General features: G+C 67.7%; 52 protein-coding genes (2 of these 52 only partly in view). 13 read left to right on the top strand and 39 right to left on the bottom strand.

Annotation, left to right across the window (positions count from 1 at the left end; translation table 11 throughout):
- The 3 genes from ORK51_RS08880 to ORK51_RS08870 form a co-directional block, all read right to left on the bottom strand.
- Positions 1 to 12 carry the 5' portion of a TonB-dependent copper receptor gene (locus ORK51_RS08880; RefSeq protein ID WP_266084749.1) on the bottom strand. Its footprint begins 2,046 nt before the window's first position, so only the first 12 of its 2,058 coding nucleotides appear in the window; it begins with the start codon at positions 10 to 12; its stop codon lies off the left edge, out of view.
- Between the two features lie 70 nt (positions 13 to 82).
- Positions 83 to 607 (bottom strand): hypothetical protein, encoded by a 525-nt coding sequence (locus ORK51_RS08875; RefSeq protein ID WP_266084748.1) that lies wholly within the window; start codon positions 605 to 607, stop codon positions 83 to 85.
- Between the two features lie 185 nt (positions 608 to 792).
- Complete coding sequence (locus ORK51_RS08870; RefSeq protein ID WP_019183912.1) at positions 793 to 1,776, bottom strand: LysR family transcriptional regulator; 984 nt, start codon at positions 1,774 to 1,776, stop codon at positions 793 to 795.
- A 237-nt stretch (positions 1,777 to 2,013) separates the two neighbouring features.
- On the opposite strand from ORK51_RS08870, the gene cysK reads away from it, so the two are divergent.
- The gene (cysK, locus tag ORK51_RS08865; protein WP_019183911.1) at positions 2,014 to 2,973 is read left to right on the top strand and encodes a cysteine synthase A; all 960 of its coding nucleotides are present in this window, start codon (positions 2,014 to 2,016) and stop codon (positions 2,971 to 2,973) included.
- Between the two features lie 238 nt (positions 2,974 to 3,211).
- Positions 3,212 to 3,811, top strand: a complete 600-nt coding sequence (locus ORK51_RS08860) for an O-acetyl-ADP-ribose deacetylase (RefSeq protein ID WP_019183910.1) — start codon at positions 3,212 to 3,214, stop codon at positions 3,809 to 3,811.
- Here ORK51_RS08860 and ORK51_RS08855 read toward each other — a convergent pair.
- The 8 genes from ORK51_RS08855 to gap all read right to left on the bottom strand — a co-directional run bounded on the left by ORK51_RS08855 (position 3,702) and on the right by gap (position 15,273).
- Complete coding sequence (locus ORK51_RS08855) at positions 3,702 to 5,132, bottom strand: M1 family metallopeptidase (protein WP_266084747.1); 1,431 nt, start codon at positions 5,130 to 5,132, stop codon at positions 3,702 to 3,704. The two genes, ORK51_RS08860 and ORK51_RS08855, sit on opposite strands and share 110 nt — an antisense overlap.
- A 127-nt stretch (positions 5,133 to 5,259) precedes the next feature.
- The gene (locus tag ORK51_RS08850; protein ID WP_019183908.1) at positions 5,260 to 6,264 is read right to left on the bottom strand and encodes a class I fructose-bisphosphate aldolase; all 1,005 of its coding nucleotides are present in this window, start codon (positions 6,262 to 6,264) and stop codon (positions 5,260 to 5,262) included.
- Positions 6,265 to 6,415: 151 nt separating this feature from the next.
- Positions 6,416 to 7,882 (bottom strand): pyruvate kinase, encoded by a 1,467-nt coding sequence (gene pyk / locus ORK51_RS08845; RefSeq protein WP_019183907.1) that lies wholly within the window; start codon positions 7,880 to 7,882, stop codon positions 6,416 to 6,418.
- A gap of 213 nt (positions 7,883 to 8,095) precedes the next feature.
- On the bottom strand, positions 8,096 to 8,737 hold the full coding sequence (locus ORK51_RS08840) for an HAD hydrolase-like protein (protein WP_070425806.1): 642 nt from the start codon (positions 8,735 to 8,737) through the stop codon (positions 8,096 to 8,098).
- On the bottom strand, positions 8,734 to 9,909 hold the full coding sequence (locus ORK51_RS08835; protein WP_019183905.1) for a phosphoglycerate kinase: 1,176 nt from the start codon (positions 9,907 to 9,909) through the stop codon (positions 8,734 to 8,736). The genes ORK51_RS08840 and ORK51_RS08835 overlap by 4 nt, the downstream gene beginning before the upstream one ends.
- Before the next feature lie 155 nt (positions 9,910 to 10,064).
- Positions 10,065 to 11,420 carry a DUF3999 domain-containing protein gene (locus ORK51_RS08830; protein ID WP_266084746.1) on the bottom strand — a complete coding sequence of 452 codons (1,356 nt, stop codon included), beginning with the start codon at positions 11,418 to 11,420 and terminating at the stop codon, positions 10,065 to 10,067.
- A complete protein-coding gene (locus ORK51_RS08825; protein WP_266084745.1) occupies positions 11,417 to 14,092 on the bottom strand; it encodes a DUF2339 domain-containing protein in 2,676 nt (891 codons plus the stop codon). Before ORK51_RS08825 ends, ORK51_RS08830 begins: the two co-directional genes overlap by 4 nt.
- Before the next feature lie 179 nt (positions 14,093 to 14,271).
- On the bottom strand, positions 14,272 to 15,273 hold the full coding sequence (gene gap, locus ORK51_RS08820; protein WP_046273181.1) for a type I glyceraldehyde-3-phosphate dehydrogenase: 1,002 nt from the start codon (positions 15,271 to 15,273) through the stop codon (positions 14,272 to 14,274).
- 200 nt (positions 15,274 to 15,473) lie between these two features.
- On the opposite strand from gap, the gene ORK51_RS08815 reads away from it, so the two are divergent.
- A complete protein-coding gene (locus tag ORK51_RS08815) occupies positions 15,474 to 16,103 on the top strand; it encodes an OmpW/AlkL family protein (protein WP_070471189.1) in 630 nt (209 codons plus the stop codon).
- 125 nt (positions 16,104 to 16,228) lie between these two features.
- Here the strand turns inward: ORK51_RS08815 and ORK51_RS08810 are convergent, their stop codons facing one another.
- Complete coding sequence (locus tag ORK51_RS08810) at positions 16,229 to 16,930, bottom strand: aspartate/glutamate racemase family protein (protein WP_261997220.1); 702 nt, start codon at positions 16,928 to 16,930, stop codon at positions 16,229 to 16,231.
- Between the two features lie 121 nt (positions 16,931 to 17,051).
- On the opposite strand from ORK51_RS08810, the gene ORK51_RS08805 reads away from it, so the two are divergent.
- Together ORK51_RS08805 and ORK51_RS08800 are read left to right on the top strand one after the other, a co-directional pair.
- Entirely contained in the window at positions 17,052 to 17,867 is an 816-nt protein-coding gene (locus tag ORK51_RS08805; RefSeq protein WP_266084744.1) for a S1/P1 nuclease, read from the top strand.
- 10 nt (positions 17,868 to 17,877) lie between these two features.
- A complete protein-coding gene (locus tag ORK51_RS08800; RefSeq protein ID WP_266084743.1) occupies positions 17,878 to 18,690 on the top strand; it encodes an MBL fold metallo-hydrolase in 813 nt (270 codons plus the stop codon).
- 32 nt (positions 18,691 to 18,722) lie between these two features.
- Here the strand turns inward: ORK51_RS08800 and ORK51_RS08795 are convergent, their stop codons facing one another.
- The 3 genes from ORK51_RS08795 to ORK51_RS08785 are packed head-to-tail and all read right to left on the bottom strand — an operon-like array spanning position 18,723 to position 20,828.
- Entirely contained in the window at positions 18,723 to 19,295 is a 573-nt protein-coding gene (locus ORK51_RS08795) for a hypothetical protein (protein WP_266084742.1), read from the bottom strand.
- Positions 19,292 to 20,470 (bottom strand): TonB family protein, encoded by a 1,179-nt coding sequence (locus tag ORK51_RS08790; protein WP_266084741.1) that lies wholly within the window; start codon positions 20,468 to 20,470, stop codon positions 19,292 to 19,294. Before ORK51_RS08790 ends, ORK51_RS08795 begins: the two co-directional genes overlap by 4 nt.
- A complete protein-coding gene (locus ORK51_RS08785) occupies positions 20,463 to 20,828 on the bottom strand; it encodes a BlaI/MecI/CopY family transcriptional regulator (RefSeq protein ID WP_026069888.1) in 366 nt (121 codons plus the stop codon). The genes ORK51_RS08790 and ORK51_RS08785 overlap by 8 nt, the downstream gene beginning before the upstream one ends.
- 117 nt (positions 20,829 to 20,945) lie before the next feature.
- Here ORK51_RS08785 and ORK51_RS08780 point away from each other — a divergent pair, with 117 nt between their 5' ends.
- Complete coding sequence (locus ORK51_RS08780; RefSeq protein ID WP_266084740.1) at positions 20,946 to 21,503, top strand: flavin reductase family protein; 558 nt, start codon at positions 20,946 to 20,948, stop codon at positions 21,501 to 21,503.
- A gap of 31 nt (positions 21,504 to 21,534) precedes the next feature.
- Positions 21,535 to 23,487 carry an acetyl-CoA hydrolase/transferase C-terminal domain-containing protein gene (locus ORK51_RS08775; RefSeq protein WP_266084739.1) on the top strand — a complete coding sequence of 651 codons (1,953 nt, stop codon included), beginning with the start codon at positions 21,535 to 21,537 and terminating at the stop codon, positions 23,485 to 23,487.
- 198 nt (positions 23,488 to 23,685) lie between these two features.
- Here the strand turns inward: ORK51_RS08775 and tkt are convergent, their stop codons facing one another.
- The 13 genes from tkt to ORK51_RS08710 form a co-directional block, all read right to left on the bottom strand.
- On the bottom strand, positions 23,686 to 25,695 hold the full coding sequence (gene tkt / locus ORK51_RS08770; protein WP_261997226.1) for a transketolase: 2,010 nt from the start codon (positions 25,693 to 25,695) through the stop codon (positions 23,686 to 23,688).
- 151 nt (positions 25,696 to 25,846) lie between these two features.
- Entirely contained in the window at positions 25,847 to 27,190 is a 1,344-nt protein-coding gene (locus ORK51_RS08765) for a dicarboxylate/amino acid:cation symporter (RefSeq protein WP_070425818.1), read from the bottom strand.
- A 67-nt stretch (positions 27,191 to 27,257) separates the two neighbouring features.
- Entirely contained in the window at positions 27,258 to 28,961 is a 1,704-nt protein-coding gene (locus ORK51_RS08760; protein ID WP_266084738.1) for a BatD family protein, read from the bottom strand.
- Positions 28,958 to 30,712 (bottom strand): VWA domain-containing protein, encoded by a 1,755-nt coding sequence (locus ORK51_RS08755; RefSeq protein WP_266084737.1) that lies wholly within the window; start codon positions 30,710 to 30,712, stop codon positions 28,958 to 28,960. The genes ORK51_RS08760 and ORK51_RS08755 overlap by 4 nt, the downstream gene beginning before the upstream one ends.
- Positions 30,709 to 31,716 (bottom strand): vWA domain-containing protein, encoded by a 1,008-nt coding sequence (locus tag ORK51_RS08750; RefSeq protein WP_070425821.1) that lies wholly within the window; start codon positions 31,714 to 31,716, stop codon positions 30,709 to 30,711. The genes ORK51_RS08755 and ORK51_RS08750 overlap by 4 nt, the downstream gene beginning before the upstream one ends.
- Complete coding sequence (locus ORK51_RS08745) at positions 31,713 to 32,174, bottom strand: DUF4381 domain-containing protein (protein ID WP_019183887.1); 462 nt, start codon at positions 32,172 to 32,174, stop codon at positions 31,713 to 31,715. The genes ORK51_RS08750 and ORK51_RS08745 overlap by 4 nt, the downstream gene beginning before the upstream one ends.
- Entirely contained in the window at positions 32,171 to 33,094 is a 924-nt protein-coding gene (locus ORK51_RS08740) for a DUF58 domain-containing protein (RefSeq protein WP_070471163.1), read from the bottom strand. The genes ORK51_RS08745 and ORK51_RS08740 overlap by 4 nt, the downstream gene beginning before the upstream one ends.
- A gap of 5 nt (positions 33,095 to 33,099) precedes the next feature.
- Entirely contained in the window at positions 33,100 to 34,122 is a 1,023-nt protein-coding gene (locus tag ORK51_RS08735) for an AAA family ATPase (RefSeq protein ID WP_026069886.1), read from the bottom strand.
- 138 nt (positions 34,123 to 34,260) lie between these two features.
- On the bottom strand, positions 34,261 to 36,249 hold the full coding sequence (locus tag ORK51_RS08730; protein ID WP_070425824.1) for a type IV pilus secretin PilQ: 1,989 nt from the start codon (positions 36,247 to 36,249) through the stop codon (positions 34,261 to 34,263).
- 20 nt (positions 36,250 to 36,269) lie between these two features.
- Positions 36,270 to 36,806: a pilus assembly protein PilP gene (locus ORK51_RS08725; RefSeq protein WP_019183883.1), complete on the bottom strand. Its 537-nt coding sequence runs from the start codon at positions 36,804 to 36,806 to the stop codon at positions 36,270 to 36,272.
- Positions 36,803 to 37,477 carry a type IV pilus inner membrane component PilO gene (locus ORK51_RS08720; protein WP_019183882.1) on the bottom strand — a complete coding sequence of 225 codons (675 nt, stop codon included), beginning with the start codon at positions 37,475 to 37,477 and terminating at the stop codon, positions 36,803 to 36,805. Before ORK51_RS08720 ends, ORK51_RS08725 begins: the two co-directional genes overlap by 4 nt.
- Positions 37,474 to 38,304 (bottom strand): PilN domain-containing protein, encoded by an 831-nt coding sequence (locus ORK51_RS08715; protein WP_266084736.1) that lies wholly within the window; start codon positions 38,302 to 38,304, stop codon positions 37,474 to 37,476. Before ORK51_RS08715 ends, ORK51_RS08720 begins: the two co-directional genes overlap by 4 nt.
- Positions 38,304 to 39,362 (bottom strand): pilus assembly protein PilM, encoded by a 1,059-nt coding sequence (locus ORK51_RS08710; protein WP_019183880.1) that lies wholly within the window; start codon positions 39,360 to 39,362, stop codon positions 38,304 to 38,306. The genes ORK51_RS08715 and ORK51_RS08710 overlap by 1 nt, the downstream gene beginning before the upstream one ends.
- A 223-nt stretch (positions 39,363 to 39,585) precedes the next feature.
- On the opposite strand from ORK51_RS08710, the gene ORK51_RS08705 reads away from it, so the two are divergent.
- A complete protein-coding gene (locus ORK51_RS08705) occupies positions 39,586 to 42,015 on the top strand; it encodes a penicillin-binding protein 1A (RefSeq protein WP_261997234.1) in 2,430 nt (809 codons plus the stop codon).
- Between the two features lie 185 nt (positions 42,016 to 42,200).
- Complete coding sequence (locus ORK51_RS08700; RefSeq protein ID WP_266084735.1) at positions 42,201 to 42,848, top strand: hypothetical protein; 648 nt, start codon at positions 42,201 to 42,203, stop codon at positions 42,846 to 42,848.
- A gap of 23 nt (positions 42,849 to 42,871) precedes the next feature.
- Here the strand turns inward: ORK51_RS08700 and ORK51_RS08695 are convergent, their stop codons facing one another.
- On the bottom strand, positions 42,872 to 43,636 hold the full coding sequence (locus ORK51_RS08695; RefSeq protein WP_266084734.1) for an alpha/beta fold hydrolase: 765 nt from the start codon (positions 43,634 to 43,636) through the stop codon (positions 42,872 to 42,874).
- Between the two features lie 94 nt (positions 43,637 to 43,730).
- Here ORK51_RS08695 and ORK51_RS08690 point away from each other — a divergent pair, with 94 nt between their 5' ends.
- On the top strand, positions 43,731 to 44,507 hold the full coding sequence (locus tag ORK51_RS08690; RefSeq protein ID WP_266084733.1) for an AraC family transcriptional regulator: 777 nt from the start codon (positions 43,731 to 43,733) through the stop codon (positions 44,505 to 44,507).
- Positions 44,508 to 44,572: 65 nt separating this feature from the next.
- On the opposite strand, the gene ORK51_RS08685 is transcribed toward ORK51_RS08690, so the two are convergent.
- The 10 genes from ORK51_RS08685 to ORK51_RS08640 all read right to left on the bottom strand — a co-directional run bounded on the left by ORK51_RS08685 (position 44,573) and on the right by ORK51_RS08640 (position 55,197).
- Positions 44,573 to 44,938 carry a NirD/YgiW/YdeI family stress tolerance protein gene (locus tag ORK51_RS08685; RefSeq protein ID WP_261997236.1) on the bottom strand — a complete coding sequence of 122 codons (366 nt, stop codon included), beginning with the start codon at positions 44,936 to 44,938 and terminating at the stop codon, positions 44,573 to 44,575.
- 202 nt (positions 44,939 to 45,140) lie between these two features.
- Complete coding sequence (locus ORK51_RS08680; protein ID WP_399617150.1) at positions 45,141 to 46,508, bottom strand: citrate synthase; 1,368 nt, start codon at positions 46,506 to 46,508, stop codon at positions 45,141 to 45,143.
- 226 nt (positions 46,509 to 46,734) lie between these two features.
- Complete coding sequence (locus tag ORK51_RS08675) at positions 46,735 to 46,995, bottom strand: type B 50S ribosomal protein L31 (protein ID WP_019183873.1); 261 nt, start codon at positions 46,993 to 46,995, stop codon at positions 46,735 to 46,737.
- 112 nt (positions 46,996 to 47,107) lie between these two features.
- Entirely contained in the window at positions 47,108 to 48,043 is a 936-nt protein-coding gene (locus ORK51_RS08670) for a nucleoside hydrolase (RefSeq protein WP_019183872.1), read from the bottom strand.
- Positions 48,044 to 48,210: 167 nt separating this feature from the next.
- A complete protein-coding gene (gene recG, locus ORK51_RS08665) occupies positions 48,211 to 50,322 on the bottom strand; it encodes an ATP-dependent DNA helicase RecG (RefSeq protein ID WP_019183871.1) in 2,112 nt (703 codons plus the stop codon).
- Position 50,323: 1 nt separating this feature from the next.
- Positions 50,324 to 50,716 (bottom strand): RidA family protein, encoded by a 393-nt coding sequence (locus tag ORK51_RS08660; protein WP_019183870.1) that lies wholly within the window; start codon positions 50,714 to 50,716, stop codon positions 50,324 to 50,326.
- 229 nt (positions 50,717 to 50,945) lie between these two features.
- A complete protein-coding gene (locus ORK51_RS08655) occupies positions 50,946 to 53,105 on the bottom strand; it encodes a RelA/SpoT family protein (RefSeq protein WP_070425831.1) in 2,160 nt (719 codons plus the stop codon).
- Between the two features lie 157 nt (positions 53,106 to 53,262).
- Entirely contained in the window at positions 53,263 to 53,562 is a 300-nt protein-coding gene (gene rpoZ / locus ORK51_RS08650) for a DNA-directed RNA polymerase subunit omega (RefSeq protein ID WP_005410877.1), read from the bottom strand.
- 112 nt (positions 53,563 to 53,674) lie between these two features.
- Complete coding sequence (gene gmk / locus ORK51_RS08645; RefSeq protein ID WP_046274013.1) at positions 53,675 to 54,340, bottom strand: guanylate kinase; 666 nt, start codon at positions 54,338 to 54,340, stop codon at positions 53,675 to 53,677.
- Complete coding sequence (locus tag ORK51_RS08640; RefSeq protein ID WP_019183867.1) at positions 54,337 to 55,197, bottom strand: YicC/YloC family endoribonuclease; 861 nt, start codon at positions 55,195 to 55,197, stop codon at positions 54,337 to 54,339. The genes gmk and ORK51_RS08640 overlap by 4 nt, the downstream gene beginning before the upstream one ends.
- 120 nt (positions 55,198 to 55,317) lie before the next feature.
- Between ORK51_RS08640 and rph the strand changes: the two genes are divergently transcribed.
- The 3 genes in view from rph to rdgB are tightly spaced (each overlapping or abutting the next) and all read left to right on the top strand, a layout consistent with a single transcriptional unit that may run on beyond the window.
- The gene (rph, locus tag ORK51_RS08635) at positions 55,318 to 56,046 is read left to right on the top strand and encodes a ribonuclease PH (protein ID WP_261997238.1); all 729 of its coding nucleotides are present in this window, start codon (positions 55,318 to 55,320) and stop codon (positions 56,044 to 56,046) included.
- The gene (locus ORK51_RS08630; protein ID WP_019183865.1) at positions 56,043 to 56,432 is read left to right on the top strand and encodes a VOC family protein; all 390 of its coding nucleotides are present in this window, start codon (positions 56,043 to 56,045) and stop codon (positions 56,430 to 56,432) included. The genes rph and ORK51_RS08630 overlap by 4 nt, the downstream gene beginning before the upstream one ends.
- A protein-coding gene (gene rdgB / locus ORK51_RS08625; RefSeq protein ID WP_019183864.1) for an RdgB/HAM1 family non-canonical purine NTP pyrophosphatase crosses the window boundary here: on the top strand, positions 56,429 to 56,592 show its 5' end (the start). Its footprint extends 430 nt past the window's final position; 164 of the gene's 594 nt are visible here — the first part of the coding sequence; its start codon is at positions 56,429 to 56,431; its stop codon lies off the right edge, out of view. Before ORK51_RS08630 ends, rdgB begins: the two co-directional genes overlap by 4 nt.

The raw sequence follows: 56,592 nt of genomic DNA, 5'->3' as shown, positions 1-56,592 counted from the left end.
AGAAACCGTCATGGTGGAACTCCAGAAAAACACGCAGGCACGCGCCGCCATCACGGCGACACGGGCAGGAAGGGCGGTGGTTTCAGGAGAGTGCGGGCGGGCCGCGCGCGGCGTGGGCCGGCCAGCGCAGGCTGCGAGGCGTGGGGACTGCGCGCAGCACGCGCGGTGCGATCACCGGCATCGCCGGCAACAGCAGGATCAGCACCGCCAGCCACGGCATCAGCCGCGAGGCCATCATGCAGTACTCGCAGGCGTCGCCATGCCCGGCATGCTCGCTCATCGGTGGCGACGATGCGGGGGTGTCGTGGGCGCTTGGCAGGGCGTGCGTCGGCATGGGCTGCATCGCCATGTCATGGCGCGCCATGTCGTGCTGCTGCATGTCGTGGTGGTGCACGTCGCGCTGCGCGATGTCGTGCTGCATGCGGTGCCCCGCGTGCGCATCCGGCGGCGCAGGCAGCGCGTGGGTCATGCCGGTCGGCATCAGCATCACCGGCGCCCCGGCATGCGCCTGCTGCCAGCGGCTGAGCAGCGGCGCCAGCGCCATCAGCAGCGTCGCCACGAAGGCAAGCTGCAGAAAGACGGCATACGGGCGGCGGCGGACGTTCACCCCGTCATGGTAGCGCCCGACCATGGGCCGGGCAGCCCGAAACCCTGCGACCAACCGTCGCAGTGGCCTTTTCGAAGCACCCCACCGACCCCCTCAACCCTCTGGAGAAAAGCCCCCTTCTGTTGAAGGGGGCGCGCCAACGGCGCGGGGTAGAGGGGGAGTGCGCGGGCAGACCATCACCGTCGTCAGACGGTGATGGTCTGCGTCAGCGATTCCCAGGTGGGCGGCAGCGGCCAGTTGGCCTCCTGGTTGCCGTCGATCACCCGGCGCAGGTCGCGGGTGTCGATCTGCGGGGCCAGCACGTGCACCAGTTCCAGCGCGTAGTCGCGCAGTACGCGGTCGCGCGGCAGCACCGCCCAGGCGATGCACTCGTCGATCGGGGCCGGGGCCGGCCAGGCGCGCAGGTCTTCATCGCTGGCGTTGACGGCCATTTCCGCGAGCAGGCCCACGCCCAGCCCGGTACGCACATAGGTCTTGATCAGGTCCGCATCGAGCGCGGTCAGCGCGATATCCGGGGTCAGCCCGGCGCTGGCGAAGGCGCGCTGCAGCGAGGAGCTCCCGCGGGTGGAGGATTCGTAGCTGATCAGCGGATGGCTGGCGAGCGCCTGCAGATCCGGCGCGGCACCTGGGCGGTCCAGCGCGTGCCCACGTGGCACCAGCACCAGCCGGCGCCAGCGGTACAGCGGAATGGCCAGGCCGGCAGTGGGCTCACCACCGGCGGTGCTGATGATGGCGATGTCCGCATCGCCCTGGCTGAGCAGGTCCAGCGCATCGCTTTCGGCGGCCTGCTGCAGGTGCACGCTGACCTGCGGGTAGGCCTGCTTGATCCGCGCCACCGCCGGCGGCAGCACGAAGCGCGCCTGGGTATGGGTGGTGGTGAGCACCAGCTGGCCCTGGCTCTCGCGGCGCTGGTTGGCCGCATAGGTCCGGATATTGTTCGCTTCGCCGAGGACGGCGCGGGCGCGGCCGATCACTTCCACCCCGGCCGGGGTCACCGCTTCCAGGCTGCGGCCCTTGCGTACGAACAGCAGAAAGCCCAGTTCATCCTCCAGTTGCTTGAGCTGCTTGGACAGGCCGGGCTGGGTGGCGTGCACACGGGACGCCGCCAGCGTGATGTTCAGCTCGGCGTCGGCGATGGCGACCAGATAGCGAAGTTGGGTCAGCGTCATGGGCGGGCGATACGGCGCATGGAGAGGGGGCCATCCGACTGTAGGGCAAATGCCGTCACCAGCTTATAACCAAACGTTGTTTAAGAAGGTAATCAGGTCATTTCGCGCGGTCATATGCCGGCGGTACGGTCTGACCGACCCCGGCCCGGCCGCGAGCGGGCGCCCTGCGCCACCACCGGCCCGAGCCTCCCCTGCCGCTCGGCCTCCCGGCGGCAACGACTTTTCCGGAGCATCCCCATGGCCCTGTACGACTCCATCCTGGACACCATCGGCAACACCCCGGTGGTGCGCCTGCACCGTCTCGCCCCCGAGCACGTCACCCTGTATGCCAAGGTCGAGTCGTTCAACCCCGGCGGCTCGGTCAAGGACCGGCTGGCGCTGGCGATCATTCTCGACGCCGAGGCCAAGGGCCTGCTCAAGCCGGGCGACACCATCGTGGAGGCGACCTCGGGCAACACCGGCGTGGCCCTGGCCATGGTGGCCGCCGCGCGCGGCTACAAGTTCGTGGCCACCATGGTGGAGACCTTCTCCATCGAGCGCCGCAAGCTGATGCGCGCCTATGGCGCCAAGGTGATCCTGACCCCGGCCGCCGAGCGCGGCTCGGGCATGGTGCGCCGGGCGAAGGAACTGGCCGAGGAACATGGCTGGTTCCTGGCCAGCCAGTTCGCCAACCCGGCCAACCCGGCCTATCACCGCAACACGACCGCCCCGGAAATCCTGCGCGATTTCGCCGGCAAGCGGCTGGATTACTTCGTGACCGGCTGGGGCACCGGTGGCACCCTGACCGGGGTCGGCGAGGTGCTCAAGGTCGCCCGCCCGGAAACCCGCATCGTCGCCACCGAGCCCGAAGGCGCCGCCCTGCTCAAGGGCGATGAGTGGAAGCCGCACAAGATCCAGGGCTGGACCCCGGACTTCGTGCCGGAGGTGCTCAACCGCGGCGTCTACGACGAACTGCTGACCATCGACGATGCACGGGCGATCGAGACCTCGCGCCGGTTGGCGGCCGAGGAAGGCATTTTCGTGGGCATCTCGGCCGGCGCCACCGTTGCCAGCGCGCTGGATATCGCGGCCAAGGCCGCGCCGGGGTCGGTGATCCTGGCGATGCTGCCCGACACCGGCGAGCGCTACTTCTCCACCCCGCTGTTTGCCGATATCAATGAAGGCTCCGACGACGACTGGCTGGCCGGTCTGCCCTGATCCCGCCGTTTGTCCGGAAGAACGCAACGCCCGCCCTGACCGGCGGGCGTTTTGCATGCGGCGCTTCATCTGCGGTGAAGCGATCCGGCGGCATCGTGTGAAGGTCAGCCAGCGCTCGGGCGGGTCGCACTGCCTGAGACGATGATGACGCAGCCTAGATGTCCTGCCCGGTACCGTGCAGGTCAGGCACGTCATTCCGTTGTATGGACCCGGTAACAGTGAGTAAGGAGCGGTACGCATGAAGATCGAAGTGTGGCAGGGCGACATCACGACCCTGGCGGTGGATGCGATCGTCAATGCGGCCAACGAATCCCTGCTGGGCGGCGGCGGCGTGGACGGCGCGATCCATCGCGCGGCTGGCCCGCAGCTGCTCGACGCCTGCCGTGCCCTGCCGGAGATCCGCCCGGGCATGCGCTGCCCGACCGGCGAGGTCCGCCAGACACCCGCCTTCAACCTGCCGGCAAAGCATGTGTTCCACACCGTCGGCCCGGTCTGGCAGGACGGCCTGCGCGATGAGCCGGCACTGCTGGCCAACTGTTATTGGAAGTCGCTGCAGCTGGCCGAGAAGCTGGACGTGGAATCGATCGCGTTCCCGGCCATCAGCTGCGGGGTGTTCGGCTATCCGCTGCACCAGGCTGCGCACATCGCCGCCACCGAGACCCTGACCTGGCAGCGCTCGCACCGCCAGCCGCGCCGGATCATCCTGGTGGCCTACAACGCGGCGACGTTCAAGGCGTACCAGTCGGCGCTGGCCGCACTGGGGCAGCCGGTGGAACCCTCGACCTCGGCGATCTTCGCGCCGCTGGCGTTGGGGCTGCCGCCGGCGGCGGCGCACTGACGCCTTCGCCCACGCCATAGACCCACTGGGCGAAGAACGGCTGCAATGAGCGGCCGGCCGCTGCTTCCATCGCCCGCTGGAAATCGACGGTCACCACCGAGCGTCCATCGTTGGCCTGCGTGTAGTCACGGATGCCGCGCCAGAACGCGGCCTCGCCCATTTCCACGCGCAGCAGGTGCAGGACGTAGGCGCCCTTCTGGTACACGACCGCGCGGTCATCACCGCTCGGCGCGCTCCAGTCGGCATACACCAGCGCGTGATCGGCCCCCTTGGTACGCAGCGCCTCCAGCCGCGTGCGCCAGATCGTCACCTGCGCCTGGTAGGCCGCCTCTCCCTGCGCGTGCTGGAGGTAGGCGGCGGTCATGAAGTTGGCCATGCCCTCGTTGAGCCAGAAATGCTCCCAGCCGGCGCAGGTCACCCGGTTGCCCCACCACTGATGCGCGGCTTCGTGCGCCATCAAGGCGGTCTGGGTGGGATCCTCCAGCAGTTGCTCGCCATAGCGCTCGGACATCAGCGACAACCCGGCCATCTCCTGTCCGATCGTGCGGGCCACCAGCGCCTGCTGGTAGTCGCCGCGATACGGCAGGCCGGCGCGGTCGGCGAAGAAGTCGAGCATCTCGCCCGTAGCGGTGAACACGCGCTGCAGCTGCTCGGGCGACCGCTGCATGGACAGGAACCGCAAGTCGGTCGCGCCGTGGCGCTGCGTCGCTTCCTGATAGCGGCCGGCCGTGAAGCCATAGACATACCCCGGCATCGGCGTCTTGAGCTGCCAGCGATGTTCGATGCGCCCATCGGGAAGGGAGCGCAGCGGCAGCGTGCGGCCGGTGCCGGCAGCCAGCAGGCCCGCCGGCAGGGTCACGGAAAGGTCCAGCGTGGCGCGCTCGTCGGGGGCATCCACCGAGGGCATCCACTGGCTGGTCGAGAAAATCGTGTAGACCTCATCGCGCTCGGGCGCGAATTCCAGGCCATACGGCGGTTCGCCGTGATAGCGGATCGTCACGCTGGCGGTGGCTCCCCGCGCGAGCGGTTCGGCCAGCGTGATCTGCACCTTCGCCGCGTGCTGCTCGAAGGCCAGCGCGCGATCCCCCTGCATCACGGCCGTCACCGTGAGCGAACCGCTGTCCAGGGTCACTGCGCGCAGTTCCTGCTCGGCTCTGAACCGCAGCGTCTGCTGCCCGGTGACGCGCTTGTTGGCGATGTCGGGCACCAGCGCGACGTCGTAATGCAGTACATCAAAGCCGCGCGGCGCCACTGCGTACGCTGGTGCGCTCCCCAGCAGCCATGGCACTACGCACAGCGAGACACAGAGACGTACGACCATGGGATCCATCCACGCGAAGATGGATCGCATCGTGCCAGAGCACGCGTGCATGTGCGCACCACTGCCCCGCCCAAACAAAAACGCCGGCACAAGGCCGGCGTTTTCGTTGACGGTGGTCAGGCGTGAATCAGCCGTTCCACTTGCCCAGGGCGGCCTGGCCGTTTTCCTTGGCGCGATCGTAGATCGTCTGCTGCGCCTTGGCGACGTTGGCCTTGGTGTCCTTGGCCCACAGCTTCAGCGCGGCCTGCTGCATGGCGCGGCCGTAGGAGAAGCTCAGCGGCCACGGCAGGTTGCCCATCTGGTTCATGGCGTTCAGATGCGCGGTGGACTGCTCATCGCTCTGGCCACCCGACAGGAACACCACGCCCGGCAGGATCGCCGGCACGGTGCTCTTGAGGCACATCACGGTCGACTCGGCCACTTCCTCGACGTCGGCCTGCTCTTCGCAGCCCTTGCCGGAGATGACCATCGAGGCCTTCAGGATGGTGCCTTCCAGCAGCACGTTCTGCTGGTACAGCGCGTCGAACAGCGAACGCAGGGTGGCTTCGGTGACTTCGTAGCAGGTCTCGATGTCGTGGTCGCCGTCCATGATCACTTCCGGCTCGACCATCGGCACCAGGCCACATTCCTGGCACAGCGCGGCGTAACGGGCCAGCGCGTGGGCGTTGGACTCGATGCAGGTGCCCGAGGGGATGCTTTCACCGATGTTGATGACCGCACGCCACTTGGCGAAGCGCGCACCCAGCTTGTAGTACTCCTGCAGGCGCTCGCGCAGGCCGTCCAGGCCTTCGGTGACCAGCTCGCCCGGGCAGCCGGCCAGGGCATGGGCGCCCTTGTCGACCTTGATGCCCGGAATGATGCCCTGGGCGGCCATGTACTTGGCGAACGGGACGCCGTCCTTGGTGGACTGACGGATGGTCTCGTCGTACAGGATCGCGCCGGAGATGTGCTCGTTCAGCTTGGGCGTGGTGAGCAGCAGTTCGCGGTAGGCGCGACGGTTCTCCTCGGTGTTCTCCAGGCCGACGCTGGCGAAGCGCTTGCCGATGGTGCCGGTGGATTCGTCGATCGCGATGATGCCCTTGCCCGGGGCGACCATGGCCTGTGCGGTTTCAGCCAGCTGTTCGATGCTCATGTACTTCCTGTGGCGGGTGCGGGAAAACGCCAATTATAGACCCCGCCTCCCGTGAACTGACCGTCCACGGAATCTGGAAACGATTCCATCTGAAACGACGAACCCGCGCGGCCGTAAAGCCACGCGGGTCCGGGTGTTGCGCGGGGGGCGGTTAGAGCTCGCCCAGGCCGCTGGCACGGCCGTCTTCGCCCACTTCCAGCAGGCGCAGCGTGTTGGTGGCGCCATGGGTTTCCATGTGCTCGCCACTGGTGAAGACCACGCGGTCGCCGCCCTGCAGCTGGTTCGCTTCGAACAGCAGGCGGATGCTGCCGCGTGCGGCTTCGCGCGGGGTCAGGCCGCGGCTGTCGAAGTTGATCGGGAACACATCGCGCATCAGCGCCATCTGGCGGCGCGCGCCGTCATGGCGGGTCACCGCGAACACCGGGGCCGAGGCACGGAAGCGCGACAGGTAACGCGCGGTGCCACCGGATTCGGTCATCGCCACGATCGCGCGCACGCCCACGTGCTGGGACAGGAACATGGTGGCCATGGCGATTGCCTGGTCGGCACGTTCCAGGTTGCGCGGCGAGGCGCCGAAGTCCGTCTCGGTCTGGAACTGGCGTTCGGCACCCAGGCAGATGCGGGCCATCGCTTCGACCGCCTTGACCGGGTACATGCCGGCGGCGGTTTCGGCCGACAGCATCACCGCATCGGTACCGTCGATGACCGAGTTGGCCACGTCCAGCACTTCGGCGCGGGTCGGGATCGGGCTTTCCACCATCGACTGCAGCATCTGGGTGGCGGTGATCACCACCTTGTTCTGCGCCAGCGAGGCCTTGATGATCTTCTTCTGCAGGCCCGGGAGTTCGGCATCGCCGATTTCCACGCCCAGATCACCACGCGCCACCATCACCACGTCACTGGCGTCGACGATCTCTTCCAGGTTGTCGATCGCTTCGGTGCGCTCGATCTTGGAGACCAGCGCGGCGTAGCAGCCGTGCGACTCGGCGATCTCGCGCGCATCGTTCATGTCCTGCGCGTTGCGGCAGAACGAGACGGCGATGAAGTCCACGCCGATCTTGGCCACGATGCCGATCAGTTCCTTGTCACGCTCGGTCAGCGCGCCCAGCGACAGGCCACCGCCCTGCTTGTTCAGGCCCTTGCGGTCGGACAGCACGCCATCGTTGAGCACGGTGTTGATGATGCGCTCGCCCTGCACTTCGGTGACCTGCAGCTGCATCAGGCCATCGTCGAGCAGCAGGATGTCACCGGCGGTCACGTCCTGCGGCAGGCCCAGGTAGCTCACGCCGACCTGGGTGGTGTCGCCGGCCGGCGCATTCGGCGAGGCGACCAGGTCGAAGCGGTCACCGGCCTTGAGCTTGATCTTGCCTTCGGCGAAACGCTCGATGCGGATCTTCGGGCCCGGCAGGTCGGCCAGGATGCCCACTTCCACGCCCACGCGGGCGGCCGCGGCACGCACATCGGCGGCGCGCTTGGCCTGGCCGGACGGGTCACCGTGGCTGAAGTTGAGGCGAACCACGTTCACGCCGGCGCGGAAGAGATCCTCCAGCACGCCCGGCGGGTCGGTGGCCGGTCCGAGGGTGGCGAGGATCTTGGTGCGACGCTGACGCTCAATCATGGTTAATGGGCTCCCGTTAAAGGAGCGAAATTAGCACACCCTTCATGTCCCATGAATACGTTTACAGCATTGGCGCAGTTGGGTTTCGCTGTTGTCCTGCAGACAGCGCGAGACGACCGGGCGGACAGCGCATTGGCTGCCCGCCGGCCAGCGCCAGCCCCGGCGGGGCTTTGCGCAGGACATGCGGCGGCGTACGGGACGCCGCCGGATGCTTCAATCGATCAGCGTGAGCAGCTCATCGGGGGCCTGCACCAGGTGCGCCGCACCGGCCGCCGTGAGTTCTTCGGCACCGCCAAAGCCCCACAACACGCCGATATTGCGCAGCCCGTGATGACGCGCGCCTTCGATATCCATGCGCCGGTCGCCGATCATCCAGCACTGGGCCGGGGTCAACGACAGCCGGTGCAGGGCCTCGGCGACCAGCTGCGGCTTCTCGCTGCGGCTGCCGTCCGGGGTGGCCCCGATCACGTCCTCGAAGCAGTCGCCGAACGGCAGGTGCTCGATGATGCGCCGCGCGTGCGGCTCGTTCTTGGCGGTGACGATCGCCAGCCGGTGGCCGCGATCCTTCAACGCCTGCACGACCTGGCCGATCCGCGGGTAGACCTCATGCTCGCGCCAGCCGACCACGTCGAAGCGCTCGCGGTAGTACGTCACCGCCTGCTCGACCTGGGCCGGGTCAGTGAACAACGGCGCGAAGCTGGTCCGCAGCGACGGCCCGATCCAGCGCCGCAGCTCGGCCTGCGGCGGAACCGGCTGGCCCATCTGCGTGAGCGCATGCGCCACGCACTGGGTGATCCCGACGGCCGAATCGATCAGCGTGCCGTCGAGGTCGAAGAACAGCACATCGCGGCTCACGAGCCGCGGGCCTCCAGCGCGGCGACGGCCGGCAGGGTCTTGCCTTCCAGGAACTCCAGGAAGGCGCCGCCGCCGGTGGAGATGTAGCTCACCTCGCCCGCGATGTCGTACTTGTCCACTGCGGCCAGGGTGTCGCCACCGCCCGCGATCGAGAACGCCGGCGAGGCGGCGATGGCACGGGCCAGCGCTTCGGTGCCATGGCTGAAGGCCTCGAACTCGAACACGCCGACCGGGCCGTTCCAGACCACGGTGCCGGCCTTGGCGATCAGGCCCGCATAGTGCTGGGCGGTATCCGGGCCGATATCCAGGATGAGGTCATCCTCGGCCACGTCGGCGACGGCCTTCACCGTGGCTTCGGCGTCGGGCAGGAACTGCTTGGCCACGACCACGTCGGTCGGCAGCGGGATGTCGGCGCCACGCGCCTTGGCATCGGCCACGATCTTCTTCGCGGTGTCCAGCAGGTCCGGCTCATACAGCGATTTGCCGACCGAATGACCGGCGGCTGCGATGAAGGTGTTGGCGATGCCGCCGCCGACGATCAGCTGGTCGACCTTGCCGACCAGGCTGGAGAGCAGCTCCAGCTTGGTGCTGACCTTGCTGCCGGCCACGATCGCCAGCAGCGGCTGGGCCGGGGCAAGCAGCGCCTTGGCCAGCGCGTCCAGTTCGGCCATCAGCAGCGGGCCGCCGGCAGCGACCGGAGCGAAGCGGATCACGCCATGGGTGGAGGCCTGTGCACGGTGCGCGGTGCCGAAGGCATCCATCACGAACACATCGCAGAGCGCGGCGTACTTCTTCGCCAGCGCTTCATCGTCCTTGCCCTCGCCCACGTTCATGCGGCAGTTTTCCAGCAGCACGATCGAGCCCGGCGCGACCTGCACGCCGTCCACCCAATCGCGCACCAGCGGTACCTCGACACCCAGCAGCTGCGACAGGCGCAGCGCCACCGGCGCCAGGGATTCGGCCTCGCTCCACACGCCTTCCTTGGGACGCCCCAGGTGCGAGGTCACCATCACGGCAGCGCCCTTCTCCAGGGCCAGCTTCAGCGTCGGCAGCGAGGCAGTGATGCGCTGCTCGGAGGTGATCTGGCCGTTGTCGATCGGCACGTTCAGATCCTGGCGGATCAGCACGCGCTTGCCGGAGAGATCGAGGTCGGTCATGCGAACAATGGACATAAGCAACTCTTTGGCTCTGAAGAAGGAAAGGCGCCGCGCGGCGCAGACCGTCATTGTCCCGGCTGGCGCGGTGCATCGCAAATCCAGTGAGAAAGGCGCAGTAGCGAGTGTTGGTCGTCGCGCGCGGGCAGGCCGTACCGACCAATGATCGGTCCCTACCCGTTCCGGTGTGGCTGGCGCAGCAGGCTGAGCGCGAACCCGCCGACGATCAGCACGCCGATCACCAGCAGGGCCCACAGCAGCCACTGCTTCCAGTCGCGCTGCGGTGCCAGCGCAGCATCGCCGGCGAGCACTTCCGGTGCGCCGTGCACGGTGGCCTGTGCCGGCTGCCACTGCGCGCCATGCTGTTGGCGCAGTTGGGCGATCACGGTGGCGACCGGCGCATCCTGGCGCTCGGCGCGCACGCTGCCGGCGGCCACCGCATACGGTGGCTCGCCCTGGCTGAGGAACACCAGCGTTTCGGGCTGGTAACCGAGCTTGAGCGTTGGCGCCGGCATCGACTGCGGCTGGCCCGCGATCAGTTTCCAGTAACGATCGCGCGTGCTGCGCGTCAGCGGCTGGGTCTGGGATTGGCGGCGGTCGGCGGCGTCCTGCAGCTGATAGGCCACCCACGGGCCTGCGCGCACCTGCCATGGCTGGTCGGCGTCATCGCGGCTCAACAGCGTCCACTGCACCACGCTGTTGTCGGCGGTGGCGATGTCGGCCTGCGCGATCGGGAAGCGCCCATCGAGTTGATATTCAAACTCGCCCGGCTTGCCGGCGGTACCGCTCAACGATTGCCAGCGCCAGGCGATCGCCTGCGCGGTCGGCACCAGCTCGGCCTGCACGGTGGACAGCGCCGGCAACGCATCCGCGCCGATCGGCAGGATCCGGAAATACTTGGCCTGGCGCGCGATCTCGATGCGGCGCTGCTGCAGGCGGCGGCCTTCGTGCTGCAGGTCGACCAGCGGCACATCGTCGGCGATGCGCAGCCAGTCGCGCAGGTCGTTGCTCATTTCCACCCGCACGCGCGCCTGCAGGGGCGCCTGGGCCTGCCAATCCAGGCGCAGTGCCTGCACCCCGGTCTTGAGCGCACTGGCATCGATCAGCCAGCCCGCCGGTTGCCCGGCCGCCCCACCCCGCCCCAGGCGCGCTTCCACCCGGCGCACGCTGCCATCGGTGTTGCGCTCGGTGAGCAACTGCAGGTCATCGCCGGAGGTGCCCGCCATGGGGGGCAACGGGAACCAGGACAGCGTCTGCCATTGCGGTGCCTGGGCCAGCGGCTGGTCGGCCGCGAGCAACGCCGAGGGCAGGGCCTGACCTTGTGCATTGAACACCTGCACATCGGCCAGGCGTGGCGACACCGCGGTGCGGTACACCCCGTCATCCAGGGTCAACCGATATGCACCAGCCTGGGGTTGCGCGAGCTGCAGCGGCCATTGCTGGCGGTACGCCTGGCGGTCATCGGCCGTCTGCGCCAGCGCCGGCAGTGCGAATACGGCAAGGAGGATCAGCGGGCGGAAGGTCTTCAAGGGTGCGGCTCCACGGCAGGGTCCGGCGCGCGGGGCGGCGCCGGTGCCAGATAGCCCACGACCGTGCATAGCAGGCCGTAGGCGATGAAGGAAGAAATGCCGAGCAGGTTGCCCAGATGCTGCCGGTCGATCAGCACCAGCTTGGCCAGCACCACGCCCATCAGCACCGCACCGACCAGCCACAGCGCGCGCTGCCCGCGGCGCGAGCCCCATACCCAGCTGATCACGCCGAGCACGCTCCACACCACGGTCAGGCTGGTCTGGGCCAGGGTGGAGGACCACAGGCGTTCGTTCCACGGCACCCCGCCCCAGTGATGCACGGCGTGCAGGGTGATGCTGGTCAGCGCGACGAAGCCGGCAATGGCCAGCAGCGGAATGCGGAGGGCGCGCAGGCTATCGGGCGCGTGCGCGGACCACAGCCAGCGCGCGGCCAGCACCAGCACCGCCAGCTGCGCCAGCTCCACCGGGTTGAGCAGCGGCAGCCACGGCAACGGCGCGGCGCTGGCCGGAACCAGCAACAGTCCGGCCCAGCTCACGCCCAGCACGGCGAACAAGGTGATCTGCAGCGGCGTACGCATCGGGTCGAAGCGCTCGCCCAGCGGCACCGTCAGCCAGCGCCAGCGCAACAACGCGACCGCCGTGACCAGCAGCCATGGCAGCAGCATCAGGGCCAGGCCCCAGCCCTGCGCCAGCGCGAAGCGATCGGCCAGCCACAGGCTGGCCAGCGACACCACCGACGGCCACAGCAGCCACCACAGCAACTGCGCCGCCAGCGAGGTGCGGTCGTCGCCCCCGCGCAGGCACCACAGGCTGCGCACGCCCAGCAGCGCGAACACCGCCCAGGCCAGCGCGCCATAGCCGGCGAACGGTTGGTCATGTACATCGGCCTGCCACAGCGCCAACGGGAAGGCGGCCAGCACCATCGCCAGCGTGGTCAGCACCAGCGCACGCGCCGGCCAGCGGCGATGCATCTCGGCGGCCAGCCAACCGGTCACGGCTGCGGCGATCAGCAGCGCATCGGGCTCGGTGCGGTGGGTGACGAAGCGCAGGATCTCGTGACTGAGGCTGCCCAGCCACCACAGCAGACCCCACAGGTAGTACACGATGGCCGGCGCATCGCGCTGCGCGCGGCGGTAACTGAAGGCAGCGGCAAAACCGGCCAGCGCCAGCAGCAAGCCACTCATGAAGGTCGGGTTGGCGACGGCGGTGGCATCCAGGTGCCAGTAGTCCGCGCCCACGACGAAGCCGAACGCGGCCCCCAGGGTCAGCACTGCCCCGGTGACCTGCGGCAGCCAGCGTTGCTGGCGCAGGCCCAGCCAGGCCAGCGCGGCACCTTCCAGTGCGAACACACTGGCAGTGGCCCGTGCAGACAGCGCCAGCGGCACCGCCAACGTGGCGAAGCCGACCGCGAGTACCGCGTGCGACTGGCCAAGCGCAGCGTAGCGCTCACGCTTGATCAACGCCCACGCCAGGCCTGCATACAACGCAGCCAGTGCCAGCGAACACAACGCCAGCAGCAGGCGGTCGTCATGCAGCAGGCCGGCCTGCAGCGAGAAGGCGATCAGCGGCGTGCCGAACACCAGGCTGCCATCGATCAGGTCGCGCTTTTCCGCACTCTGCCGGCGCGCATAGAGGATCGGAATCAGCAGATAGAAGGCGAAGAACAGCAGCAGGAACGGCTCGGTGCTGGCGAACTTGTCGGCGCTGTACTGGAGCACGCCCCAAGCCGTCCCGATGCCGAAGGTGAAGGCGAAACCGAGCAGGTTCAGGGCGCGCCACGGGCGCCACCAGGCAATCGCCAGGATCGCTGCATTGAGCACGGCGTAATACGAGAACAGCGCGACATGGTTGCCGCTGCCGGTGGACAGCCAGATCGGCGCCATGAAGCCGGCCAGGATGCCGAGCACGGCCAGCGTGCGCGAGTTCTGCACCACCGCCAGCACGCCCATGCCGGCGATCAGCAGCACGCTGAGCACGAAAGCGGGCGCGGCAGGCATCAGGTCATAGCGTTTGAACGCGGCGAAAATGGTCAGCAACAGGATGCCGATCGCCCCGCCCTGCAATGCCAGCGCGAACATGCGCCGGGTATCGCGCTGCACCCAGCCGAACACCAGCCCGGCCAGCGCCGCCACGGCGATGGCGGCCAGGCGCAGCTCGATCGGTGCATTCAACCAGCCCTGGTCGCTGGCGTACTTGAGCAGTGCGGCCACGCCGGCCAGCAGCACCAGCATGCCGATCTTGACCGGCACATTGCCTTCGGTGAACCACTGTTTGAGGGTGCCGACGAGCCGCTCGCCGATGCCGGGGCCTTGCGGTTCGGGCGGGGCGACCGGCTGCGCGGGCGGGGGCGGCAATGGCGGCGGTTGCGCCACGTCGATCACCGGTTCGCTCCTCGGCTCCAGCGCCTCGGCGGCCGTCGTGGAGACAGGCGCAGAGGTGGCCCTCGCGGCGCCGACGGTGTCGACCGATGCCAGGTCGGTCCAGTGCAGCGACGTTTCCCGCTCCGCCGGCGCCGGCGCCGGCGCCGGTGAAGCCTCCCAGGCGGACCCGGCGGCGCGCTGCTCCAGCGCGGCGACGCGTCGGCGCAGCCCGGCGATCATCACCAGCGCCACGATCAGCAGCAGCGGGATCGCCAGCAGTACCAGCACCAGCAGGACAATCAGAGCTTCCATTCCAGGCCATCCTCAAGAGGTCGCCACGGCTGTACCCGGTAGGCACAGTGCCGGCGGCACGCGGGCCATGCTAATGGATCGGCGGCAGGCGCGGGATCAACGCCCCGCAGCGCCTGCCTGAAACGACAGACCCCGGCACGGGGCCGGGGTCTGTGGAATGACGCATGGGACGCGCGGGGTTACGCCGCGACGACCTTGACCATTTCCAGGCACTTGTTGGAGTAGCCCCACTCGTTGTCGTACCAGGACACCAGCTTGACGAAGGTGCCGTCCAGCGCGATGCCGGCATCGGCATCGAACACCGAGGTGTGGGTCTCACCGCGGAAGTCGGTCGCCACGACCTTGTCTTCGGTGTAGCCCAGGATGCCCTTCAGCGCGCCTTCGCTCTGTGCCTTCACTTCAGCGCAGATCTCGGCGTAGGTGGCTTCCTTCTCCAGCTCGACGGTCAGATCGACCACCGACACGTCCGAGGTCGGCACGCGGAAGCTCATGCCGGTCAGCTTCTTGTTCAATTCCGGGATCACCACGCCGACGGCCTTGGCCGCACCGGTGGAGGACGGAATGATGTTTTCCAGGATGCCACGGCCACCGCGCCAGTCCTTGTTGGACGGGCCATCGACGGTCTTCTGGGTGGCGGTCGCGGCGTGCACGGTGGTCATCAGGCCACGCTTGATGCCCCACTTGTCGTTGATGACCTTGGCCAGCGGAGCCAGGCAGTTGGTGGTGCACGAGGCGTTGGAGACGATCGCCTGGCCGGCGTAGGTCTTGTCGTTCACGCCGAACACGAACATCGGGGTGTCGTCCTTCGACGGTGCCGACAGGATGACCTTCTTTGCGCCCGCGTCGATGTGCTTCTGCGCGGTTTCCTTGGTCAGGAACAGGCCGGTGGATTCGATGACGACGTCCACGCCGACCTCGTCCCACTTCAGGTTGGCCGGATCGCGCTCCTGGGTCAGGCGGATCTTCTTGCCGTTGACCAGCAGGTCGTTGCCGGAGACTGCCACGTCAGCCTTGAAGCGGCCATGCACGGAGTCGTACTTCAGCATGTACGCCAGGTAATCCGGCTCCAGCAGATCGTTGATGGCGACGATTTCGATGTCATTGCCGAAGTTCAGCACGGCCGAACGCAGCACGTTGCGCCCGATGCGACCGAAACCGTTGATGCCAACCTTGATTGCCATGTTCACAAGCTCCTGCAGCCGCGACGGTGCGGCGCCGATGGAAAGGGGTGTTCATTCTAGCAGGGCCGGACCCGGGCAGGCCCGCGCAAGCCGAATGGGAACCGGTTACAACGGCAAATACCCGGATTGATCCGGATCAAGGCGCGCAACCGCGCGGGCGGCAAAACTGGCCCCATTCCAACCCGCCACGAGACCGTCTCATGCGCAAGACCTCCCCCCTCCTGCTCACCAGCCTGGCCGCCGCCCTGGCGCTGGCCGCCGCCCCGGCCATGGCCCAGTCCAAGGGCGACTGGACGATCGGTGCCGGCGTGCACCAGGTCGCCCCGAAGTCCAACAACGGTTCGCTGGCCGGCGGCACCCTGAAGGTCGATGTCGACAACGACATCAAGCCGACCATCACCGGTGAGTACTTCATCGCCGACAACCTCGGCATCGAGATCCTGGCCGCGCTGCCGTTCAAGCACGACATCAACATCGCCGGCCTGGGCAACGTGGGCAGCACCAAGCACCTGCCGCCGGTGGTGTCGCTGCAGTATCACTTCAACAGCGCGGGCAAGGTCTCCCCGTTCCTGGGTGCCGGCATCAACTACACCACGTTCTTCAGCGAGAAGACCGGCGGCGCGCTGGCCGGCAGCAAGCTGAAGATGGAGGATTCCTGGGGCCTGGCCGCCCATGCCGGCCTGGACTTCGCGATCAATGACAAGGGCTCGCTGCGCGTCGATGTGCGCTGGATGGACATCGACAGCAAGGTCAAGCTCGATGGCGAAAAGATCGGCACCGTGAACATCGACCCGCTCGCCTACGGCGTGTCGTACGTGTTCAAGTTCTGATCGGCGGATCAGAACCCAACCAGGCAACACCCTCGCAGCAAGACAGTTTCCCCGGCTTCGGCCGGGGTTTTTTTTTGGACAGGCGCGGCGGTCAGGGGGGTCACTGCGGGGCGTGACCCTCGCGGTTACGCTGCGGAAAGCAGATGCCGGGCCGCGGCCTGCGCATGCAGCGTGGTCGTATCGAACACCGGCACGGTTGCATCCTGCGCGCCGACCAGCAGCATGATCTCCGTGCAGCCCAGGATGATGCCCTGCGCGCCGCGATCCACCAGCCGCTGCATGACCGCGCGATACCTCTGGCGCGATGCCGGCAGCACCTGCCCCTGCACCAGCTCCTCATAGATGATCCGGTGCACCGCCGCGCGGTCGTCGGGCTCCGGGACCAGTACCTCCAGGCCATGCGCGTGCGTGAGCCGACCCTTGTAGAAATCGTGTTCCATCGTGAACGCGGTGCCGAGCAGGCCAATACGCCGCAACCCGGCGCCCTTGATCGCTTCGGCCGTCGGGTCGGCGATGTGCAGCAGCGGAATCGCGATCGCCGCCTGCACCGCATCCGCCATGCGGTGCATGGTGTTGGTGCAGATCACGATGGCGGTGGCTCCGGCGCCCTGCAGGCGTTGGGCCGCATCGATCATCCGCTGCGTGGCACTGTCCCAGTCGCCGGCATGCTGCAGCGCCTCGATCTCGGCGAAATCGAACGACCACAGCAGGATCCGCCCGGAATGCAGCCCGCCCAGCGTGTCGCGCACCTGCTCGTTGATCAGGCGGTAATAGTGGGCCGAGCTTTCCCAGCTCATGCCGCCGATCAGGCCAACGATGTGGGCCATGGGGTCGCTCCTGCGTCCGCCCGATGCCGGGCACCCGCCGAGCCTAGCCGAACCCGAGCGGCACTGCAGCCGGCCAGATCGCGGCAAGCCCGCGCGTGGCCAGCCCGCTAGAATGCCGCGGATGAAAATGCATTCCCTGCTCCCGGCCACCGCGCTCGCGCTGGCCCTCACCCTTGTTTCCACCGATGCCCTGGCCTGGGGCGCGCAAGGCCACCGCCTGGTGGCGCGGATCGCCGAGACCCGGCTGACCCCGCAGGCCCAGGCCGAGGTGGACCGTCTGCTCGCCGCCGAGCCGGATCCGACACTGCATGGCATCGCCCCGTGGGCCGATCAGCTGCGCGCCAAGGACCCCGGCCTGGGCAAGCGCTCGGCCGGCTGGCACTACGTCAACATCGGCGAAGACGATTGCCACTACGAAGTGCAGAAGCACTGCAGGAACGGCAACTGTGTGGTCGAGGCGCTGAAAGCACAGACCGCGATCCTCGTCGACCGCAGCAGGTCCGATGCCGAACGCGCGCAGGCACTGAAGTTCGTGGTGCACTTCGCCGGTGACATCCACCAGCCGATGCATGCCGGCTACGGCCATGACAAGGGCGGCAACGATTTCCAGGTGCAGTTCAACAACCGCGGTACCAACCTGCATTCACTGTGGGACAGCGGCATGCTGAATGAGCAGACGCTGGACGACGACCAGTACCTCAAGCGCCTGCTGGCCCTGCCCAAGCCGGTGTTCGCAACGCGCTCCAACATCGATGCCGATGCCGTGCAGTGGGCCGAGGCCAGTTGCCGGATCGCGATTGCACCTGGCGTTTACCCGGACAAGCGTACGCTGGCCCCCAGCTATGCGGCGACCTATCGCCCGGTCGCCGAGCGAGAGCTGCGCCTGGCCGGTGAACGCCTGGCGGTGCTGCTCAACGACACCCTGGGCAATCGCTGAGGCCATCACCATGTCACTGCACGTCGCCAGTTTCTTCCATCCGGACAGCCACACTTTCAGCTACGTGGTGCATGACCCGGCGACGTTGCAGGCGGCGGTGATCGATCCCGTGCTGGATTACGATCCGGAGACCGATGCATTCGGTGCCGGGCCGCTTCAGCCGCTGCTGGCCCACGTAAGCGGGCACGGCCTGCAGGTGCGCTGGCTGCTGGACACCCATGCCCACGCCGACCACGTCAGCGCCGGGCGCTGGCTCAAGCGCCAATGGCCGGACGCGACCCTGGCCATGGGCGCGGGCATCGTGCAGGTGCAGCGCACCTTCGCGCCCCGTTACGCGCTGGATGTGCCGACCGACGGCTCGCAGTTCGATCATCTGTTCGCCGATGGCGAACGCTTCATGCTCGGTGATATCGACGCCGAGGTGATCGCGGTCCCGGGCCATACCAGCGACAGCGTCGCCTATCGGATCGGCGATGCGCTGTTCACCGGCGATTCGCTGTTCATGCCCGACGGCGGCACCGCACGCTGTGACTTCCCGGGCGGCGATGCGGCGCAGCTGTACCGTTCGATCCAGCGCTTGCTGGCATTGCCGGACGCAACACGGGTGTTCATCTGTCACGACTACGGCCCCGGTGGCCGCGAGGTCGCCAACGAGACCACCATCGGCGCGCAGCGCGCGCACAACATCCACCTGCATGACGGCATCAGCGAAGCCGAGTTCGTGGCCACCCGCCAGGCCCGGGATGCCACGCTGGCCGAGCCTAAATTGATGGAACCCTCGGTGAAAGCGAACATCCAGGGCGGTGCCGTTCGCGGCGGATAGGCATCTCACCGCGTCGTGGGCGCACTGCTTCGCTATTTCGCCGGCGTCCCGCTGCGCACGGTCGCCTTGCCTTTCACGATTTCGAAGGTGAAGGCATACAGCAGGCTCACCGCGACAGGTTCGATGCGCGCGGCACCCTTGCAATCGCCCCGATCCGCTGGAACCTTCCCCTCCGCGAAGTGACACACCGCTGCGGGCACGTACTGCCAGGCCGCCACCGCATCCTGCGCGGACTGCAGCAACGGCGCATTCTCAGGGGCATTGCCAGCGGCGCATTCGTCGCGGTCCTGCACCGGCAGACTTCGCTCCACGCGACCCTGCGCATCGATGACCAACTGCAGGCACACCGTCGTAGGCGCAAGCTCACTGCGCGGATCGCGAGCGCCCAGCACGGGGTCCGGACCTGCATTCAGTTGCGGCATCCGGTAACCCTCTGCAGCCTTCAGCTGATAGCTCGCGACCTGCGCAGCCCCCGTGCCGGTGGTCGGATCCAAGCGCTGGTGACCCACGTTCTCCGCCCGCGTGTCCACTGACGTAAGCGTCTCATGGGTGGCACAGCCAGCCATCAACAGCGCCGCCACTGCCAGGACGGATGACTGCCTCATGGCGTTGGCACCTCATCATCCATGGCGTAGGTGACCGGAATCTTCAGCGCCGAGGCCACCGCCTTGCCATTCCGGATCGCCGGTTCGAAGGTCCACTGTTTCGCGGCAGCGACCGTCGCGTCATCGAATACACCCGCCGGGCTCGCCTGAAGCACGCGCACATTGGTCGCCCTGCCTTCGGTATCCACGTCCACCCTGACCACGACCTTGCCGACGATGCGCTGCTCGGCCGCCGCTTTCGGGTAGGACGGCGGCGGCATCTTGTGCGCGATCGCATCGCGATCAGCGGCGACCGCGGTGGCCTGGCCCGCCCAGGCCACCGTGCCCAGACCCACGCACAACCCGACCACCAGCACCTGCCCGGTCATCCACGGCAATGCCTTCCGCTTGTGTTCCTTCAACATGGCAATACGCTCCTTCAACATCGGTTGGCTGCGCCAGTGGCAGGCCATCGGGGCAACCGGGTGGACCAACTGCGCCTTGAGCAGCGCAGTGGCGTAGAGCCGGCGCAGGGCCGGATGCGGATCGACCGTGCGCGCGTCGCAGGCCAGTTCCTGATCGCGCAGGAAGCGGCGCGCCGCCCACGGCAGCAAGGGGTGGAACCAGAACACACAGCGCAGCACGGCAAGCGCGGCGTTTGCCCAGGGATCGCCATGGCGGCGATGGCTGTGCTCATGGCGCAGGATCAGCTCCTGCTCGGCCGGGCTGAATCGCTGCTCGAAGTCCGGGCTCACCACGATGCGCGGCTGCAACAGGCCGACCAGCGCGGGCAGGCCGGGATCGCCACTGGCCTGCCAGCTGCCATCCATGCGCGGCTGGAGCACGCCCAGTGCGTGCTCGAAGCGGCGCTGCGCGCGCCAGCTGACGCAGGCCACCGCTACCGCGCCCAGCAACCACACCGTCAACAGCAGTGGCGGCCACTGCGAGGCGTCGGTGGGCACGGCCGGCGCGCGCAGGGCCGAGGCCATGACCATGACCGGGTCCGTTTCAGTCATCGGCAGCCGTGGCAGTGGCAGGTAGGGCGCGACCAGCATCAACGGCAGCAACCACCAGCTGCGGTAGGCCAGCGCTGCGCCTCCGAGGCGCAGCAGCAGCGGCCTGGCCGCGGCCAGCACCAGCGTCGCCAGCGACAGCCACACGCTGGCCTGCAGCAGTCCATCAAGCAGCTCAGTCATGGCCCAGCTCCCGGATCAGCTGCTTCAGCTCGGCGATGTCCTGCGCGCTCAGCTCCCCGCGCTGGCTGAAGTGCGCCACCAGCGGCGCGACGCGACCGTCGAAGACCCGGTCCAGGAAGCCCTCGCTCTGCTCGGCCACCCAGGCCTGGCGCTGCAGCACCGGCGAGTACAGATAGCGGCGCCCATCACGGCTGGCGCTGATCGCGCCCTTGGTCAGCAGCCGGTTGAGCAGGGTCTTGATGGTGGGCTCGGCCCAGTCGCGGCTGGCCAGCGCGGTCACCACCTCGTCAGCGCCCAGCGGATGGCTGCGCCACAACACCTCCATCACCACCGCTTCGGCTTCACTGATCTGGCTCATCATTTACACCCGTAATCGACCAACCGATTACGCCCGTAATCAAACTGGGTGTCAACCCTTCGACAGCCGGTTCATGCAGCCGCTGCCAGCATCGGCGCACGCCCCACGGAGCCCTCGATGAGACGCTACCGAAAATTCGACTACCCGGTCGACGATGTGCGCCGCTTCCTGGAGCCGGGCCCGATCGTGCTGCTCAGCTCGGCCTGGAAAGGCCAGCGCAACATCATGACCCTGGGCTGGCACATGGTGCTGGAGTTCACGCCCTCACGGCTGGCAACGATGATCTCCAGCGGCAACCACAGCTTCGAGCTGATCCGCCGCAGTGGCGAATGCGTCATCAATGTGCCCACCGCCGAGATGCTCGATACGGTGGTGGGCATCGGCAACAGCAGCGGCGCGGAGATCGACAAGTTCGACCACTTCGGCCTGGAGGCGGTGGCCGCCACGGAGGTCGCCGCCCCCTTGATCGCCCAGTGCCACGCCAGCTTCGAGTGCCGGCTGGCAGACCGCAGCCAGATCAAACGGCATGGCCTGTTCATCTGGGAGGTCGTCAAAGCGCACGTCGCGCGCTCCCCGAAAGTGCCGCGCACGGTGCATTACCGCGGCGATGGCCAGTTCATGCTTTCCGGCGATGAAGTCTCGCGTCGCCGTCTGTTCAAACCGGAAATGCTGTAATGACCCGCATGATTTCGCAGGATAGCGCCGCATGACCGAACACCTGACCGACCTGGACGCCGCCGTCGAGTGGCTGCTGCAGCGGGTCGATGGCCCCCTGCGCATTGGCGCCCCGCTCGCACTGGGCAAGCCGCACCGGCTGCTCAACGCGCTGTATGCCCGTGTTGAACACGATGCCTCGCGGCCGCTGCAGCTGTATACCGCGCTGTCGCTGAATCCGCCGCGTGGCGGCGCCGGGCTGGAAGCGCGCTTCATGACGCCCTTCGCCGAGCGTCATTTCGGTGCGGAGTTCCCGCGCCTGGCCTACGCCGATGCCATGGTGCGCGACCAGCTGCCGGCGCATGTGCAGGTGGAAGAGTTCTACATGCAGTCCGGTGCGCTGCTCAATTCCTCGCAGGCGCAGCGCAGCTACACCAGCCTCAACTACACCCATGCCGCCGATGCGGTGGCGCAGCGCGCGCCGCATGCGATCGTGCAGAAAGTGGCGATGCGCGCGAACGACCGGCGCCTGTCGCTGTCGTGCAACAACGACATCACCCAGGACACGCTGGATGCGATGGTCGCGCGCGGGCTGCCACGCCCGTTGATGATCGCCGAGATCGATCCGCAGCTGCCCTACCTGGCCGGTTCGGCCACGGTGGATGTGTCGTTCTTCGATCTGGTGATCACGCCACCGGGGCCCTACCCGGACCTGTTCGGCCTGCCGCGCCAACCGGTGAGCGATGCCGACTATGCGATCGGCCTGTACGCCAGCACGCTGGTGCGCGATGGCGGCACGCTGCAGATCGGCATCGGTACGCTGGCCGATGCGCTCAGCCATGCGCTGGTGCTGCGGCATACCGACAACGCCCGCTACCGGCAGATCCTGCAGGCGCTCGATCCCGGCCTGGCCAGCAACCCCACCGTCCTTGAGTGCGGAGGCCTGGAGCCGTTCGAGATCGGCCTGTACGGTTGCAGTGAGATGCTCAACGAGGGCTTCCGCCGGCTGGTCCAGACCGGGGTGATCCGGCGCAAGGTGCACGACGATCTGGCGCTGCTGCAGCGGATCGAGAACGGCACCGCGTGGACCACCGACTACGCCACGCTCGAGGCCGAGGGCGAGTATCTGCACGGCGCGTTCTACCTGGGCTCGCCGGAGTTCTACCAGTGGCTGCGCGACCTGCCCGAGGAGGAGCGCAGCGCGATCGGCATGCGCCGCATCAGTGAGATCAACCAGCTCTACGGCGGCGATGAAACGCTGGAGCGGATGCAACGCCGCGATGCGCGCTTCTTCAACTCCTGCATGATGGCCACCGCGCTCGGCGCGGCCGTTTCCGATGCGCTGGAAGACGGCCGTGTGGTCTCCGGCGTGGGCGGCCAGTACAACTTCGTGGCGATGGCCCATGCCCTGCCCGGCGCCCGCAGCGCGCTGATCTTCCGTGCCACCCGCGAGGACAAGGGCACGCTGCAGTCCAACGTGCGCTGGAGTTACGGGCACACCACGATTCCGCGGCATCTGCGCGACCTCTACATCAACGAGTACGGCATCGCCGACCTGCGCAACATGACCGACGAGGACTGCGTGATCGCGATGGCCGCGATCACCGATGCGCAGTTCCAGGCCGCCTTGCTGGACAAAGCGAAAGCCTCGAAAAAGCTGGCCGCCGGGTTCACTGCGCCCGACGATGGGCGGCGCAACACCGCGGCCGAGGTCAGCGCGGCACTGGCGCCATTCCGCCAGTCCGGCCTGCTGCCGGACTATCCGCTGGGCAGTGATTTCACCGAAGTGGAGCAGCATCTGGTCAAGGCGCTGGGCTGGCTCAAGCAGAATACGCAGACACCGATGGCCAAGCTGCGCACGGTGCTGGCTGCGCTGACGCAACCGGCCGGCGATGGCGACCAGGCCTATCTGCAGCGGATGGGGCTGGAAGCACCGAAGACGTTCGGCGAACGCATCGAAGCGCGGCTGCTGCGCTTGGGATTGGCACGCACCGCAGCCGGATGATGGAGTTCCACGCCCTGCGTGGATGCGTGGTGATCACGCGTCAGCAATGATCGAGGGTTGCGCCGACAGCATCCACGCATGGCGGGGATCTACCTTCGATCAAGGATGGCGTGGTGTTTGCCCTTCAACAAACGAAAAGGCCGGGGAATCTCCCCGGCCTTTCGCGTTGCAGCTACCGGGCATCGCCCGGCGCCACGATCAGTTCGCCAGCTGCGCCTTGGCCGCGGCCACGACGTGCTCGGCGGTGATCCCGAAGTGCTTGTACAGCGCTTCGGCCGGGGCCGAGGCACCGAAGGTGTCGATACCGACCACCGCACCGTCCAGGCCCACGTACTGGCGCCAGAAACCGGTGACGCCGGCTTCCACGGCCACGCGGTTGCGCACGGCGTTGGGCAGCACGGACTCGCGGTAGGCGGCGTCCTGGCGCTCGAACACGTCGGTGGACGGCATCGACACCACGCGGGTCTTGATGCCGGCGGCATCCAGTTCCGCCTTGGCGGTCACGGCCAGGCCCACTTCCGAACCGGTGCCGATCAGGATCACGTCCGGCACGCCGCCTTCGGCGTCGGCCAGCACGTAGCCACCGCGCGCGATCTGGGCGACCTGTTCGGTGCTGCGCGGCTGGTGCGGCAGGTTCTGGCGGCTGAAGACCAGGCAGCTCGGACCATCCTTGCGGGTGATCGCCGACTTCCAGCTGACCGCCGATTCGACCGCATCGCACGGGCGCCACACATCGTTGTTGGGGATGTAGCGCAGCGAGGCCAGGTGCTCCACCGGCTGGTGGGTCGGGCCGTCTTCGCCGAGGCCGATCGAATCGTGCGTGTACACGTGGATGGCGTGGGCCGGGATCAGCGCGCTCATGCGCACGCCGTTGCGGGCGTAATCGCTGAACACCAGGAAGGTGGCGTCGAAGGGAATGAACCCGCCATGCAGGGCCAGGCCGTTGGCGATCGCGGTCATGCCGAACTCGCGCACGCCGTAATAGACGTAGTTGGCGTTCGGGTCATCGGTGGCGACCGACTTGCTGGCCTTCCACAGGGTCAGGTTGGAGTGCGCCAGATCGGCCGAACCACCCACCAGCTCCGGCAGCAGCGGCGCGAACGCTTCGATCGCCAGCTGCGAGGCCTTGCGCGAGGCGATGGTCTGGCCGTCGGCCTGGACCTGGGCGATGTAGGCATCGGCCTTGGCAATGAAATCGGCCGGCAGCTCGCCGTGTGAACGACGGATCAGCTCATCGGCTTCGGCCGGGTACTGCGCGGCGTACTTGTCGAACTGCTGCTCCCACTCGGCCTGGCGCAGGGTGCCGGTACCGCCGGCACGCCAGCCGGCGTAGATCTCTTCCGGGATCTCGAACGGGCCGTACGGCCAGCCCAGCTGCTTGCGGGTCGCTTCCAGCTCGTCCTTGCCCAGCGGGGCGCCGTGGCTGGATTCCTTGCCGGCCTTGCCCGGCGAACCGAAGCCGATGGTGGTGCGGCAGCAGATCAGGGTCGGCTTGTCGAACTGCGACAGCGCGCTGTCGATGGCGGACTTGATGCTCTCCGGGTCGTGGCCATCGACGCCGCGCACCACGTTCCAGCCATAGGCTTCGAAACGCTCGGGGGTGTTGTCGGTGAACCAGCCATCGGTGTTGCCGTCGATGGAGATGTGGTTGTCGTCCCAGAAGCAGACCAGCTTGGACAGGCCCCAGGTGCCGGCCAGCGAGGCGGCTTCATGCGAGATGCCTTCCATCAGGCAGCCGTCGCCCAGGAACACCCAGGTGCGGTGGTCGACGATCTCGTGTTCGGGGCGGTTGTAGCGCTGCGCCAGCAGCTTCTCGGCCAGGGCGAAGCCCACGGCGTTGGCCAGACCCTGACCCAGCGGACCGGTGGTCGTCTCCACGCCGGGGGTTTCATGGTGCTCGGGGTGGCCGGCGGTCTTGCTGCCCAGCTGGCGGAACTGCTTGAGCTGCTCGATCGGCAGGTCGTAGCCGCTCAGGTGCAGCAGCGCGTACTGCAGCATCGAGCCGTGGCCGTTGGACAGCACGAAGCGGTCGCGGTTGAACCACTTGGGATTCTTCGGGTTGTGACGGAGATAGTCGTTCCAGAGCACTTCGGCGATGTCGGCCATGCCCATCGGCATGCCGGGATGACCGGACTTGGCGGTTTCGACCGCATCAGCGGCAAGGAAGCGGATGGCGTTGGCCAACTGGCGGCGGGTAGGCTGCGTCATGGTTCTGTCGGAGTCGGGAGGCTCCCGCGGAGCTGCGGGCAGCCCATTGTCCCACAGGTGATCGGCGGGGTCAGGCCGAAGACAGGCCAGGCCCTTAACGACGACGCCCCGCACTGGGCGGGGCGTCAGGTCAGCTCGGGCCTGTGCAGGCTCAGTCGCGCGGGGCCGGCGCGGGGGCCGGGGCCACCGTGGCCACGACCGGGCCATCGTCCACCTCGCCCTTGGCCACCAGGGTGGTCAGGGCCAGATCGCCGGTGACGTTCAGCGCGGTACGGCACATGTCCAGGAAGTGGTTCACGCCCAGGATCAGGCCGATGCCCAGCGGGTTCACGCCCACCATGGCGCAGATCATGGCCACCACCGGCAGCGAGCCGGAGGGCACGCCGGCAGTGCCGATGCCACCCAGGATGCAGACCGCCATCACCATGAACTGCTGGCCGATGCTCAGGTCCACGCCGAAGAACTGCGCCAGGAAGATCACCGTCACGCCCTCGAACAGCGCGGTGCCGTTCTGGTTGGCGGTGGCGCCCACGGTCAGCACGAAGCGCGAGACCTTCTGCGGCAGGCCCATCTGGTCGGCCACGCGCAGCGCGGTCGGCAGGGTGGCATTGCTGGAGGCGGTGGAGAAGGCCATCACGGTGGCCTCCTGGGTGTCGCGGAAGAATGCCAGCGGCGAGCGGCCGGACAGCCATACCGCGACGCCGTAGGTCACCACCATGTGCAGGCCCAGCGCCAGCACCACCACGCCTACGTAGGCGCCCAGGCGGATGATCAGCTCGAAGCCGAACAGCGCGGCCAGGTTGAACATGAAGCAGGCCACCGCGTACGGGGCCAGACGGATGACCAGGTTGATCAGGGTCATCGAGATTTCGAAGATGCCTTCGATGGCGCGACGCAGCGGGGCGACTTTCGCCTCGTCGGTCAGCACCATGCCGATGCCGAACATCAGCGCGAAGAACATCAGCGAGAGGATGGCGCCATTGCTGGAGGCCGCCTCGACCACGTTGCTCGGCACGATCGACAGCAGCATGTCCATGCCCTTGGGCGTGCCATGGATGCCAGCGACGATTTCCTTGCTGCGCTCGGCATTCTCGGTGAGCATCTGCGCGGCCACGACCGGGTCCACGCCTGCGCCGGGCTTGAGCACGTTGACCAACACCAGGCCGATGCCCACGGCGATGCCGGAGAGCAGGATGGTGTATGCCAGCGTCTTCCAGCCGATGCGGCCGAGGGCGCGGATGTCGCCCATCTCCGACACGCCCATGATCAGCGCCGAGAAGATGAGCGGCACGATCAGCATGAAGATCAGATTGAGGAACAGGCCCGAGGCCGGCGTGGTGATGTAGTCCATCACCCATTTGGCTGCGGCCTGCAGGCCGTCGATGCTGCCACCGAGCGCATGGACGGTCAGCCCGAGGACCAGGCCGATGATGAAGCCAATGCCCATTTTCCAGTGCAAAGGCAGTTTCTGCCGGGTCGTTGCGGCCTCAGTCATGGAGCGGCGTTCCTCGAAAAAATGAAATCAGCTTAGCAAAGGCGGCCGCCCTGACCGACACGCCTTTTTATGAATGCGCAGATGGGTACAGCGGCGCCAGGCCATTGTTCTGCGTGGCCGCAGGGGCCCGCCAGTGCGGTCCGTCATGGAAGGCGCGGCGCAGATCCTGTCGGGCCTGGCCGACATCGCCGCCCTGCCCGCCCCAGCGGACCTGCTGCATCTGGACCAGCGCCGCCCGCTGCTGTGCGTCGTCGAGGCGCTCGAGCACCTGCTCGAACGTCTGCACACCGCCCATTCCCGCGAGCACCGCGATGATCTCGTCCCATCCGCCGGCTTCCATCGCTCGGCGCAGGTCGGCGCGGGTGTACGGACTCCCCGACGCGGTGACGGATACGACCCCTTCGGTGCCCCGTACGACCGCCGGGCGCCGCCGTCGACGCCAGCCCCAGGCCAGGGTCAACAGCCACAGCACGGCCAGGCCGGCCGACAGGGCGATCCAGCCCCAGGGACGTGGCGCGGCCTGCGCAGGCGCCAACTGGAGATCGGTGGATGCCGTGGCCGGCTCACCCGGCAGGGCCGAGGTGGTGTCCACCGGCAGGGGTGCTGCGGCACTGCCGCCGACGCCGGCGGCGATATCCAGCTGCAGGTCCGGAAGGCTCGCGTTGCGCGGCTGACCGGCCGCCACGTCCCACCACGCCATGCGCAGCCCCGGCACCGTCAGCGCACCTGCCTGGCGCGGCACGATCGCGAAGCGCCGGGTCAGCGTGAGCTGCGGCGTGCTGCCGTTGAAGGTTTCATCGAACTGCGGCGGCTCGGCGAAGACCTGCGCACCTGGCCCGACATCGGGCACCGGCAGCTCCGGGAACTGCGCCTTGGTCGCGCCCTCGGCCACGGCCTCGACCACGATGGTGGCCGCTTCTCCGGCGCGGCCGGTGGTGGGCGCGGCGGTGTAGCGCAGGCGCAGCCCATGCAGCGGCAGCCACGGCTGCGGGGCAGACGCGGGCTGCGCCTGGACCTGCAGCGTGCGCTCGGCCGACGCGGCGCGCAGGCGGCCATCGCCACCGAACATGTCGTTGAAAAAGCCGCCCGCGCTGCGCCCGTTGAACTGGGCCGCTGGCAGCACCAGCGCTCCGCTGCGCTCGGGGATCAGCAGGAAACGACGTTCCACCACGTTGTAGCGGCGGCCATTGACCTCGCGCACCAGGGTGCGGTCTTCGCCCACCCGCTGCAGCGATGCACCGGCCGGCGTATCGAGCACCAGTTCACCGCTGAGCAGTTGCGCGGCGTAGAACAGGCGCACCACCACGCCGACACTCTGCTGCACGTACGGCGTCGGATCATCGACCTCGGTTTCCAGGAACACGGCGGCGTTGCCCGTGGCCGCGGCGGGGGCCGATGCGCTGCTGGCACCGACCTGCAGCGTCAGCGGCTGCGTACGGCTGCTGCCAACCTGCAGGGCGGGAACCTGCAGGGTGCCGCTCCGCTTCGGGCTGAGCGCCACCGCGTACAGCGCGCGCGAGGTCATCGCGCCATTGCTCCACTGCACCTGGCGGCTGCTGGTCTGGCTGCTGAGATCGAAGTCGGTCCGCAGCGGTGCATAGTCCGGCGCACCACCGCCCGCATCCGATTCAATGTTGAGCGTGACGGTGTCGCTGTCGGTGATCTGGTCACGATCAAGCCATGCCCGGGTCTGTGCCTGCGCGGCCAGGCTCGCGCACAGCAGCAGGACGAGCCCGGCGCGCAACCAGCGCTGTATCGTGGAGTGTGTCATCGCCCTTCCCGTTTCCTGCGTTCGTTTTCCAGCTGGAACTTGGCCCGCAGCAGGCTGCCCGGATCATCCGGTACCCGCCGCATCCAGGCCTCGACCGCCTGCTGCTGCTCACGCTGCTGCGGGGTGCCACTGACCTGGCCCTCGGCCTTGTCGTTGCCGTCGTTGTTCCCTTGGCGCTGCATCGCCTGCTGCATGCGCTCGCGCTGGGCGGCGTCGGCCTCGGCCTGCGCCTGGCTGTCGGCGGCCTGCGGTGACTTCTCGCCCTGGGAGCGGCCATCCTTCGGATCACCGGACGAGGGCGGCGGTGACTGCCCCGGTTGGCCCTGGTTCTGCGGCGGCGAACCGTCACCCTCCTTGCCCTGTCCCTGCTGCCCCTGATTCGTGCCTGCGTCGGGCTTTTCGGGCGGGCTCTTTCCGTCCTTCTGATCGTTGTTCTGGTCGTTGTTCTGCGGCGGCTTGCGCTTCCGGGCGGCGTCGACCGCGGCGCGGTTGGCCACCGCATCGGCCATGCCGGGATGCTTCTTCAAGGCGCGGTCATAGGCTTCGATCGCCGCGTCGTACTGCCCCTGGCGCGCCAATGCGTTGCCGAGGTTGTACCAGCCGGCGTCGGTGTCGATGCCCTCGAACTGCTGCTGCGCGGCCTTGAAGTCGCCCTTGCGGTACGCATCCACGCCGCTGGACAAGCGTTGCTGATCGACCTGGTCGGCGCGTTGCCACCACGTTCCTTCGGCGGCGTGCGCCGTCGTGGGCAGCGCCATCGGCACTGCCGCCATCATCACCAGCACCGCCAGTGCGCCTCGCCGCCGGAACGCAAACAGGGCCAACACCATCAGCGGCGGCAGCAGCCAGAAACCTTCATCGCGCCAGGTGCGGCCCTGTCCTTCGCGGCTGTCATCGGCACTGACCCGCGGGATCAACACGTCCAGCGCGGCCAGATCATTGTCGTCGGAGGCGATGCGGGCATAGCGACCGCCGCCGCGGCTGGCGACGCCGCGCAGGGTGCCCTCTTCCAGCCGCGCGGGCACGATCTGGCCTTCGCCATTGCGGTAGGCCGCGCCCTGCGGCGTACCCAGGCCGAGCACGGAGACCACGAAACCCTGCGCGCGTGCCGAGGCCGCCGCCTGTTCTGCATCGGCATCGGCGCGATCGGTCAGCAGCAGAATGTCGCCACCGCGTGCGCCGGATTGCTGCAGCAGCTTCACCGCCGTTTCCAGCGCACGGTCCGCGCGCTGGCCATCGCGTGGCATCACGTCCGGTGCCAAGGCATCCAGGTACAGGGCGACATTGGCCATGTCGTCGGTCAGCGGCGCCACCGTGTAGGCGTCATCGGCGTACACCAGCAGGGCGACTTCACCGCCCTGGCGTTCGCGCAGCAGTGTGGCCAGTTTGGCGCGTGCCTGGAGCAGGCGCGACGGCGGCAGATCGGTCGCGGTCACCCGCGAAGAGAGATCCAGCGCAACCACCAGCGGCGACGGCGTCTGCCACAACGGTTGGGCGACCTGCCGCCACGAGGGACCGGCCAGGGCCACGATCGCGATCACCGTACCGGACAGCAACAGCACCAACCCGCCCCAGGCGCGACGGTCGCGGCCGACCAGCAGGTGGCGCAGCAGATGCGCATCCACGGTCTGCCGCCACACGTTGGCCCGGCGCCGGCGCAACCACCAGATCGCCACCAGCAGCGGCAGCGCGAGCAGCGCCCACAGGGCCTCGGGGCGCATGAAATGCAGGGCGTTCCAGCTCGCGCTCATATCCAGCGCCTCGGCAGCAGCCAGGCCAGGCCGGCCAGCAGCAACGCCAATGCCAGCGGCGGCGCGTAGCGCTCGATCCGCGGCCGCACCGCCGGGCCCGTCGATTTGACCGGTTCCAGCCGCTCCAGCTCGGCATAGATGCCGGCCAGCTCATCGGTATTGCGCGCGCGGAACGAGCGGCCACCGGTGAGCTCGGCAATCCTGTTCAAGGTCGCCTCGTCCACCGGGTCGTCGCCCGGCGCGATCTGCACGCCGAACAGACTGATGCCGCCATCGCCGCCGAAGGCCACGGTGTAGACGCGCACGCCTTCGGCCTGGGCGAGTTCGGCCGCGCGCAGCGGTTCGAGGACGCCGGCATTGCTGACGCCGTCGGTGAGCAGGATCAGCACGCGCTGGCCCTGGGGTTGTTCGCGCAGGCGTTTGACCGCCAGCGCGATCGCATCGCCGATCGCCGTCTCGCGCCCGGCCAGGCCGACCACGCTGTCGCGCAGCTGGTCACGCACGCTGGTGAGGTCGGCGGTCAACGGCGTGAGCGTGTAGGCGCGCTCGCCGAAGATCAGCAGGCCGACACGATCGCCGACGCGGCGGTCCAGGAAGTCGGCGAGCACCGCCTTGGCCGCGGTCAGCCGCTCGACCACCTGGTTGCCGAGCATCATGTCCGCCTCGCTCATGCTGCCGGACACATCCACTGCCAGCATCATCTGCCGGCCCTGCTGTGGCGGCGTCACTGCATCGCCGAGCTGCTGCGGCCGCGCGGCGGCCACGCACAGGCAGGCCCAGGCCAGCCACAGCAATGCACGCCCCAGCCGTGGCCCCGCACCGCCCGGGGCAGCACCGAGCGACTGCAGCTGGTCGGCGGCATAGGGCACCCGCAGCGCGGCGCCCGCGCCGGGGCGCGACGGCCACCAGCGCATGAGGATCGGCAACGGCAGCGCCAGCAGCATCCAGGGCCAGGCCAGGCTGTCGACCCAGCTCAACCACGTCGGCAGCGTGATCGCGATCATCGGCGCCGCTCCGTAAGCAGCGACAGATAGCGGCGGCGCGCGAGCACGCGCAGCCGCTGCACCGCCTCGGCATCCACGCTTGGCCGATAGCCACCGTCCAGCAGCAGCGCGCCGTCGCCGTCGGAGAAGGCGCGGCTGTTGTTCTCATCCAGGAACGCCAGCCACGCCGGCCCCTGCAGACGCTCCGCGCCAGGCTGGTACCGGCGCGCCGCACGGCGCAGCAGGGAAGCGATCGCAGCAACCTGCAGTACCGGCGAGCCGGCCTGGTCGACCTCGGCATCGAACAGCTCCAGCCACCGCTGGCGCGCGCGCCGCGCACGCCACTGCCAGACCCAGATCGCGGCCACCACCAGCACGAGCGCGGCGAACACCAGCCACCAGCCCGGTGCGGGCGGCCACCATGGCGGTGACGGCGGCAGCTGCACATCGCGCAGCGGCAGCGACGCGGCCGCGCTCATGCCACCACCGCGGTCGGCAGCGGGCTCAACCAGCTGTCGCTGGCGTCATCGGTAGAGACCACGTGCACCTGGATCCGGCGTGCGGACAAGGTGGTCTGCAATGCATCCAGCGGCGCGACGAATCGTTCGCGCCAATGCTCGCGCACCGCCGCATTGCCCAGATCAAGCAGGACGCGACGTCCTTGGGAGAGGAAGGGCAGCGCATCGGCGGGAGGTGCCCGTTCCAGCGGATCGACCAGCAGCATCACCACCACTTCGTGGTGCATGGCCAGCGCAGCCCAGCGGGCACTGGTGATGGTGGAGGCGCGCGCCGGATCGGCCAGCACGACCACGCGTGCACCCGGACGCAGCAACCGTGCCGCCTGCTCCAGCGCGCGATCCAGCCCGGCATCTTCGGCAGGCGGTTCGGCGTACCAGCGGGTCAAGGCATCCAGCACGCGCAGCACCCCGCGGGTGCCACCGGCCGGTGCGATCGGCGGCTCCTGGGTACTGCCCCGCACGGCGGCGAGGCGATCGCCCTGGCGCTGCGCCAGCCAAGCCGCGACCGCGCCGACGCGTGCGGCCTGCACGGATTTGAAGCGGACCCGGGTCCCGAAATACAGCACCGGATCGGTGTCGGCGACCAGCAGTGTCAAACGTTCGCGCTCGGCCTGGAACAGCTTGGTGTGGGCCCGCCCGGTGCGCGCGGTGACCCGCCAGTCGATATGCCGCGCATCATCTCCCGGCACGTAGTCGCGGGACTCGGCGTACTCCATGCCCCGGCCACGCGCCGGTGACGGCGCACTGCCGGCATGACCGAGGCGGCCACGGCGTGCCGGCGGTGCGCGATGCGCACTGCGGCGCAGCGCCACCAGCTCAGCCAGGCTCGGTCGCAGGCCATCGCCCTCCAGCGGCGTGGCCGTATGCACGGGGGTCTCCATCGCGCTCAGGGCGCCGGCACGCGGGCCAGCAGCTCGGCGACCAGGCGCTCGCCATCCCAGCCTTCGGCGGTGGCTTCATAGCTGGGCAGCACGCGGTGGCGCAGTACATCCGGCGCCACGTTGCGCACATCGTCCGGGGTGACGAAGTCACGCCCGGCCAGCCAGGCGCGCGCACGCGCACAGCGTTCCAGCGCGATCGAGCCACGCGGGCTGGCGCCCCAGGCGATGCGCCGGGCCAGCGCCGGGTCGTAGCGGGCGGCATCGCGCGAGGCCAGCACGATTTCGATCAGGTAACGCTCCAGCGCCGGTGCCACGTGCAGCGACAGCACCGCCTTGCGCGCGGCGAACACATCGCTCAGCGGCATGCGGGCCGGCGCGGCGGCCGGCGTGGACAGCGCCTCGCGGGCGCGCTCGCGGGCCAGGCGCAGGATTTCGGTCTCGGCATCCGAATCGGGATAGCCGATCCGCACATGCATCAGGAAGCGGTCCAGCTGGGCTTCGGGCAGCGGGAAGGTGCCTTCCTGCTCGATCGGGTTCTGCGTGGCCATCACCAGGAACAGCGAGGGCAGCGGATAGGTATGCCGGCCCACGGTGACCTGGCGCTCGCCCATGGCTTCGAGCAGCGCGGACTGCACCTTGGCCGGGGCGCGGTTGATTTCGTCGGCAAGCAGGATGGGATGGAAGATCGGGCCGGGCACGAACTCGAACCGCCCTTCCTGCGGGCGCCAGATTTCGGTACCGGTGAGGTCGGCCGGCAGCAGGTCCGGGGTGAACTGCACGCGCGAGAAATCCGCATCCAGCCGGGCGGCCAGGGCACGGATCGCGGTGGTCTTGGCCAGGCCCGGGGCGCCTTCAACCAGCAGGTGGCCATCCGCCAGCAGTGCGGTCAGCAGGCGCTCGACGAGCGCGCTCTGGCCGACGATTTCGGACGACAGACCATCGCGCAGCGCGCGGAAGGCATCGTGCAGGCGGTCGTGCTCCACCGGAGCGGGCGTGGGGGTATCGGGCATGGGGGGCGGCAGATTCATGGCATCCATGTGACCTCCACGGTGGGCAGAGGTTCCATCGCCATGATGGCAGGACAGCGCCGGTTACGACATCAAGATTGGCTGAACGCAGAAAGGGCCGCACGCGGCGGCCCTTTCCTCACTGCATGAGGGTGCGTATCAATTCACGGCCGGGGTGGTCCGGGACACGCGCAGCACCTTGGGGGTCACGAACACCAGCAGTTCGGCCTTGTCCTTGTTGCGGCTGCGCTTCTTGAACAGATTGCCCAGGAACGGCACGTCGCCCAGGAACGGTACCTTGTTGACGCTGTTGCGGTCGGTGAACTCATACACGCCACCGATCACCACGGTCTGGCCATCATCGACCAGCACGGCGGTGTTCACTTCCCGGCGGTTGATGGTCGGCACGGTGCCGTAGCCATCCAGGACGATGTAGCTGTCCACTTCATCCTTCTTGACCGCCATGTTCAGGAACACGCGGTTGTCGTTGGTGATGGTCGGGGTGACCTTCAACTCCAGCACCACTTCCTTGAACTGCACGTTGGCCTGGGCCACACCGCCGGCACCGCCACCGCTGATGGTGACGTAGCCGATTTCCTTACCCTGCTTGATCACCGCTTCGCGCTGGTTGGTGGTCACCACGCGCGGGTTGGAGATCACTTCGCCGCGGGATTCTTCCTGCATGGCCGACAGTTCGACGTCCAGCAGATAACCGGCATTGAGGATCGACAGCGCCAGCGAGCCGGGGCTCTTGAGCGCGTCCACCGGCAGGTTCCAGTTCAACCCGCTGTTGATGGTGGACGGCGCACGGACCGGGATCGCGCCGGTGCGGCCTCCGGCCACCCACTCGTTGATGGCCTTCTGGTATTCGAAGTCCTTGGCCGCACGGTCGTTGATGTTCTTGCCGTTCTGCCCGAGGTCGCCGCTGAAGTACACGTTGTCGCGGCTGCCGCTGATGCCGAACTTCGCGCCGAGCTCGCGTGCGAAGGTGTCGGTGGCGATCACGATCCGGCTTTCGATCAGCACCTGATCGACCGGGCGGTCGATCACGTTGATCAGCTCGCGCATCCGCGCGATCTTCTTCGGGATGTCGCTGATCATCAGCGTATTGGTGCGCTCGTCGGCCACGATCCGGCCACGCGAGGACAGGAAGCCACTTTCTTCCTGCGAATTGCTGCCGCTGCCACTGCCGCCGCTGCCGCTGTTGCCGCCGCCGATACCCTTGGCCTCGGTCAGCGCTTTGAAGATCACCGCAGCGTTGTGGTAGTTGATCTGGATGTAATCGGTGACCAGGTCCTCGCGATTCTCGATCGCGATGCGCGCGTCTTCCTTGTCCTGCTCGAACTTGGCCAGCTCCGGCTGCGGTGCAACCCAGATCACGCCGCCATCGCGGCGCTTGTCCAGGCCCTTGGCACGCAGCACGATGTCCAGCGCCTGGTCCCACGGTACATTGATCAGGCGCAGGGTCACATTGCCCTGGACGCTGTCGGAGGCGACCACGTTGAGGTTGGATTCCTCGGCCACCAGCTGCAGCACGGTACGTACCGGCACGTCCTGGAAGTTGAAGGTCACCGGCTTGCCGCTGTAGCCGCGCTGGGCGACGGACGCCGCCGCCTGGCTGACCGTGGCGGCATTGACCGCACCGGTTGCCGGGGCCGCCTGGCGCGGGCTGATCTCCACCACGTACTCGTTGCCGCTCTGGTAGGCCAGCGATTCGAACGCGGTGTTGGTGTTGAGCACCAGCTGGGTGCCGCCGCCATACGGCTTGGCGTCGATGCGCTGCACCGGGGTGGCGAAGTCGGTCACGTTGATCGGCTTCTGCAGGTTTTCCGGCAGGCGCGCATTACCCACGTCGATGACGACGCTGTTGCCCTGGCTGCGCAGATCCGGGCTGGCGCCCTGACCGTCAAACTGCAGGATCAGCCGGCCGGCGCCATCGTCGCCGCGCTTGAAGTCGATCTTGGACACCGACAGCGAGGCCGGCGCAGTCGCCGGCGCGGTGGTGGCCGCCGGTTTTGGCACGGCGCCGCTGGGCGTGGCCGCCATCAGCGTGCCGTTGGCCACCATGAGCGCGACTCCCAGCGCGCACAGGTGGATCAGCTTCTGCCGCCGGACCGGACGCAGCCGCAGGGCGTTGGAAAAGGTCATCGTGCTATCCCCATAATCATTCATTGATCTTCAAGCGCGAGCGTTGCCGGCCGTTCCAGCCAGCCACCCGCGCCATCCGGCACCAGTTCAATCAGCTCAATCCGGTCCTCGAAGACCCCGGTCACCCGCCCGTCGCTCTGCCCCAGATAGACGCCCGGACGCACCCGATAGGTGACCTTGTCCGGTGCCATCACCAGCACGACGAGTCCGCCCCCACGGCCGATCGAACCCACCATGTCCAGGCTGTCCAGCGGGAAATCTTCCAGCGGCTCCTTGCGGCGGTTCGGATCCGGACGCAGCCCCGATCCCCCTTGCGGATTGGTCCAGGCGTCGGTGAACGGGTCGCGCATCCCCTGCGCGGAATACTCAAACGTCTCGAACTGCTGCATCACCGGCAACGGTTCAAGCGGCGGTGCCGGGCGTGCACGCACGTCGGCCACCCACTTTTCCAGGTTCGGTGCATCGCCGGGCGTGCTGGTCACGCCGCGGGCGCAGCCGGCCAGCAGCACCACGCCCAACAGGCCGCATACCCGTGCGGTCGGGTTCAAGCGGCTCATTTCCGGCCTCCCTTGGCGGCCTTTTCCTGCTCGGCAGCGGCTTTCTCCTGGGCTTCCATCTCCACGTCATCCAGGTAACGGTAGGTCTTGACCGTTCCGGACAACTCCAGCGCACCGCTGCGGGCGGTGATGCCGGTCTTGGGATCCTTGGGCTTCAGGTTGATGTCGTGCATGGTCAGGATGACCACGCGCGGCAGCGAGGCCACGCCACTGACGAAGGCACCGAACTGGTGGTAACTGCCCACCATGCGCAGGGCGATCGGCTTCTCGGCGTAGAACTCCTTGGGCTGCTCGGCACCGGGCTGGAACAGCTCGTTGGCCAGCCCGCTGGAGAGCGCCGTCTGCGAGATGTCGATGATCAGGTCCGGCATTTCGGTCTTGCTGGGCAACTGGCGCAGCATCTGCTGCAGCACCTGCTCCATCTGGGTCAGCTGCTGCTTGAGCGGCTCCAGATTGACCGCACGGCCCTGTTCTTTCTCGAACTCGGTGCGCAGCTCGGCTTCCTTGTTGACCAGGGCCGAGAGCTCGTCGCGCTTGCCGCTGATCAGCAGGAACCAGCCCATGACCACGATGAACAGGGCGAGGACGACGCAGAACACGACCTTGGCCTGCTGCGGCCAGTTGCCGATGTTGTTGAAGTCCAGCTCTTTGAGGTTGATCTTCTGGCTCATTGCTGGCTCCCCTCCGGCGCATTGGCAGGCGCCGGCGGAGGTGCGGGCGGCGTGGTCGGAACAATGCGGCTACCGGCCGGCTTGGCCGGTGCGGCAGCGTCCGGAGCGGCCGACCCTGCCGGTGCGGCGGCCGGATCCTGCGATGGCGCGGCCGGGGCGGCGGACAGAGGGGCGACCGGGGCAACCGGCGCGGCGGCGGTGGTGGTATCGACCACCGAACCATCCGCGGACAGGGCGGCATCGCTCTGTGCGGGCAGGTTCACCTTGACCACGAACATGTACGGCAGGGACTTGATGTCCAGCAGCTGCCCGGGGGCGGTGGAGGTCTTCTCCTTGTCCGGCGCCTTGGCCTCGATGATCGACAGCTCCGGGTTGGTCATCCAGCCCGAGCTTTCCAGGTTGCGCATGTAGGCACTGACGCGCGCATTGGACTGCGTGCGCCCTTCCAGGGTCAGCACGTCGCCTTCCTGCTTGAGCGTGGTCAGCACCACCCCGTCCGGGATGGTCCGCACCAGCGCATCGAACAGATGCACCATCTGCGAGCGCTTGGCCTGCAGTTCCTCGATCACGCCCTTGCGTGCCAGCAGGCGGTCCTTCTGGCGGTCCAGGCGTTCGATTTCCTTGTTCTGCTCCTTGACCTTGTCGATCTCGGCCTGCAGGAAGGTGTTGCGATCCACCTGCCCGCTGACCTGGCGGTCGTAATAGAACCAGATCAACAGCGACAGCAGCAGACCGCCGATGGCGGCGGCACCGAGCATCGCGTAGAAGTCGCGCTGGCGTTGCTTGCGCCGCTCGGCGCGCCAGGGCAATAAATTGATGCGCGCCATCAGTCAAAGCTCCTCAGCGCCAGACCGGTGGCGATCATCAGCGCCGGGGCGTCCTGGGCCAGGGCGTGTGCCTGCACTTTCGGGCCCAGGGTCATCTGTGCCAGCGGGTTGGCCACCACGGTGGCCACGCCCAGCTGCTCTTCCACCATGTCCGGCAGGCCGGTCAGGGCCGCGCAGCCGCCGGCGAGCACGATGTGGTCGACCCGGTTGAACTCGCTGCCTGCATAGAAGAACTGCAGCAGGCGACTGATCTGCTGGACCGTGGCTTCCTTGAACGGCTCGAGCACTTCCATCTCGTAGCTTTCCGGCAGCCCGCCCTGGCGCTTGGCCAGGCCGGCCTCTTCATAGGTCAGCCCGTAACGGCGCATCACTTCGTCGGTCAGCTGCTTGCCGCCGAACACCTGTTCGCGGCTGTACAGGCTGCGGCCGCCACGCAGGACATTCAGGGTGGTCATGGTGGCGCCGATGTCCACCAGCGCGACCACGCCATCACTGGCCACCGGCAGCTCGCTGGCGACCAGGGCAAAGGCGTTCTCGACCGCGAAGGCCTCCACGTCCATGACCCGCGCCACCAGCCCGCCCAGCTCCAGTGCCGACTGGCGCAGCTCGACGTTCTCTGAACGCGAGGCAGCCAGCAGCACCTGGACCATTTCCGGGTTGTTCGGAATCGCACCCAGCACTTCGAAGTCGAGGTTCACTTCCTCGATCGGGTACGGGATGTAGTTGACCGCCTCGAGCTCGACCTGGGCTTCCATGTCGTTCTCGTCCAGGTCGGCGGGCATCGGGATCAGCTTGGTGATCACGGCCGACCCGGCCACGGCTGCCGCCGCATGGCGTGCCTTGGTTCCGGAGCGGTTCACGGCACGTCGAATGGCCTCCCCGACCGCTTCGACCTCCACGATGTTCTTTTCCACGACCGCATTCGGCGGGAGTGGTTCCACGGCGTAATGTTCCACGCGGAAACGATTGCCGCTGCGGGATAACTGCAACAGCTTTACTGCAGTCGAGCTGATATCGACGCCGATAAGAGGCGACTGGCTTTTTGGGATAAGCCCCACGGTTTCTCCCCTGCCGATGGGCACTTGGACGCAGAACCTGCGACCGCGCATTAATAACGTTTTTTTTGCAAATCGCAACCGTCAAGCTGTAAAACGGGCATCACTGCTCGTTTCACGCGTCCCCAGACGGTGATCGACTGCTCTCCCCGGGAACACCCCCAGCCGTTCCCTTGCGTAATCTATACTCTGCGACCACGAAATTCGCAATCGGAATCTGTCACTGATGACACGTCTTCGCCGTTGGCTGCGCTGGATGCTGGTCGCGTTCCTGGTCCTGGCATTGATCGGCGCCGCGGTTGCCGGCGGCCTTTACTACGCCGTCTCCTCCAAGCTCCCGGACGTGCAGACCCTGCGCGACGTCGAGATGCAGGAGCCCATGTACGTCTATGCCAGCGATGGCAAGCTGATGGCGGTGTTCGGCGAGACCCGGCGCACCCCCATCACCATGAAGGACGTCCCCGAGCGCCTCAAGCAGGCCTTCCTGGCCACCGAGGACGCGCGCTTCTACGAGCACGGCGGCGTGGACTACAAGGGCATCGGCCGCGCGGTGTGGCTGCTGGCCACCACCAACGACAAGCGCGTGCCCGGTGGTTCGACCATCACCCAGCAGGTCGCCCGCCAGTTCTTCCTGAGCTCGGAGTACAGCTACACCCGCAAGCTGGCCGAGATCCTGCTGGCGCGGAAGATCGAGAGCGAGCTGAGCAAGGACGAGATCTTCGAGCTGTATCTCAACAAGAGCTTCTTCGGCAACCGCGCCTACGGCGTGGCCGCCGCGGCCGAGTTCTACTACGGCAAGAAGCTGGGCGAGCTGGACCTGGACGAAATGGCCTCGCTGGCCGGCATCCCCAAGTTCCCCTCCAGCGGCAACCCGCTGAGCAACCCCGAGCGCGCCCGCGAGCGCCGCGACTTCTATGTGCTGCAGCGCATGGCCAGCCTGGGCTTCATCTCCCAGGCCGAGGCGGACGCGGCCAAGGCCGTGCCGATGCACGCCACCGCGCATGAGCCGCCGCTGCAGGTGGAGGCCCCGTACGTGGCCGAGCTGGTCCGCCAGGAAATGATCGCCCGCTTCGGCGGCGACGTGGTCAACAAGGGTTACCACGTGACCACCACGATCAACGCCGAACTGCAGACCGCGGCCAACCTCTCGGTGCGCGACGGCCTGCTGGCCTACGACCACCGCCACGGTTGGCACGGCGTGGAGCAGCACGTGGAGGTCCCGGCCGACGCCGATGCCGCCGCGCTGGCCACCAAGCTGTCCGGCATTCCGGCGCAGACCGGCCTGCTGCCGGCGATCGTCGCCGCCACCGCGGCCGATGGCAGCGCCACCGTGGTGCTGGGCAACCGCAGCGAAGTGGTGCTGCCGGCCAACGCCGCGCGCTGGACCAGCAAGACCCCGGCCAAACTGGTCACCCGCGGCGACATCGTACGCGTGCGCGCCGGCGAGAAAGAAGGCGAGTGGCTGCTCGACCAGATCCCGCGCGGCCAGGCTGCGCTGGTCTCGCTGGATGCCGAAAACGGCGCACTCAAAGCGTTGGTCGGTGGCTTCAGCTTCTCGGGCAACAAGTTCAACCGCGCCACCCAGGCGCGCCGCCAGCCGGGCTCGAGCTTCAAGCCCTTCATCTACGCGGCGGCCTTCGACAAGGGCTTCAACCCGGCCTCGATCGTGCTCGACGCCCCGGTCGTGTTCCGCGACCGCCGCGGCAAGACCTGGTCGCCGCAGAACGATGGCGGCGGCTTCCGTGGCCCGATGCGCCTGCGTGAAGCGCTGGTGCAGTCGCGCAACCTGGTCTCGGTGCGCCTGCTCGACGGCATGGGCGTGGACTACGCGCGCAAGTACATCAGCGAATTCGGCTTCGCCGAGGCCGAGCTGCCACCGAACCTGTCGATGTCGCTGGGCACCGCGTCGCTGACCCCGCTCTCGGTGGCCCGCGGTTACGCGGTGTTCGCCAACGGCGGCTCGCGGGTCGATACCTGGCTGATCGATCGGGTCACCGACCGTGATGGCGTGGAAGTGTTCAAGGAAAACCCGGCTGTTGCCTGCCGCGATTGCGCCGGCAACAGCGGCGTGCCGGTCAGCCAGGTGGTGGACGGGTTCAACTTCGGCTCCGCGCCGGCGGCAAACACCGCACCGGCCAAGCCCCAGCAGGCGACCGCCGCTGCCGAGGCACCGGCCCCGGTGCCGGTCAACCCGGATGCCAAGGTCGCGCCGCGCGCGATCGATGCGCGTACCGCCTACCAGCTGAACTCGATGATGCGCGACGTGGTCCAGCGCGGCACCGGCACCGCGGCCAAGGTGCTCGGCCGCGAGGACGTGGGCGGCAAGACCGGCTCGACCAACGATCACCGCGATGCCTGGTTCTCCGGTTTCGGTGGCCCGTACGCGACCACCGTGTGGGTCGGCCGCGACGACTTCCGCTCGCTCGGCTACCGCGAATACGGCGGCCGCGCCGCCCTGCCGATCTGGATCGAGTACATGCGCGTGGCGCTCAAGGACACGCCGATCGCGCAGAACGAGCCGCCGTCGGGCATGGTCCAGGCCACGCTCAACGGCGCCACCGAGTGGGTCAAGGTCGAAGACATGGAGAAGCTGGAGGAGTACGACTTCAACAGCCACACCCCGCAGGCCGACGACGCCGCGTTCGATATCTTCTGACTGCGTGCGCCGGGTACGCCCGGCGCCCCCCTCCGGCGTATCGTCCGCCCCATCGCTCCGGTAGCCGCCCCATGGGTGGCTGCACGCAATCCCTGATCGCAGGCACAGCCACGCATGGCGTGGCTCTACCCGCCTGTCACATGGCCGGTGTACATTGCCGTGCAGGTCGCCAAGGAGTACCGGTCATGCATCGAGCCCGTCAGCATGCAGCCACGCAGACCCGTGAGCGCCGCCACCAGTTGGCGCATGAGGCCGCCCGCCTGATGGCCGAGGGCGGCATCCGCGATTACCACCAGGCCAAGCTCAAGGCCGCGACACGGCTCGGCATCCATGACGATGCCTCCCTGCCCCGCAACACCGAGATCGAAGACGCCCTGCGTGAGTACCAGCGCCTGTTTGCCGGTGCCGACCATGGTGCGCAGCTGCGCCAGCGCCGCGAGGCCGCCCTGCGCGCGATGGAGTTCCTCAAGACGTTCTCGCCGCGCCTGTGCGGCCCGGTGCTCGATGGCACCGCCGATGCCAACAGTCCCGTGCAGCTGCAGGTGCACAGCGACGATGCCGATGCGGTGCAGCGCTTCTTCGACGAACACGGCATCCCGGCCGAATCGCGTACGCGCCGGCTGCGGCTGGACCGCGAGCGCAGCCTGGATGCACCGGTCTGGATCTTCAGTGCCGAAGCGCTGACGTTCGACATCGCCGTGCTGCCCTACGATGGCCTGCGCCAGCCGCCGCTCTCGGCCATCGATGAAAAGCCGATGCGGCGTGCCTCGGCGGCGCAGCTGCGCGAGCTGCTGGCCGACAGTGAGATCGAGGGGTACCTCGGCAGCCGCTGAGCCCCCTGCTCCGGTGGGCCAGGTCAGGCATCGCCGAACGGGGCGAGAAACCGCTCGATGGCCGTGACCAGGGCCAGCGGGGTTTCATTCATCGGGTAATGCCCGGCGTTGCCCAGCACCTCGAGGGACGCGTGCGCATAGCGGCGCAGGTATGTCCGCTCCATCAGCGCAGCGTTGAACACCGGATCGTGCTCGCCGACCAGCACCTTCACTGGATGTCGGCCCACGATCCCGGCACTGAAATCGGTGTCGGCCCACGCCGGGAAATAGGCTGCGAACGCCTCCGCCGAGGCGCGCTGCATCGAGTACTGCGCCTTCCAGTCCAGCCATGTGCCGGGCAGCCGCCCGCCGGTGCTGCGATCGATGATGCCGCGACGGATCTGCGCACTGCCCGCTGCCGCCTCCAGCAGTCGTCGCGTCGGCGGCTCATGCGCGATGCCCCCACAAGGTACCGGTGCAACCGCGACCAGCGCACGCACACGGTCCGGTGCGAGCACCGCGATGCGCTCGATGGCCATGCCACCCATGGAATGGCCGACCACGCTGAAGGTGTCGATGCCCAGCGCATCGGCCAGGGTGAGCGCGTCCGTGGCGATCTCCTCGATCGTGAATTCGCCGCGCGCATCGTGCATGCCACCGTAGCCGCGGCAATCCATGAAGACGTAGCTGAACACGTCGCCGGACAGCCACGGCTCGATCGGCGCGAACGCATGCGCGTCGCCGAACCAGCCATGCAGCACCAGGACAGGGTGCGCGCCGGTGCCGACGCGGTGAAAGGTATTGGCCATGGCTGCAGCATCAGGAAGGAAGCGGGGGGTGATGCTAAGCCGGCCGCGCATGGCCCGCCTTCGATGCCAGGTCAATGACGATAGAATCCGGGCCATGCGCAACGCCCTGCTCGATCCCTACGAAGACCTCCCGCGCGCCGTGGTCGTTACCGCGAACGACCATGCCGCCGGATCGGTCTTCCCGGCACACGCGCACCGGCGCGGCCAGTTCGCTTTCGCCTCGCGCGGCACCATCAGCCTGAGCACGTCCGAGGGGCACTGGCTGGTACCGCCGCAGCGCGCATGCTGGGTGCCCGCGGGCATCACGCATGCGATGACCATGCGCGGCCCGGTCACGATGCTCAATGTGTTCGTGGCCGCCGAGGAAGTCGCCGCGGTCGAGTTGCCTGCGCGCTGCGGCGTCTACGGCGTCTCGCCGCTGCTGCGGCATCTGCTGGACGATGCAATCGACCTGCCGGCGATGTACGACCAGCGCGGTCGCGCCGGCCGGCTGATGCAGCTGCTCGTCGCAGAGATGGCCGCCATGCCGCGCCTGTCCCTGCATGCACCGCTGCCCTGCGACCCGCGCCTTGTCCGCGCCTGCCAGCAGGTATTGGACCGGCCTGCGATCACGACTGGCCTGGACCAGATCGCCGCCGACGCGGGCATGAGCCGGCGTACCTTCACGCGCCAGTTCCGCGTGGAAACCGGGGTGAGCTTTGCCGAATGGCGCCAACAGGTCTGCCTGCTCGCCGCGATTGAACGGCTGGGTCACGGCCAGCCGGTCACCCGGGTCGCACTGGACCTGGGCTACGCCAGCCCCAGTGCGTTTTCATCGGCGTTCCGGCGCGTGCTGGGGACATCGCCCAGCCGCTACGCTCACACCCGCTGACACGCGGAACTGCAGGCAGAACGCCCCGGGGTGCGGGGCGCCAGGCAGTCCGGCGGTTCAGCGGCTCAGCGCGGGCCGACGATGCTTACGTGCTCCACATCGATATCGGTGGGCTTGAAGCGATGCGTATCCACTTCGCCGTGCAGTTCCACCACCGTCGTCGCGCTCACCGCCTGGTGGGCGGGCAGATCCTTGTCATCGATCTCGACATCGATCTCGCCGGTGGCGTCCTTGAAGCGATAGCGCTCGTGCCCGATCTTGGCGATCAGCGCGCCGCGCAGCACGACGGGCTGGTCGTCACGCTGGCTGCGGGCTTCCGCCACCGTGGTGACGGCGCTGGTGGCGCCCGGGCCGGTGTACTGGGCATGCGCACCGGGACTGAACACACTCACCGGTACGGCGAGGGCAAAAAGGGCAATCAGACGGTTCATCTGGACTCCATGCTGTGGGGGTATGACCAAGGGTGTACCTCGACGGCCGTGACGCCCATGCAACATGTACGAAAAGAGGTGTTTGCGACGCGAAGAGTCAGAAGCGGTTCATGCCACTGATCCAGTGGTCACCGTCCGGCACCGCCGGGAAAAGAAAACGCCCCGCGATGCGGGGCGTTTTCATCATGACCTGCCGGGGCGATCAGCCCTGGTAGTCACGCACGTCGCTGCCGGTGTAGACCTGGCGCGGACGGCCGATCTTCATTTCCGGATCGACCTGCTGTTCCAGCCAATGGGCGACCCAGCCGGAGGTACGGCCCAGGGCGAACATGACGGTGAACATTTCGGTCGGGATCTGCAGCGCCTTGTAGATGATGCCGCTGTAGAAATCGACGTTCGGGTACAGCTTGCGGGCGACGAAGTAGTCATCCTGCAGCGCGGCCTGCTCCAGCTTGACGGCCACGTCCAGCAGCGGATCCTGCACGCCCAGCTGTTCCAGCACCTTGCCGGTCATCACGCCGATGACCTTGGCACGCGGGTCGAAGTTCTTGTACACGCGGTGCCCAAAGCCCATCAGGCGGAAGCCGGAGGTCTTGTCCTTGGCCTTGAGCACGGCCGACTCGACGTTGTCGGCGGTGCCGATTTCTTCGAGCATCTTCAGCACGGCTTCGTTGGCACCGCCGTGGGCCGGACCCCACAGCGCGGTGACGCCAGCGGCGACCGACGCATACGGGTTGGCACCGGTCGAACCGACCAGGCGCACGGTCGAGGTCGAGGCGTTCTGCTCGTGATCGGCGTGCAGGATGAACAGCAGATCCAGTGCCTTGACCACGTCCTGGTTCAGCTCGTAGGTGCCATCGGCCGACTCGAAGGTCTGCTTCAGGAAGCGGCTGACGTAATCCAGCGAGGTGTCCGGCTTGTTGGCCGGCAGGCCCTTGCCGTGGCGGTAGATCAGGGCCGACAGGGTCGGCACCTTGGCGATCAGGCGCACGGCGGCGTGGCGACGCTGTTCGGCGTCGGACAGATCCAGCGAGGCGTGGTAGATGCCCGACAGCTGCGCGATGGCGGCGGTCAGGATGGCCATCGGATGGGCATCCTTGGCGAAGCTGCCGATCAGCGTGTTGATCGACGGATCCACATCGGCCTCGGCGGCCAGCTCGTCGGTGAAGGCCTTCAGCTGCTCGGCGCTCGGACGCTCGCCGTTGATCAGCAGGTAGGCCACTTCGACGTAGCTCGACTTTTCCGAGAGCTGCTCGATGGGATAGCCGCGATACAGCAGCACGCCCTTGTCACCGTCGATGTAGGTGATGGCGGACTTGCAGCTGGCGGTGGCGGTGAAGCCGGAGTCGTACGTGAAGAGACCGGTTTCCTTGGTCAGCTTCGAGATATCGACGCAATCGTTGCCGAGCGTGGGTTTGATGACTGGCAGAACAACCGACTTGTCGCCGGCGTTGAGCGTGACCTGATCAAGATCGGACACTGTGTGCGCTCCTCGAGGGAAGGCGCCCGCCCAAGCGCATGGGTCAGGCACGTGAAGGAAGTCCACGATCGTTATCGTGGATCCCGCCATTATCGCACAGCAACATTTTCGACGCCCTAGGACGGAAGTCGTAGACGCAGGTTCCGGGTCGCGGCAAAGGCGCTGTTGCAGTCGTCCCAAGGCATGGCGCCCGATCACGGACACAGCGTTCCGTCGGCGGGGCACACGGGCCTCACCTGGCGTTCAGCAATCCGGAAACAACAAAAAACAACGGCCGCCAAGGCGACCGTTGTTTTCATGCAGCTGCGTTGACAGCTCAGGCCGCGGTCGGCGCCGGCTTGCCGAAACGCTTCTGGAACTTGTCGATACGGCCGCTGGTGTCGATCACCTTGTGCTTGCCCGTGTAGAACGGATGCGAAGCCGAGGAGATTTCAACCTTGACGAGCGGGTACTCGTTGCCGTCTTCCCACTTGATCGTGTCCTTGGTGGACATGGTCGAACGGGTCAGGATCTTGAAATCAGAGGTAACGTCGTGGAAAACCACGTCGCGGTAAGCAGGATGAATATCGGCCTTCATGGGCGCGCACCGTAATAAGGGCTGGTGGTCAAGAGCGGCATTATAGTCCCGGCCGCCGCAAAGGGCAAGCCGGGTCCATCAACCGTGCGAAAGGTCCGCCGCAGCGGCGTCGTCAGACGCCGAGTGCCGCCCTCACCTGGGCCTCGAAGCGACCCTGGTCGTAGGCCATCAGCAGCTGGGTGTTGTCAGGCTGCCCGGTCTGGCGGTTCCAGTCGACAATGGTAGCACCCCGGCTGTGCACGCCGGCCAGTTCCACGTTCAGGGGACGCGATTCGACCCGCAGGGCACCCTCGGGCTGCAGCGCCCAGGCCATGGCCAGGGCATCGGCGGCGAACCAGCGCTCGCCACGGCTGTCTTCGGACCACAGGCGGGTCTGGCGCGAGATCAACTCGTAGAAGCGGGCCTTGTCGGTATCGGCCGCCAGCCACTTCTCGACATCCGCATGCAGCAGGCCGTGGGCGACCGTGGCTTCCCAATCGGCCACCTCGATGTGCGGGAAGCCGGTGAACACCACGTGCGCCGCTTCGGGATCGAAGGCGATGTTGAACTCGGCCGCCGGGGTGATGTTGCCGTGGCAGGTCACCGCCCCGCCCATCACCAGGAAGCGCTTCACGCGCTGCGGCAGGGTCGGGTCGAGTTTCAGGGCCAGGGCCAGGTTGGTCAGCGGGCCGAGCGCGACCAGGAACAGTTCACCGGCGTATTCGTGCGACAGGCGCAGGATCGCCAGCGCGGCATGCTCGGCCTCGGCCTGGCGCTTGGCGGCCGGCAGGTTCACATCGCCAAAGCCGTCGGCGCCATGCACGTGGGCGGCATCAACGGAGGGGTGCAGCAGCGGATCGGCGGTACCGGCGTAGACCGGCACATCGTCGCGGCCAGCCACTTCGCAGAGTTTCAGGGCATTGCGGACCGTGTGGTCCAGGCCAACGTTGCCGGCGGCGATGGTCAGGCCAACGATATCGTGGCGCTCATCGGCGAAGGCCATCAACAGGGCCAGGGCATCATCGACACCCGGGTCGGTGTCGATCAACAGCGGAATCTTCTTGCTCATCGTTGCCGTCTTGATAATCGGCAAGGGACTTTCGCACCCTGCCATGACAAATACAAGGCGGGGGGGGGCTCGGGCGCAGGCAGGTACCGACCGTTGGTCGGCGCAGGGTTCAATGGTGCCGCGTCGATCGGCCCGCCCACGACCGGATGGGCCGTTTCGGCGCTGCTTTACGCCGACGCGTAGCGCACGGCCGTGCCGATCCAGCGCCGCACTACCTGGTCGGCCACGTCAGGCGCCTCCGCCAGCAGCCGCTCGGCCAGATCGTGCACGCCCGGCAGCAGGTCCGCATCGCGGGCCAGATCGGCCATGCGGAACCCGGCCAGGCCGGTCTGCCGCGTCCCCAGCAGTTCGCCGGGGCCACGCAGTTCCAGGTCCTTCTCCGCGATCAGGAAACCATCGTTGGTCTGCCGCATCGTCTCCAGCCGCTCGCGCGCCATGTTCGACAGCGGCGCCTGGTACAGCAGCACGCAGCGCGACACCGCCGAGCCGCGCCCTACCCGGCCGCGCAGCTGGTGCAGCTGGGCCAGCCCGAGGCGCTCGGCGTTCTCGATGATCATCAACGACGCATTGGGCACGTCCACGCCCACTTCGATCACGGTGGTGGCGACCAGCAGATCGATTTCGCCGGCCTTGAAGGCAACCATCGTGGCCAGCTTCTCGCTCGCCTTCAGCCGCCCGTGCACGAGCCCGACGCGCACACCGGGCAACAACGCCTGCAGCGATTCGAACGTGGCCTGGGCCGGCGTGGCATCGAGTTCTTCGCTTTCTTCGATCAGCGTGCAGACCCAGTACACCTGCTGGCCTTCGCGGCACGCCACCGCGATGCGTTCGATCAGCTCCGGGCGACGGTCGTTGTTGAGCGCCACGGTCTGCACCGGCGTGCGCCCGGGGGGCAGTTCGTCGATGGCCGACACGTCCAGATCGGCGTACTCGGACATCGCCAGGGTGCGCGGAATCGGCGTGGCCGTCATCACCAGCTGGTGCGGCACGCTGCGTCCGTCGGCGCCCTTGTCGCGCAGGGCCAGGCGTTGATGCACGCCGAAGCGGTGCTGCTCATCGACGATCGCCAGCGCCAGGTCCTTGAACACCACGCTTTCCTGCATCAGCGCGTGCGTGCCGACCACCACCTGTGCCTCGCCCGAGGCGACCTCGGCCAGCACCTTGGCGCGCGCCTTGCCGGTGACCTTGCCGGCCAGCCATGCGGTGCGCACGCCCAGCGGGGCCAGCCAGGCGCGAAGATTGTTCATGTGCTGCTCGGCCAGCAGTTCGGTCGGCGCGGCCAGCGCGACCTGCTTGCCCCGCTCCACCGCCAGCATCGCCGCCAGGGCGGCGACCACGGTCTTGCCCGAGCCGACATCGCCCTGCACCAGCCGCAGCATCGGATGCGCCTTGGCCAGGTCTTTGCGGATCTGCTCGAACACGCGCTGCTGCGCACCGGTCAACTGGAACGGCAGGCTGTCGCGCAGCTGGGCCACCAACGCGCCCTGCCCGCGCAGCGACGGCGCGTGATGGGCCTGCAGCGCCATGCGCTGACGCCGCAGGCTGAGGTGATGTGCCAGCAGTTCTTCCATCGCCAGCCGGCGTTGCGCCGGATGCCGCCCCGCGGCCAGCGCCGCCAGATCCGCATCCGGCGGTGGCCGGTGCACGGTCAACAGCGCACTGCGCAGCGAGGGCAGGCCCAGCCCGGACAACCAGCCCGCCGGCAGCAGTTCCAGCGTGGATTCTTCCGGCAACCGGTCCAGCGCCAGCCCGATGAACCGGCGCATCGTCGCCGGCCCGACCCCTTCGACCGCCGGATAGACCGGGTCGAGGCTGTCACCGAGCTCGTCATCGTCATTGCTGCCCATCACCCGGTAGCTGGGGTGGACGATCTCCAGCCCGAGATGACCGGGCTTGGCGGTGCCGTAGCAGCGGATGCGCGTGCCCACGGCGAACTGCGAGACCTGCTGGGCGCGGAAGTGGAAAAACCGCAGCACCAGCGTGCCGTAGGAATCATCTTCGATGGCGACCTTGAGCACCGGCCGACCACGGAAACCGCGCTCGACCGCACTCACCCTTCCTTCCACCTGCGCCGCCACGCCCGGCTGCAACCGGGCGATGGTGGTCAGCCGGGTCCGGTCTTCATAGCGCAGCGGCAGGTGCAGCCACAGATCCTGCAGCGAGGACAGGCCACGGGCAGCCAGCTTGGTCGCCACCGCCGGCCCGATGCCGGAGAGCATCGACAACGATGCCTCCCCGGCCGCGGCCAGCGCCGGTGCGGGAGCCCGTGACCGCGCCACGTCAGGCCTGGTCGAGCACCATCACCGCATCGACTTCGAAGTTGGCCGCCTTCGGCAGGCCCGACACTTCGATGGTCGAACGCGCCGGGAACGGCGCCTTGAAGTAGTCCTGCATCACCGCATTGACCTTGGCGAACTCGCCCAGATCGGTCAGGTACAGGCCCAGGCGGACGATCTGGTCCAGCGAACCGCCGGCTTCTTCGGCCACGGCCTTCAGATTGTCGAACGCACGGCGGGCCTGCGCCTCGATGTCGCCGGCACCAACGATGTCACCGGTGGCCGGGTCCAGCGGGATCTGGCCGGAGAAGTACACGGTATTGCCGGCGCGCACGGCCTGCGAATACGGACCGATCGCGGCCGGGGCGTTGGCGCTGGTGATGATCTGGCGGGACATGGGAGCTCCAGGGAACAAAAGTGGGCCCACCATTGTACCGCCGAAGCCGAGGCCCGAAGCCGCAATCCCTGGTAGAGCCGACCGTTGGTCGGCTGGCCGGAGAATGACGAAGACGATTGGTCGGCTGGCCGGAGAATGACGAAGACGATCGGTCGGCAGGCCGACCATATCGATCATCGCCGCATGGCGTGCAGGCAGCCGACCAACGGTCGGCTCTACGGAACGCGGCTTATTGCCTGCGGACCGATTGCACGACCGACAACCGCCGCAACCTGCGCATCACCTCCGCCAGATGGTTCCGGTCACGTACCTGCACGTTGAAACACAGCACCGCCGCATTGAAATCGCGATCCAGGTAATCGACCCGTTCGATGTTCGAATGGCTCTGCGCGATCGCCGCCGCCAACTGGGCCAGCACGCCGGTCCCGTTCTCCACTTCCACGATCAAGGACGTGTCGTAATCACCCGACACCGTCGTATCCCACCCGATCGGCACCCAGCGCTCCGGCGACTTGCGCAGCTCGGCCAGGTTCGGGCAATCCAGACGGTGCACCACGATGCCCTTGCCGGCGGTGTGGTAGCCCATGATGTCGTCGCCCGGAATCGGCTGGCAGCAATTGGCGAAGCTGACCACGCCGCGCTCGCTGCCATTGATCAGGATCTTCTCCTGCGAATGCTTCGAATGCGCCCCACCGCGCAGCTCGGCGTAGGCCATCAGCGCCTGCGCGGCCTGGTTGGGCATCCAGTTGCCCAGCGCCACTTCGGCCAGCAGGGCCTCCAGGCGGGGGTAACGGTGTTCGGCCAGGAACGCATCCAGGCGCCCCTTCGGCAGGCGCTCCAGCGAGCTGTCCATCGCCTCCAGCGCGCGGTCGAGCATGCGGTGGCCCAGCTGGACCGCGTCTTCGTGCTCCAGCTGTTTGAGCTGGTGGCGGATCGCGGTGCGCGCCTTGGAACTGACCACGAATTCCAGCCACTGCGGCTTGGGCGTGGCCGAGCGCGCGGTGATCACTTCCACGGTCTGGCCACTGACCAGCTTGGTGCGCAGCGGCACCAGCTTCTTGTCCACGCGCGAGGCCACGGCCATGTTGCCCACGTCGGTGTGCACCGCGTAGGCGAAATCGAGCGCGGTGGAGTTGCGCGGCAGGGCCAGGATCTTGCCCTTCGGGGTGAACAGGTAGACCTCGTCCGGGAACAGGTCCACCTTGACGTTGTCCAGGAACTCCAGCGACGAACCGGCGGCGCGCTGGGAATCGATCAGTTCCACGATCCAGGCATGCGCGCGGCTCTGAGCGCTGTTGGGCGAATCGCCACCGAACTTGTACGTCCAGTGCGCCGCCACACCGCGCTCGGCGATCAGGTCCATCTCTTCGGTGCGGATCTGCACCTCGATCGGCGAACCATATGGCCCGAACAACACCGTGTGCAATGACTGGTAGCCGTTGGCCTTGGGGATGGCGATGAAATCGCGGAAGCGACCGTCCAGCGGCTTGAAGGTGGCATGCACCGAGCCCAGCGCGTGATAACAGTTGGGCACGTTGCGCACCACCAACCGGAACCCGAACACATCCATCACCTGATCGAAGGATTTGTTCTCGTCGCGCATCTTGTTGTAGATGCTCCACGGCGTCTTGATGCGGCTGACCAGGCGGTGCTCCAGCCCTTCCTTGGCCAGGCGCTGGCTCAACTGCACCTCCACCTGCGCCATCGCCTCGCGGCGGACCACCGGCTGGCTGCGGATGTGCTTTTCCAGGATGGCGTGGCGCCAGGGATACAGCGCCTTGAAGCCCAGGTTCTGCAGCTCGCTCTTGACCAGGCTCATGCCCAGCCGCTGCGCGATGGGCGCGTAGATTTCCAGCGTCTCGCGCGCGATCCGGCCACGCGCCTCGCGGCTCTGCGCGCCGAGGGTACGCATGTTGTGCAGGCGGTCGGCGAGCTTGATCATGATCACGCGCAGGTCGCGCGACATCGCCAGCAGCATCTTGCGGAAGCTCTCGGCGGCCGCTTCCTGGCGGTCGCGGAACTTCAGCTTGTCCAGCTTGGTGACACCGTCGACCAGCTCGGCCACGGCCTCGCCGAACTCGGCGGCCAGCTCTTCGCGGGTCAGCGGGGTATCTTCGATGGTGTCGTGCAGGATCGCCGCGATCAGCGCCTCCACGTCCAGGCCGAGCTCGGCCAGGACCTGGGCCACGGCGACCGGATGGGTGATGTAGGGCTCGCCCGACTTGCGGGTCTGGCCGGCATGCGCGGCGGCGCCTACTTCCCAGGCGCGGCGCAGCAGCGGCAGTTGGTCGGGCGGCAGATAGTGCGCTGCGCGCTCAAGCTGGAGGACATAATCGGGTACGGCCGCGCCGGCGGGCGTGGCGACCTTGGCAGTGGGGCCTGGGTTCATGCTCAAAGACTATGCCAGCGGCGTGATATCGGCAAACCCCTGAACAGGGAGTTTCACCTGCAACAACACGCCTGCACCGGATCCACCGGCGGCCCAAACGAAACAGCCCGCCAAACGGCGGGCTGTTCGCAGCAACAACAACGAACGCGCGGGGCGATCAGTCGTCGTTCTTGGACATGTCTTCGTCGGCGACGACTTCGGCAGCGGCCCATTCCAGTGCTTCACGCTCGGCACGCTCGCGCTCGGCCTTCTCGACTTCGTCGATCAGGGCGTTGTCGATCTTGCGGGCGGCAATTTCGCGCAGCGCCAGCACGGTCGGCTTGTCTTCGGTTTCGCTGTTGTCCAGGGTGGCCTGGACGCCATTGGCCAGCTGACGGGCGCGCTTGGACGCCATCATGACCAGTTCGAAACGGTTGTTCACGACTTCCAGACAATCTTCTACGGTGATGCGGGCCATGCGGGCTCCCGGCAGCCGGTGAGGGCTGCTCAATCGAATGAGGGAAAGGGGACGGATTGTACCGGCCGGGGCTGGACAAAATCAAGCCAACCGGCTAGCACCCCGTTGAGAATCAGTCGGTTGTGGCCGGGTCCTGGGTCAGCAGGGCCTGGATGAGGCCCGCGTGGCGGACCTTCTGGGCCTCCCGGCGCAGGCGGCTGGCCGTGAAGATCGCGCACAGCTCGTCCACCGCGGTCTCGAAGACCTCGTTGACGATCACGTAGTCGAAGTCGTTGAAGTGCAGCATCTCTTCACGCGCGGCGGCCAGGCGCTGGGCGATCACCGCCTCGCTGTCCTGCCCGCGCTTGCGCATCCGGTCCTGCAGCGCCTGCCTGGAGGGCGGCAGGATGAACACGGTGACCGTGCCCGGCACCAGCTGGCGGACCTGCTGGGCGCCCTGCCAGTCGATCTCCAGCAGCACGTCCTGGCCAGCCGCCAGCTGCGGCTCGACCGACTGCCGCGCGGTGCCCTTCCAGTCGCCATGCACCCAGGCATGCTCGAAGAAGTCACCGGCGGCGATCATCTTTTCGAACTCGGCGGCGCTGACGAAGTGGTAGTGCTCGCCGTTGATCTCACCCGGGCGGGTAGCGCGCGAGGTGAAAGAGATCGACAGCGCGATCTGCGGGTCACGGGCCAGGGTGGCGTTGACGATGCTGCTCTTGCCGGCCCCGGAGGGTGCGGCCACGATGTACAGGGTGCCGCGCGCGGGCTCGGCGGCCGGAGGGGTCTGGCTGCTCATTCGATGTTCTGCACCTGTTCGCGGATCTGGTCGATGAGCACCTTCAGCTCGACGGCGGCATTGGAGGTACGGCTGTCCACCGACTTGGAGCCCAGCGTGTTGGCCTCGCGGTTGAATTCCTGCAGCAGGAAATCCAGGCGGCGGCCGACCGGCTCGCGCTGCTTGAAGACCCGGCGGATCTCGGCGATGTGGCTGCCCAGGCGGTCCAGTTCCTCATCCACGTCCAGCTTCTGCAGCCACATCACCAGCTCCTGCTCGGCGCGGCCGGGATCGACCGGGTGCGGCAGATCGGCCAGGCGGGCCGACAGCTTGGTGCGCTGGCCTTCACGGATCAGCGGAATCAGCGTGGTGACCTCCGCGGCGATGCGCTCGATGCTGTCCACGCGCTCCTGGATCGCGGTGGCCAGCTTGTCGCCTTCACGCTCGCGCGCGGCCACGAAGCCATCCAGGGCGGTATCCAGCAGGGCCAGGGCCTCGGCATGCAGCGCGGCGGCATCCACTGCCTCGCCCTGCATCACGCCCGGCATCTGCAGCAGTTCGGTAAAGCTCACCTGCAGGCTGGGGAAGCCGGAGGACAACCGGGTGGCCAGCTCACCGAGCTGGCCCAGCAGCGCATCGTTGACCACCAGGGCACCGGTGACGTCCGGCGCACGCAGGCGCATGACCAGATCGATCTTGCCGCGGCTGCAGCGCGAAGCGACGCGCTCGCGCAGTTGCGGCTCCAACGCACGCAGTTCTTCAGGCAGGCGCACGCCGACCTCCAGGAACCGGTGGTTGACCGAGCGCAGCTCACAGGCCAGCGTCCCCCAGCGGGTGGCGCGCTCGCCGTTGGCGTAGGCGGTCATGCTTCGAATCATGCGGGTTTCCGGTGCTCTCAAAGTGCAAATGGTACCCTAGCGGTCTCCTTAGAGCCTCCTCGCCCGCCGGTCTCCGGCCCGGGCGTGGCCCCGCATCCCCCGTCTTACCGGAACTTGAGCATGACTGATTCCCGTCCCAGCGGCCGCCAGGCCGACCAGCTGCGCGAAGTGCGCATCGAGCGCGCCTTCACCCGTCACGCCGAGGGCTCGGTCCTGGTCAGCTTCGGGCAGACCCGCGTGCTGTGCACGGCCAGCGTGGAAAACCGCGTGCCGGGCTTCCTGCGTGGCAAGGGCGAAGGCTGGGTGACCGCCGAGTACGGCATGCTGCCGCGTTCGACCCACACCCGTAACGACCGCGAAGCCGCCCGCGGCAAGCAGGGTGGCCGCACGCTGGAGATCCAGCGCCTGATCGGCCGTACCCTGCGTGCCTGCATCGACCGCGGCGCGCTCGGCGAGCGCACCATCACGCTCGATTGCGACGTGCTGCAGGCCGATGGCGGCACCCGCACCGCGGCCATCACCGGTGCCTACGTGGCCCTGGTGGATGCGGTGAACTTCCTGATCAAGCGCGGCGACATCAAGCGCAACCCGATCTTCGGCGCGGTGGCGGCGGTGTCGGTCGGCGTGTACCGCGGCACCCCGGTGCTGGACCTGGACTACGCCGAAGACAGCGATTGCGATACCGACATGAACGTCGTGATGAACGACGGCGGCGGCTTCATCGAACTGCAGGGCACCGCCGAAGGCCATGCCTTCCGCCGCGATGAGCTGGATGCGCTGCTGGTGCTTGCTGAAAAGGGCATCAAGGATCTGTTCGCCGCCCAGCAGGCGGCCCTGGCCCAGGCATGAACCGTCGCATCGCCCTGACCACCCTGGTGGTGGCCGACTACGACGAGGCGATCGCCTGGTACACCGGCGCGCTGGGCTTCAGCCTGCTCCAGGACATCGACCAGGGCGACAAGCGCTGGGTGGTGGTCGGTCCGGCCGACGGCAACGCGGCCGCCCTGCTGCTGGCACGCGCCAGCAACGACGAACAGCGCGCGCGGATCGGCAACCAGACCGGCGGCCGGGTCGGTTTCTTCCTGAACACCGATGATTTCTGGCGCGATCACGCGGCAATGACCGCGCGTGGCGTGGTCTTCCTCGAAACCCCACGCGAAGAGGTCTACGCGACGGTCGCGGTGTTCCGCGATCTGTACGGCAACACGTGGGACCTGCTGGAGCCCAAGCAATGAAACTGGTACTGGCCAGCGGCAACGCCGGCAAACTGAAGGAACTGCAGGCCATGCTCGGCGGCCTGCCGCTGGAGATCGTGGCGCAGGGTGAACTGGGCGTCAGCGACGTGCCGGAAACCGGCCTGACGTTCGTCGAGAACGCGCTGATCAAGGCACGCCA

It is taken from the genome of Stenotrophomonas sp. RIT-551 (assembly GCF_026241915.1).
In the GTDB taxonomy this organism is placed as follows: Bacteria; Pseudomonadota; Gammaproteobacteria; order Xanthomonadales; family Xanthomonadaceae; genus Stenotrophomonas; species Stenotrophomonas bentonitica_A.
This window is presented reverse-complemented; position numbering and strand designations above follow the sequence as displayed.

Excerpts from the sequence above, each read along its gene's own strand:
- ORK51_RS08870 (WP_019183912.1), bottom strand. The coding sequence starts at position 1,776 with ATGACGCTGACCCAACTTCGCTATCTGGTCGCCATCGCCGACGCCGAG.
- cysK (WP_019183911.1), top strand. The coding sequence starts at position 2,014 with ATGGCCCTGTACGACTCCATCCTGGACACCATCGGCAACACCCCGGTG.
- ORK51_RS08860 (WP_019183910.1), top strand. The coding sequence starts at position 3,212 with ATGAAGATCGAAGTGTGGCAGGGCGACATCACGACCCTGGCGGTGGAT.
- ORK51_RS08855 (WP_266084747.1), bottom strand. The coding sequence starts at position 5,132 with ATGGTCGTACGTCTCTGTGTCTCGCTGTGCGTAGTGCCATGGCTGCTG.
- ORK51_RS08850 (WP_019183908.1), bottom strand. The coding sequence starts at position 6,264 with ATGAGCATCGAACAGCTGGCTGAAACCGCACAGGCCATGGTCGCCCCG.
- pyk (WP_019183907.1), bottom strand. The coding sequence starts at position 7,882 with ATGATTGAGCGTCAGCGTCGCACCAAGATCCTCGCCACCCTCGGACCG.
- ORK51_RS08835 (WP_019183905.1), bottom strand. The coding sequence starts at position 9,909 with ATGTCCATTGTTCGCATGACCGACCTCGATCTCTCCGGCAAGCGCGTG.
- ORK51_RS08825 (WP_266084745.1), bottom strand. The coding sequence starts at position 14,092 with ATGGAAGCTCTGATTGTCCTGCTGGTGCTGGTACTGCTGGCGATCCCG.
- gap (WP_046273181.1), bottom strand. The coding sequence starts at position 15,273 with ATGGCAATCAAGGTTGGCATCAACGGTTTCGGTCGCATCGGGCGCAAC.
- ORK51_RS08815 (WP_070471189.1), top strand. The coding sequence starts at position 15,474 with ATGCGCAAGACCTCCCCCCTCCTGCTCACCAGCCTGGCCGCCGCCCTG.
- ORK51_RS08810 (WP_261997220.1), bottom strand. The coding sequence starts at position 16,930 with ATGGCCCACATCGTTGGCCTGATCGGCGGCATGAGCTGGGAAAGCTCG.
- ORK51_RS08805 (WP_266084744.1), top strand. The coding sequence starts at position 17,052 with ATGAAAATGCATTCCCTGCTCCCGGCCACCGCGCTCGCGCTGGCCCTC.
- ORK51_RS08800 (WP_266084743.1), top strand. The coding sequence starts at position 17,878 with ATGTCACTGCACGTCGCCAGTTTCTTCCATCCGGACAGCCACACTTTC.
- ORK51_RS08795 (WP_266084742.1), bottom strand. The coding sequence starts at position 19,295 with ATGAGGCAGTCATCCGTCCTGGCAGTGGCGGCGCTGTTGATGGCTGGC.
- ORK51_RS08790 (WP_266084741.1), bottom strand. The coding sequence starts at position 20,470 with ATGACTGAGCTGCTTGATGGACTGCTGCAGGCCAGCGTGTGGCTGTCG.
- ORK51_RS08785 (WP_026069888.1), bottom strand. The coding sequence starts at position 20,828 with ATGAGCCAGATCAGTGAAGCCGAAGCGGTGGTGATGGAGGTGTTGTGG.
- ORK51_RS08780 (WP_266084740.1), top strand. The coding sequence starts at position 20,946 with ATGAGACGCTACCGAAAATTCGACTACCCGGTCGACGATGTGCGCCGC.
- ORK51_RS08775 (WP_266084739.1), top strand. The coding sequence starts at position 21,535 with ATGACCGAACACCTGACCGACCTGGACGCCGCCGTCGAGTGGCTGCTG.
- tkt (WP_261997226.1), bottom strand. The coding sequence starts at position 25,695 with ATGACGCAGCCTACCCGCCGCCAGTTGGCCAACGCCATCCGCTTCCTT.
- ORK51_RS08765 (WP_070425818.1), bottom strand. The coding sequence starts at position 27,190 with ATGACTGAGGCCGCAACGACCCGGCAGAAACTGCCTTTGCACTGGAAA.
- ORK51_RS08760 (WP_266084738.1), bottom strand. The coding sequence starts at position 28,961 with ATGACACACTCCACGATACAGCGCTGGTTGCGCGCCGGGCTCGTCCTG.
- ORK51_RS08755 (WP_266084737.1), bottom strand. The coding sequence starts at position 30,712 with ATGAGCGCGAGCTGGAACGCCCTGCATTTCATGCGCCCCGAGGCCCTG.
- ORK51_RS08750 (WP_070425821.1), bottom strand. The coding sequence starts at position 31,716 with ATGATCGCGATCACGCTGCCGACGTGGTTGAGCTGGGTCGACAGCCTG.
- ORK51_RS08745 (WP_019183887.1), bottom strand. The coding sequence starts at position 32,174 with ATGAGCGCGGCCGCGTCGCTGCCGCTGCGCGATGTGCAGCTGCCGCCG.
- ORK51_RS08740 (WP_070471163.1), bottom strand. The coding sequence starts at position 33,094 with ATGGAGACCCCCGTGCATACGGCCACGCCGCTGGAGGGCGATGGCCTG.
- ORK51_RS08735 (WP_026069886.1), bottom strand. The coding sequence starts at position 34,122 with ATGAATCTGCCGCCCCCCATGCCCGATACCCCCACGCCCGCTCCGGTG.
- ORK51_RS08730 (WP_070425824.1), bottom strand. The coding sequence starts at position 36,249 with ATGACCTTTTCCAACGCCCTGCGGCTGCGTCCGGTCCGGCGGCAGAAG.
- ORK51_RS08725 (WP_019183883.1), bottom strand. The coding sequence starts at position 36,806 with ATGAGCCGCTTGAACCCGACCGCACGGGTATGCGGCCTGTTGGGCGTG.
- ORK51_RS08720 (WP_019183882.1), bottom strand. The coding sequence starts at position 37,477 with ATGAGCCAGAAGATCAACCTCAAAGAGCTGGACTTCAACAACATCGGC.
- ORK51_RS08715 (WP_266084736.1), bottom strand. The coding sequence starts at position 38,304 with ATGGCGCGCATCAATTTATTGCCCTGGCGCGCCGAGCGGCGCAAGCAA.
- ORK51_RS08705 (WP_261997234.1), top strand. The coding sequence starts at position 39,586 with ATGACACGTCTTCGCCGTTGGCTGCGCTGGATGCTGGTCGCGTTCCTG.
- ORK51_RS08700 (WP_266084735.1), top strand. The coding sequence starts at position 42,201 with ATGCATCGAGCCCGTCAGCATGCAGCCACGCAGACCCGTGAGCGCCGC.
- ORK51_RS08695 (WP_266084734.1), bottom strand. The coding sequence starts at position 43,636 with ATGGCCAATACCTTTCACCGCGTCGGCACCGGCGCGCACCCTGTCCTG.
- ORK51_RS08690 (WP_266084733.1), top strand. The coding sequence starts at position 43,731 with ATGCGCAACGCCCTGCTCGATCCCTACGAAGACCTCCCGCGCGCCGTG.
- ORK51_RS08685 (WP_261997236.1), bottom strand. The coding sequence starts at position 44,938 with ATGAACCGTCTGATTGCCCTTTTTGCCCTCGCCGTACCGGTGAGTGTG.
- ORK51_RS08680 (WP_399617150.1), bottom strand. The coding sequence starts at position 46,508 with ATGGCGGGATCCACGATAACGATCGTGGACTTCCTTCACGTGCCTGAC.
- ORK51_RS08675 (WP_019183873.1), bottom strand. The coding sequence starts at position 46,995 with ATGAAGGCCGATATTCATCCTGCTTACCGCGACGTGGTTTTCCACGAC.
- ORK51_RS08670 (WP_019183872.1), bottom strand. The coding sequence starts at position 48,043 with ATGAGCAAGAAGATTCCGCTGTTGATCGACACCGACCCGGGTGTCGAT.
- ORK51_RS08660 (WP_019183870.1), bottom strand. The coding sequence starts at position 50,716 with ATGTCCCGCCAGATCATCACCAGCGCCAACGCCCCGGCCGCGATCGGT.
- ORK51_RS08655 (WP_070425831.1), bottom strand. The coding sequence starts at position 53,105 with ATGAACCCAGGCCCCACTGCCAAGGTCGCCACGCCCGCCGGCGCGGCC.
- rpoZ (WP_005410877.1), bottom strand. The coding sequence starts at position 53,562 with ATGGCCCGCATCACCGTAGAAGATTGTCTGGAAGTCGTGAACAACCGT.
- gmk (WP_046274013.1), bottom strand. The coding sequence starts at position 54,340 with ATGAGCAGCCAGACCCCTCCGGCCGCCGAGCCCGCGCGCGGCACCCTG.
- ORK51_RS08640 (WP_019183867.1), bottom strand. The coding sequence starts at position 55,197 with ATGATTCGAAGCATGACCGCCTACGCCAACGGCGAGCGCGCCACCCGC.
- rph (WP_261997238.1), top strand. The coding sequence starts at position 55,318 with ATGACTGATTCCCGTCCCAGCGGCCGCCAGGCCGACCAGCTGCGCGAA.
- ORK51_RS08630 (WP_019183865.1), top strand. The coding sequence starts at position 56,043 with ATGAACCGTCGCATCGCCCTGACCACCCTGGTGGTGGCCGACTACGAC.